The organism is Methanococcoides seepicolus (assembly GCF_023684405.1).
Classification (GTDB): Archaea; Halobacteriota; Methanosarcinia; order Methanosarcinales; family Methanosarcinaceae; genus Methanococcoides; species Methanococcoides seepicolus.
In genome coordinates this window covers 1-57,671 of sequence record NZ_JAGSOI010000009.1, presented here as the reverse complement: position 1 = coordinate 57,671, position 57,671 = coordinate 1, and the positions used below count along the sequence as shown (strand labels likewise).

Genomic DNA, 57,671 nt, shown 5'->3' with positions numbered 1-57,671 from the left:
CGACCTGTCCTATTACGAATATCGGATAGTTGCAGGCAAAGGAATCAAGTACGAAACTTACCAGGAACAGTATTAGGATCGAAGCGACAAATGCCTGTGTTGATCTCGTCCTTAGCATCGTGTCAAGCCCTTTCAATAGATGTGGCTTGATTTCAAGATACCTGAAAGCTATAAGCATAACCAGAAATATGATTATCAGAACATTAACCTTAAGAAAAGGGAATGCAAGGAACGTGAACATGAAGATCATCGACAGTACCAACTGACCGTGTGCACATGGATCGTTCCGTTTGATAAAATCCGGTATCAAATTCATCTTGGTGTCCTATATTGCAGGTATATTATTATAGTTTATTGATTAAAATTTTATCAAAGGTCAATATAGAAATGTTCTGCAATGGAAACGAACACACCTCCAAGGTCTTTGTATAGCCCTATTGCATATCCATCAAGGGGTGTTTCCATATTGTTCACAATAACAAGATGTCCCCCATTTTTGATTGTGTAAAGTGGCAAACTGGCAGCAGGTTGAACCACAAGGGTCGATCCGAGAACCAATAGAAGATCAGCCTTTGAACTTTCTTCGATTGCTTTTTCAATTACATCCTGCTTTAGCATTTCCCCATAGAAAATAATCTCAGGCTTTATCAGTCCTCCACATTCGTTACAGGTCGGGACATCTTCTGTTCTAAGCAGGACTGCAATATATTCGTAAGTATATTTCTTTCCGCAGGCAAGACAGGAATGTTCTTGTGGAGAACCATGGACTTCAATGACGTTCTTTGAACCAGCCTTCTGGTGCAACATGTCAATATTTTGGGTTATTATAGTTTTTATTATCCCTCGCCTTTCAAGTTCAGAGAGCACCCTATGTACGATACTTGGTTGTCTGTGTTTAAGATCGTAGATGAGATCCTTTGAATGTCCGTAAAAATATGATGGTTCTTTCTTGAAGTGATCGATCGAGAAAATGAGGTCAGCATCAAATTCATTATATATTCCGGAACTTCCCCGAAAGTCCGATATACCTGAAAATGTTGATACTCCTGCACCTGTAAGGACAACACAATAGCTGGAGTTTTCCAGAAGGCTGAATAACTCTTTCATAGATAGATTCCAACTTTCATCATATAAAAATCATTATAGCACCTGCATATGTTGTCCTATTACTTTCTCTCTTGACCGGAAACAATTTTCTTATCGAAAATAGTATTAACTTTAAAGTTAGTAGAGTGCTTCAGAAACAATAAAGGAGACTTAAAGGACATGGTATCAAAGACACTTCCATTCACAAAAGAACAGATACTGGAAATAAAGGAACAGTTTCCAACCCCATTCCATATCTATGATGAAAAAGCGATCATAGCCAATGCAAGAAAACTCAAAGATGCTTTTAGTATAGTAGAAGGCTTCCAGGAGTTCTTTGCTGTTAAGGCACTCCCAAACCCCTATATCCTCAAGGTACTGAAAAAAGAAGGCTTTGGTGCTGATTGCAGTTCACTTCCTGAGCTTCTGCTCGCAGAGAAGACAGGTATTGTTGGCGAGGATATTATGTTCAGTTCCAACGATACTCCTGCAGAGGAATTTGTCAAGGCCAAAGAACTTGGAGCGATCATTAATCTTGATGATATCAGTCATATCGAGTTCCTTGAAAAAGAAGCGGGGCTTCCTGAGCTTGTTTGTTTCAGGTTCAATCCCGGCCCATTGAAGGGAGGTAATGCATTCATTGGAAATCCAGAAGAAGCAAAGTATGGATTTACAAAAGAGCAGCTCTTTGAGGGATACAGAATTCTGAAAGAAAAAGGTGTCAAGCGTTTTGGCCTTCACACAATGGTGGCATCGAACGAACTCGAACCATCATATTTTGTTGAAACGGCAAAATTGCTCTTTGAAGTTATAGTTGAGATCTCAAAAGAGCTTGATATTCGTTTCGATTTCGTCAATCTTGGTGGCGGAATAGGTATTCCTTACAGGCCAGACCAGGAAGCTGTTCCTTATGACGTCATTGCAGAAGGTGTCCGTGATGAATATGAGAAGAGCATCAAGGCGAACGGTCTTGACCCGTTGAAGATATACCTTGAGTGCGGCAGGACGATCACAGGTCCTTATGGCTATCTTGTCACTGAAGTAAGGCACCTTAAGCATATCTACAAGGATTATGTCGGTACCGATGCATGCATGGCAAATCTCATGAGACCGGGGCTTTACGGTGCTTACCACCACATAACCGTTCTTGGAAAGGAGAACGAACCGGAAGACCATCTCTATGATGTTACAGGTTCCCTTTGTGAGAACAACGATAAGTTCGCAATTGACAGAATGCTCCCTGAAATAGAGCGTGGAGACCTTCTTGTGATCCATGATTCCGGGGCTCACGGACATGCAATGGGATTCAACTACAACGGTAAGCTCCGCTCTGCTGAATTATTGTTAAGAGAGGACAGCAGCATTGTCCAGATCAGAAGAGCAGAAACAATTGAAGATTACTTTGCAACCCTTGACCTTGATGGTCTTGAGGATTTCAGCTGAACTTAGATGAAGCGATGCATATCCTGAAAACTCAATTTCAGGATATGCCTTTTCTTTTTTGTTCTCTTTTATTTTAGTTATCAGAAAAGGTGGTCTTTGCTTTAAAAAAAAGGAATGGACCTTTGAGATCTCATTCCTTTACTGAATTTGTTTCCAGCAGGTCTTCACCATCATACCATCTGCTTGGCAGTTCATACACGATCGCTGGATCATATTCGTCCGGCGTAAAGAACTTTGTTCCCCTGTCGTCAAGCGCTGCTATGAAGTCAGGATCAAGTGCTTCCAATTTCTTGCGTTCAGTTTCCGCGGAAACCGATTGTCCTACCCTGTAATGTGCAAACCTTTTGTTATACATTGCAGAAGCTGCATTTGGATCGATGGCTAGTGCCTTTTTATAGTATGTGATAGCTGCTTCCACATCCCCATCTATATTGCCGATATATCCGAGGTTATACCACGCAGTGATACTATTTGGCTGCAATTCGACAGCTTTAAGGTAGAACTGTGTCGAACCTGCGTAACTACTTGTCAGATAAGCCAAATTTCCTTTATTGTACCATGCAGCAGCATCGTATGGATTTACTGCAATTACCTTATCGTAGTGGTCCATTGCACCAATATAATCTCCAAGCATATATAGGTTGAAACCTTTCCTGCTCAATGCGAGACTGTTCGCCGGGTCATTTGCCAGAACGATATCGTAGCAATCATTCGCATCCTTGTAAAGCCCAAGCTTTTCGTAAACATTGCCTTTCTTCATAAGCACCGATGAATCGTTTACTTGCAACATCAATACTTCATTATAGTTGGCGATCGCATTTTCAAAGCTTCCAAGACCCTCAAGTGCAAGAGACTGTTCAAGTAGCACTTCAATGTTCTGTGGATCTGATACAAGGAACTTATCATAGGAATACACAGCCTCCTCGAAATTTCCAAGATTATAGGAAGCAACTCCTCTCAGATACCATGCTTCAGTGTTACCTTTATCGATCTTTAGAAGTTTGTTGTAAGAGGCCAGTGAACTTCCATAAAGACCGATCTTATCATAAGCTTGGCCTTTATGGAGCAATGCGGTCTTGTTTTCCGGATCGATCTTCAAAAGGCTGTCATAAGCCTGGATCGCATAATAATAATTACTTGACTTGTAGACGTTCTGTGCGAGAGCGAACCATGCAGCTTTATACCCACTGTCGATATCAACGGCTTTTTCGTAATTGTTTATTGCTCTGGATCCATCCCCAAGCATTTCATATGTTTGCCCTCTCATATACCAAGTGGTACTGGAGTTTGGCTTGATCAATATCGCTTTATTATATGCTGACAGAGCATCACTATAACTTCCTGTTGCAAATAAAGAACCACCTTTGGCAACCCATGCATCGTGTCCATCGGGAACAATACCGATAAGATCAATATCTTTCTGTTCCATTATGGCTTTATCATAATCACTAATACCTGAGATACTCTTTATGATCTCAAAAATGTCTATAATAGGACTTATATCCTGTTTTGGAATAGTAGATGAATGATCTAATCTTTCAACTCGACTGATATCTGCCTCCATCTGGAAACTTGCAGCAGAGTTGGAACCATCTAATGAAATAGCAGTACTGTAGCTTCCGATCGCATCTTGATACGAACCGAGCTTATCAAGGGCCCTTCCCTTTCTATAGTAGGCATCAGCAAAAGTAGGGTTCTGTCCAATAACCTGATCATATGCAGCAATTGCTTCACTATGTTCATCCATATGGGCAAGATCAAGACCAAGTGCATACCATGCAAGAGTGAACTGTGGGTCGAGTTCTACAGCTTCTTTGTAACAGGAAACAGCTTCTGAATACCTTCCAGTAGTATCAAGGTCATATCCTTTCTGATACCACACATTTGCACAGGATGAGTCTCTTTTCAATGCTTCAGTATAACATATGATAGCACCATTATAATTTCCTAATTTGTCGAGTGCAATAGCTTTTTTATACCATACGATCGCATGATTTGGATCATTTTCAAGAACTTTTTCAAAACTAAGGACCGCTTCATCATAGTCTTCTAGTTCAAGATAAAGAGTACCTTTGTCGTACCATATCTTTGCAGAATCACTATTAAATGAAGGGGGGGCCACAAATGATCCAGCAAGCTGACTGGTGTTCAAGCTTGCTATTGCTGGATTGGATGCATATATTTTAGCAATGTTGTCCGGATTGATCTTCAATGCACTATCATAACTGACCAGTGCTTCATCGAACCTTCCCATTTTATTGAGAACAAGTCCCTTTTTGTGCCATGCATCAAGATTGTCAGGATCGAGTAATAGAACCTGTTCAAAACTGTTTATTGCTTCGAAATAATTGCCAGTAGCTTCAAGTGCAACCCCAAGGTTGAACCATGCTTCTGCGTTGTAAAGATCAAGAACAAGTACTTCCTCATAAGAGACAATAGCATCTTCCTTTTTATCGAGCTTGTCATAGTCAAGCGCCTTGTTCCACCATGCATTCACATCGTTGGGACCGAACTCTATCGCTTTGTCATAGGATACAATAGCTTCTTCATAGAGACCAAGACTATCATATGCCTGCCCTCTTGAGTACCAGATGGTCGTATTATCAGGATCGACCTGTAGTGCTTCATCATAAAGTTCAACAGCTTGTTCCGACTTACCATCTTCTGCGAAGTCAAGACCTTTTTCATAAAGAGTTGTTGAATGCTCAAGCTGTATCTCAATGAATTGTTCATAAAGTTGAATTGCTTCCTCATTCCTTCCAAGTCCTTCAAGAGACTTGGCTTTATGATACAGTATCATTGATTCGTCAACTCCAATCTCTTCTACAATAGAAGTTGTGGAAGTTGTAGAAGTTGTAGAAGTTGATCCGTTCAATTCGCTTGTTTCATTCAGAGTGATGCTTGAGATATATCTAGTAAGATACATAAGAGCTCTATCATATGTTTCAATAGCAGCTCCATAATCTCCTTTTTTTTCCAGTGCTATGCCTTTTTTAGTAAGAATCAGTGGAGATTCAGGTTGTAACTTTAGAATATGATCGTAAGTGATGATAGACCCTTCATAGTCACCTAAAAGAAATTGGGCTGCTGCCTTATTTTCAAGTGCAACTCGGGAATCGGGATCGGATACAAGTGCAAGATCGTATTTCGCAATGGCCCTATCATAGGTTCCATTCAATGTCAGAGCTACCCCTTCATCATTGAAGGATCTGGCATCATACCCCATACATTGAGCAGGAATACTTGTTGCTAATATTATAGAAGTAATTATAACCAGACTAAATGCCGATTTATTCATTAATGTACCACCTCAAGATAAAAATAAATCACAGATATCTCTTACTTTTTCATATATAAATATTATTATTGATCAAACGTTTCAATCCTCTAAAATATTATATAGATCTCATTTGTCTCTTTTTAAAAAAATTATAAAATATATATGTAATATTTATTTTATGAGTGCATACAGAACTACACAACACGATCAGAAACCACTAAAGCCTGATCATTTCATTAAAAATATAATCGTCCTACTTTTATTTATCACTCTTCTGTACCATCAAGTATTTCGTCATATGCATCTGTCCAGTGTAATTGCGATCCGGCCGCTATGAACATTGCAATGGAGATCGATTCAGCTATTTCTTCTTCAGTTGCACCCTTCTCTTTTGCCCTTTCTGAATGGATCTTCACACATTTTTCGCAACGCATAAGGACTGCTGATGCAACTGCAATCAGTTCTTTTGTTTTTATGTCAAGCGCGTTTGCCCTGAATATAGCAGATCGCAGATCTCCAAAGGCTTTAGAAGCTTCTGGCATTTTATCATCTAAGAATGTCATATATAGACCTCCATAATTACGATTATTTCAATTATTGTTTTTTTCGATAGTGAACATATGACTTTGCATATAACTTATACATAGCTTTTTCCACCATCATGTTTTGGAAATCAATACTGATAGAAATATTGTATCTACATACTAGTACATGTTCTCAGAACTTTAATTTTTTTGAAGGAGGATGCATAAATACATATCAGAGCGATTTTAAAAAAGGTATGCGTTATTCAGAGACCAAAATCTGCAAGGAAATTCACAAAATCCTGATATTTATCCAGAAAAGCTCTCCCCTTATCTGTAAGCGAATATATCTTCCTTTTTTCCCTATAGGGTTTGGCTTCAATAAGCCCCTTCTTTTCAAGATCATTAACATATTCTTCGAACATCTGGAAAGAAAGATTTGAGAACCTTTGGAGTTTTGTTGGACTGATAGAGTTATTGGATTCGCGTATAACTTTGAGAATATCCCTTATAATCTCCAGACGGCTTCTTTTCTGGAAAGGTTTCATATTGTTAGAATGCGACTCCATTTTCTAATACCTTTAAGGATAATTATGTAAGCGGTAATTGTAAGCCCATTTATAAAAATTGTTGCAATGCTGGACTCTGCTATGAGGTCTGCAAAAATCCCCAAAAAATTCAATGTAAAAAGCATGATAAGCCCTAGATAATATGGATGCTTTATTGACCCCATCCTTCCGGAAGACCTAAGATTGCTCTTAATTAATAATAGTATCAAAGCAAAAATTAAACCTTTATAGACCATTCCCATTGCAAATCCATATGCTTCGCTCAATAAACTATAGATTATCAGATCTATGAATACAAAGAACATCAGACCTATGAAAAATAATGCTTTGATTACCCTCTTTGTCGAGATGGAATCAAAATGCCTCCATGTAATTGTGTAAAGCAATTCAGACCTGGCTATCCAGAATCCAAATAAAGCAAGGACCAATGCAGGTACTCCCACAATAAGAAAAAAATATGTTCCCATTAAAATGGAGAATTTCAGCATTATAAATGAGATCACAACTGTAAGGAATGAAAGATTCCCTATTCCAAAGAATAAAAAAGCGTTCTTGAAATGTTTAAGTCCCTGATACTGACTGATAGAATATATCTTCGAGATCTCCAAGTATATCATCAATGCAAGAATTGCCATCAATGGATATGAGATCAGATCAAGTACAATATCTGTTGTACTATAGCTCGAATTTATATCGGTAGAAAGATCCAATAGCTCTTGTGGTATTGTTGAATTAAGAACACTTCGATCCATGGGTGTTACTATAAACGGGGCAATATATAAAGAAAATGTAGTTGAACTATATTTTTCAACTACCCCTTGCTTTTATATACAGTATTGATATTATGCAAGATATGACAGAACCGCTTATAGAATTTCGTGATGTCTGGAAGATATACCAAATGGGTGAAGTGCAGGTAGATGCTCTGAAAAAAGTTAGTATCGAGATAGAATACGGCGAGTTCGCTGCTATCATCGGCCCTTCCGGCAGTGGTAAATCCACAATGATGAACCTTGTAGGATGTCTTGATGTTCCTTCCGAAGGTGATATTTTCTTAAAGTCCAGAAATATAGCAGACATGACCGAGTCCGATCTTTCAACTCTCAGGGGCAAGACCATCGGTTTTGTTTTCCAGCAGTACAACCTTATTCCCGGAATGACAGCTCTTGAGAATGTCCTCCTGCCATTGGAGATACAGGAAGTTGAAGATGACATTGCTCTGGAAAAAGCAACAGAAGCCCTTGAACTTGTAGGATTGTCTGACAAACTGAACAACAGACCAAGTCAGCTTTCAGGTGGACAGCAACAACGTGTTTCAATTGCACGTTCCCTTGCCTGTGATCCTGAACTTATTCTTGCGGATGAGCCCACCGGAGCGCTGGATAGTAAGACAGGCCGTGATGTTATGGCTATTCTCTATCGACTATGGAAAGAGAAAGGTAAGACCGTAGTGATGGTAACCCACGACATGGACCTTGCACAATACGCTGCAAGACATATCGTTCTGAAGGACGGTATGGTGGTTCACGATGAGATAAATGATAATTCTTCAAAGAACGATGATCAAAATAATAATATTTGAAAAAAGGAGACCTTGTTATGAAATTAAAATTCATCCTTAAAATAATGATATTATGCGTAGTAATTACAGTGCCCTTCGTGCAAAGTGCCATGGCCATAAATGCTCTTGACAAAGGAATAATGGTAGATATGCTCAACCAGAAACCTGATCCTGTAAAACCGGGTGATGTCCTTGAAGTAAGGTATTCCATCCAGAACACCGGTTCAAGTGAAACAGGAAACCTTGTTGTTGAAGTGGTTCCAAAATATCCATTCAAGAAAGTATCAGGCTCGAACCTCATTGAAAATGTAGGAAAATTGGGAAGGCGTTATGAGGATGATAGAAGCAAGGTCGTAAAATTCGAAATGCTTGTTGATAACAATGTCAATGCAGGCCAGTATCCTCTGGAAGTGCTGGTCTATGAACAGGGCAACAAAGACAATGTCTGTATTTCCCGTGAGTTCTATATCGATGTTGATAGTGAATCAAATGCAGAGATAGAATCTATCAGCCTTGAAAAACTGGTTCCGGGCAAGAAAACGAATCTGTCATTTGTAATAAAGAATGTTGGCAATTCCCCGCTAAAGAACGCAATGTTCTCCTGGGAAAGCACAAGCGACCTTGTTTTGCCTGTCGGTTCAAGTAATGTGAAATACATCAATTTCATTGATATCGATGGGAATACAACAGTTGATTTCCAGGTGCTGACCAATGTTAACACTAAGCCTGGACTGTATAAACTTGATATGACACTCACTTATGATGATGTCGAAGAACTACAAACAATAACACAGGCTGGAACACTTGAGAACCAGAAACGTAAGACCATTGAAAGTAAAGCAGGTATCTACATTGGCGGTGGAACGGATTTCGATATCGTATTCGTCGAACAGACAATGAGTGGAGCCTATTCATTCTCAGTATCCAATATAGGTAATAATCAGGCAAGTTCAGTTACCGTTTCCATTCCTGAGCAGGACGGATGGAGTATGAGCAGTGGTTCTAATTCTGTAGTTCTGGGAAGCCTTCAAAAAAGTGATTATACCCTTGCAGATTTTGGTTTGATCCCTGACAATTATGGCGAATCCTTACCTTTGAAGTTCCAGATAGCCTATACTTCAAGTGACGGTGAAAGAGAGATACAGGACAAAGAATTGTCAGTTTATGCATCAAGACCTGATGCATCACAAAGTGCTGTTAAGAGCAAATCATCAGGGAGTGTCAACAATTTACTTATTCTGACACTTGCGCTTCTTGGTGGTGCAGGTTTTGTCCTCTATAAGAAGAAAAAGCTCTGATAGGCTAGTCCTGAGGTGTGAAAAAATGAAACCGAAAAAGATATTCAAAATCTCACTGAATATGGTCAAGGCCAACAAATTACGCAGTTGGCTGACTATCATAGGTGTTGTTATCGGTATTGCTTCTGTTATGACAGTTGTAACTACCGGCGAATATTTTCAGGATCAAGTAACGAAGACACTTGAAGATTTTGGAGGAGACACCATAACCATTGTTGCTTCCATTCCTTTTGAAATGTATGAGGATGAAGGTGTTGGCGAACCTGTGGTCGAGGATAAGGAAACGAATAAGTACATTGATGATCCCGGTTCAGAATCTCAAGCACAATTGACAAAAAAAGATGTGCAGACCCTTGAAAGAATATCTGCTATCGAATACATCAATGTAAAAGTTGATTCTGGCGCCATGCTGAGTATGGGCAATGAGGAGACATCGGTATATATAAGCGGTGTTGACCCGAAGGTCTGGTCAAAGATGACCACCGAAGATATAGGTGAGGGAAGGTTGCTTAAAGCAGGCGACAAAAACGTGGTAGTTATCTCTGATAATCTTGCCAATGAAGCATTCAAGGATAAGAAGATAAGACTTAACCAGCTTATTCTGTTGAACGGAAGATCATATCGTGTTGTCGGTATTCTTGCAAAAGGTGATGGCCTTCTTGGTGGAATGGGAGGTCTTTTCGGCAGCAGTGTTTTCATGCCATATGAGGACATGTACGTAATGGCTCAGGATGATGAATATTCGAATCTGCAAAAAGACATCTATGGCTCCATAGAAGTTAAACTCTACAAGAATGCAGAGCTACAACCTGCACTTGATGAAATGGACAAAAAGCTCAAGTTATCAAGACGTGTCAATGAGGATACAAAGGATTTCTATATATATTCCCAGCAGGAAATGATGGAAAGCACAAATAAACTGATATCAGGTCTGACCGCATTCCTTGCGTTCATTGCAGGAATCTCATTATTAGTGGGTTCTGTGGGTATTGCCAATACCATGTTCACTTCCGTACTTGAAAAGACTAAAGAGATAGGCATTATGAAGGCCATAGGTGCCAGAAATGAGGATGTTCTTCTGATATTCCTCTGCAATGCTGCATTGATAGGGCTTGTAGGCGGTTTAATAGGGATCATATTTGGAACCGCATTTGTACAAGTGATAGTGTACCTGATATCAATGCAATTGAAAATACCTTTCGTATTCACATTGAGCGTTAAGGCTACAATTGTGGCTACTCTGGTTTCCATAGGAGTTGGTCTTGTCGCAGGTTTCATGCCGGCAAAGAGTGCAGCTAAGCTGAATCCGGTGGATGCTTTGAGATATGAGTGAGAGAGATGAATTAATGATGAGAACTGAAAAACGATGAAATTCAGTTCTCATATCTTTTTTTATGATAAGTCTTTTATTTTGTATCCCAGTCCAGACATGGAATTCCATTTATTCTGAATATCTAAAGAGTTACACTTATTCCAATAATTGGTTCATTTCAAAGTTTCATTTCAAGCGAAAGGACCGATCTTGCAAAAAAAGGAAGATCAATACATCTGTATTGCAAATCCTGCAAAAGCTGCCAGAAGTATCGATACGAATAGAACAAATGGTCCATTTGATGTTTGTTTTACTACTGATTCCATGGTATTACCTCCATTGTAACTGAAAGTAACCATAATCAAATCCCTCACCCCCATGAGTAATATTTTATTAGTTCCAATGTCATATAAAATTAACTATATGATTAAGCGAGATAGAGAGATGATCAAATTAGCTCATAATTTATCTATTCTAATTTGATGATCCAATGAATTAAAACTAAAATATGTGAACTACTGAATTAATATAAAAATGTTTATATGACATAATATCGTACCTTTTTATCAAACTCAAGGACTTAGTAAACAATATTCCAGATGTGTAAAAACAAGTCATACTTATGTAACAGTATATGTTCCCTTCGAATTTTCAACAATCATGGATAATCAGGAATTGTGTTTATGCAATCGATCAGAATAATTACCATCACAATATTATTATTTTGTATAGCTAATGTTGCACTTGCTGCACCTGCGGGTAATGATTCACCTGCAATAAATGAAACTACATTTCCGGCAGTAAATATGGCCCCGCTTAATCCGGAATTCATTGATTATATGGAAAAACTGGAAGAAAATGTGGATAAGGACACCCATATTCAATCATCCTCACTAAATACAGACGAATCGATAAGGGAAAGATATTCTATAAATGGTATAATTCCATCCCCGGTCGACAATTCACATATAGATAAAAGTTACACATCCAGTGTAAATGACATTTATCTGTTCTCAGCATCTGAGGAAACCCTGCCTGCATATTACGATCTCCGCAATGAGAGCAGGGTAACTCCTGTGCGAGACCAAGGACACTCAGGCAGTTGCTGGGCACATGCGGTATACGCATCTCTTGAATCATGCATGATCCTTGACGACGGATTTTATGATTTTTCCGAAAATCATATGAAGAATCTATTATCAAATAATTATCCCGAAGGGTTTGACCGCAATTCCAATGGTGGCGGAACTAGTGGAATGGCACTGGCTTACCTAGCCCGCTGGACCGGTCCGGTCAATGAATCTGATGAACCATATAATGACACATCAATTTATTCGAACACCAGCATCCCTGAAAGAAAACATGTTCAGGAAGTTCTTTACCTTCCATTTAGGGAATATAACAATTCACATGATGACGATTTTTTGAAAAGTGCAGTCATGGATTATGGTGCAGTATTCTCTTATTTTTATGTCAATTGGGCTGGATTCGATGACAAACGTCTGACCTACTATTTTGATGGGACTGATTATATAGGGGGCCATGCTGTTGCCCTGGTGGGCTGGAACGATTCCTATCCAAAGGAAAATTTTAACATCACCCCTCCTGATGACGGTGCTTTTATTTGCAAGAACAGTTGGAATACCACTGTTGGCGATGACGGGTATTTCTATATATCGTATTATGAAGCATCATTTAACGATAATACTGGTCAGGTAGCGGTCTTTATCGGTACAGAGGATGTGGATAATTACGATAATATCTACCAGTATGATCCATTGGGACATATACGTAATATAGGGTATGAAAATGCTACTATCAATGTTTCATGGGCTGCAAACATTTTCACAGCAGGTTCAGATGAATATCTGAATGCTGTCAGCTTCTACACACCGGATGAGATGACGGACTATGAACTATACATCCATAAAAATCCGGACCAAGGACCTATTAACTCCTCAGGATATGTATATTCCACATCCGACACCTTTGAGTACGCAGGATACCATACGATCGACCTAAACCATCCTGTAAAACTTGAACAAGATCAGAATTTTTCTATTGTAATTAAATTCATTGATCCGGATTATGCCGAACTTGTTGCAATAGAGAAGCCAATTGAAAACTACAGCAGCAAAGCAACCGCCAATCCCGGTGAAGGTTACATCAGTTCAAATGGAACTTCATGGACCGATATAACCTTAGATTATGAAAATACAAGCATCTGCATCAAGGCATTTACCGATGATCCGCAGGTTACATCGATAATACTTGATCCAGTAAATGCAACCATCTATGAAGGAGAAACTCTGCAATTCAACGATGAGATACTCGACCAGTATAATTATTCAATTGATGCTAATGTTGTCTGGAGTTCTCAGAATCAGACTGTTGGTACCATTAATGCAATTTCAGGACTATTTACAGCACACACTACAGGCAACACCACAATATCGGTAACCAATGGTAGTGTAGCAAATTCAACGACTGTTAATGTGCTAGATATACCTGTTTTCAGCTTAACGATGGATGAACCGCGGGAAGGTTACAATTATAGTACAGGTTCGATCTTTCTGAATGTGTCTGCAAATTTAGATGTGGATACCTGGATGTATAACATCAATGCCACAGGCAACCATACGTTTAGTCCCAACGCCACACTATCCCTTCCAGATGGTGAACATCACTTGACAGTATTTGCCAACGATACAATAGGCAATATGGCATCAGTGATGGTTAATTTCAGTATTGACACGATAGTGCCTACTGTGACTATCGAACTTCCTCAGAACACCACATATGCCACAAATACTGTTAACCTAAACGTATCTGCTGATGAGGGTGTGGCGATATGGATGTACAACGTCAACGGGACAGGGAACCATACATTTACGCCGAACATTACCATTAGCCTGCCTGATGGGGATCACAACGTGACGGTGTTCGCCAACGATACAGTAGGCAATGTGGGGATATCAATGGTTAATTTCACTATTGATACGACAGCGCCTACAGTGACTATCGAACTTCCTCAGAACACCACGTATGCCACAAATACTGTTAACCTAAACGTATCTGCTGATGAGGATGTGATAAACTGGATGTACAACGTCAACGCTACAGGCAATCATACGTTTACTCCAAACATTACACTAACCTTGCCAGAAGGTAAACATAATGTTACCGTGTTCGCCAAGGATACAGTAGGCAATGTGGGATCATCAATGATTAATTTCACTATTGATATACCTCTGCCTAGTACCCCACGTAAAACCAGTTCGTCTTCATCCGGCGGAGGAGGTTCCGGCAACACCGGTGAAGCCTTCGAGAACATTGCACTGAAAGAAGTTAAGACTATATTTATCAATAAAGATTCAGAAGTCACCTATTACTTCGAAGAGGAAGAAGACAAGATCGAGTACATTGGATTCTATTCATTGAAGAACTCAGGAAGGATATCAGCAACTATCGAAGTTCTTAACGGGAAATCGACACTTGTTACAGACACTCCACCGGGTACAGTCTATCAGCACATGAACATTTGGGTTGGCCAAGCAGGTTTTGCAACAGAGAACAACATTGCAGATCCAGTCATTGGGTTTAAAGTTAGCAAGTCATGGATCGCTGAAAATGATATTGATGAAACGACAATAACGCTATGCAGGAACCATGGTGACAAGTGGACACAACTTTCTACCACAATGCTCAGGGAGGATATGGAATACATCTACTTTGAGGCCACAACGCCCGGATTCTCACCTTTTGCCATCATTGGTTCTTCACAGCAGGCAGAAGTTACAGATCTGAGTTCAGAAGCGAATAATATAAGCACGAGCAATAGTCCATCGGGATCAGATGAAGAAAAAAAACAGTCCGAAAGCATGGGGCTTCCATTACTGTCAAACGGCATATTGATGATAATATTCTCATGTGCTTATCTGGTATTGAGGAAGCGAAGGTGATACTTCACTTTCCTTTCAAACCTTTGGACCTTAAACAACTGATTCCCAAACATTCTCCAATAAAGTACTTAGCAAGTACATGCCCACTTTTTTCATTTTATAGAGAGAACGAAGTTTCTATTCATACCCATGTACACTGAACCTCCAAGTATCCATATCTTATTGACCCAGTGATCAATACATTCCATGGACTCACATAATTGCTTTTAAGCCCTTTCTGAAAGATACACACCCGCAAGAACCAACACCGCCCCCACAAGAACGTATAGATTCGGTATGTTTCCAAGAATTATGCTGTCTCCAAGAATGGTTATTGGAGGGATAAGGTAAAGCCCATTAGTAGTTGTGCTTGAACCTGTTAGGCCTATTGCCTTGTTCCATAAGAGGAATCCGAGAGCAGAAGCGAGTATAGCCAGATACATGAGGGCAACAATAACTATTAGAAGGTCTGACTGTGAAACAATGTCGATCCTCATGTTCCTTGCCTCAAAAAGTGCAAATGGGAGCAGAAATATCGTACCTGACAGAGTGATGTCACGGGAAAGGATGAGCATATCCTTCGACCTTAATTTATCTATTATGATAGTATAGAATACCCATGAGAAGACCGAGCCGAACATTAGAAGATCACCAAGGGGATTAAGTGCAAGGTTGAATTTTCCGTTAAGTATCAGTAATCCGACTCCTACAAAGGCAATGAGCATCCCAAAGTATTTGAGTGGGTTTGAAAATGTGCGCTTTAGAATGTCAACTGTAACCAAGAAGAAAATCGGCACAGTAGCACCTATTAGTGATGCGTTCGTAGCCGTTGTATAAGTGAGTGCTACATTTTCGAACATGTAAAAACTTGTAATTCCCAGAAAACCGGCGATCATGACGTATTGTAGTTCTTTTCTGGTATAATCGGCTTTTTTTCTGCAAATAGCAGACAGAAGAATTGTTGCAATGAAAAAACGTAAGAAACCTATGGTCGCGGGGTCCAGATAATTCAACAGGACCTTTGTACCTATGAAAGAGAAACCCCAAAGGATAACGGTCGTAAGCATGTAGATGATGCCTTTTGTCCGATCTTCCATTATTTTGCCCCCGTGATTTCCGTTTTTTTAGTGAGTTCCTCTTGTGAGCCTGTCCTTTTATATATTGGTTTTGATATGTAGAATCCTATAGGTAATTCAAATCAGGGAAGAGCTCAAGTGACCCGATCGATACTGGACAATGACCTTTATAAGTTTACAATGCAGATGGCAGTGTTAGAACTGTTCCCGGATGCACGCGCTGAATACCGTTTCATCAATAGGGGCGGTCAGAGTTTTACAGATGAGTTCGTGAATGAGCTTAGGCGTACCATCGATGAGGATATTTCCAAAATGGCACTTTCCGAGGATGAATCTATCTGGCTCAAAGACAATTGTCCTTTTTTTAAACCCTCATATATTGAATACCTGAAGAACTTCCGTTTCGATCCGGAAGAAGTGAAGATAATTCTGACAGAAGAGAATGAGCTTGAACTCTGTATCGATGGTCCATGGCACAGTTCCATATTGTGGGAGATCGTACTCATGTCAACAATTTCGGAACTTTATTTTACTATAGTACATAACGAAGGGGAAGGAATATCTGCAACCAATTGCGTCGAAACTGAAACTGCTCTAATGGATGATTATGGTACTTTCATAGGCGAGATGGGAAGGGAACTGGATTCCAATGGCTGTGTATTCTCTGAATTTGGGACCCGACGCCGAAGAGGGTTCAAATTACATGATAAGGTTATCGAGGTCCTTCATAAACTGGATTCATTTTCCGGCACCAGCAATGTATATTTTGCAAAGAAGTATGGTGTGAGACCGATAGGTACCATTGGCCATGAATGGATAATGGGAAATTCCGCCCTTGTGGGTCTAAGGAATGCAAACAAATTTGCTTTTGATAACTGGGTAAAGGTGTACAAAGGTGATCTTAGTATTGCCCTCAGTGATACTTTCGGTTCAAAGCCTTTCTTTAGGAACTTCAACCTTGGGCTTGCGAAACTTTATGACGGTGTCAGGCATGACAGTGGTGACCCGATCAAGTTCGCAGATGAGGTTATCGAACATTACAAGAAGCTTGGTATCGACCCCATGAAAAAAGTGCTCGTATTCAGTGATTCGCTTCATGTAAGTGATGCTGTAAAACTGAAAGAATATTGTAGTGGCAGAATAAATTGCAGTTTCGGTATTGGCACAACCCTGACGAACAATTCGGACTTTTTCAGTTACAACCCTCCTCTGAACATGGTCATCAAGCTACACAAGATCGATGGTATACCGGTGGTGAAACTTAGCGATTCAGTAGAAAAGGCTACCGGAGATAAGGATGCTTTGAGGGTGGCTAATTACATTTTCGGCAGGAAAGGGCTGGACGATTAAATATTATTTTAGAATCAAGCCTTCAGGGATATTTCAGGATTTGGAAGATTTAGTAGAATCAGTAGTGGAATTGCACCTGCCAGGGAGATGTGGTCGGTAGTGATGCTGTCTGCAACGAACACAAGTGCGCGTGCAGCTTTGATATCTGACATCTCACCGATTTCCAGCGAAAAGTCATGGAAGTTGCAATCTCGCCTTCGACTAGGCTCATTCAAAAAAGATATTCATTTGTTGCCCCGTTAATGTCATATACAGCAAACACGATTATCAGCATCATATCCCATACAATCAAATACTGTTTTAAAGTAACCAGAGAAGAAAAAGCTACACAGTTGCCAATGCAGCCGAAAATGCAATTTCTTATGGAGGAAAAAGATGATCGAATCTTATCTAAAACACGAAGAAGAGAGGAAAGCCCAGGGAATTCCTGCACTTCCTCTGAATCCGGAACAGACTTCTGAACTTTGTGAGTTATTACAAAATCCTCCTGCAGACCAGGAAGAGTTCCTGCTCCACCTGTTCAGGGAACGAATCTCTCCTGGTGTAGACCCTGCTGCAAAGGTCAAGGCAGATTTCCTTGGTAATATATTGGCAGGAGCTGTCTATTCACCGCTTATCGACAAAAAGGAAGCGACCCGGATCCTGGGAACCATGATCGGCGGCTATAATGTCAAGTATCTTATCGAAGCACTCGGGGATGCCGAGGTAGCAGATGAGACTACCTGTGCACTTTCAGGCATAACCCTGGTCTACGATGCTTTTGAAGACGTACTGGAACTGTCAAAGACAAATGACGCTGCTAGAAAAGTTCTTGAGAGCTGGGCGAACGCTGAGTGGTTCACAAGCAGACCAGGGATCCCTGAGACCATAACTGTCAGGGTATTCAAGGTTGACGGCGAGATCAACACCGACGACCTCTCCCCCGCCAGTGCTGCATGGAGTCGCCCCGACATACCTCTTCATGCACTGGAAATGGGCAATACCCGCTTCCCGGGAGGCATTGAGGAAATGGCAAAATGGCGTGAGGAAGGAAACGAAGTTGCCTTTGTCGCTGATGTGGTAGGAACCGGATCTTCCCGCAAATCCGCCTGCAACAGTGTGCTCTGGCACATCGGCAAGGACATACCATATGTCCCAAATAAACGCCGTGGCTGTGTGATCATCGGCACTGCTATAGCTCCTATCTTCTTTAACACAGCCGAGGACTCAGGCGCTCTTCCTCTGCAAATGGATATCAGCAAGCTCAGGCACGGCGATATCATCACCATCAATACCGTAAAGGGCGAAGTAACAGATGAAGAAGGCAATGTACTCTCCACTTTAGACCTCAAACCCAACACCCTTCCGGACGAATACCGCGCAGGCGGTCGTATTCCCCTCATAATTGGTCGGTCGTTGACCACCCGGGCTCGCGAGGCACTGGGTCTCCCTGAGACAGACATATTCGTTAAACCCGATAATCCGAAGCCTGAACCGGGACAGGCTTACTCCCTGGCACAGAAGATAGTTGGTCGCGCATGCGGCGTAGATGGAGTTCTGCCTGGCACCGCCTGTGAGCCGATGATGACCACTGTCGGTTCCCAGGACACCACTGGTCCCATGACCGCTGACGAACTCACAGAACTTGCCTGCCTCAAGTTCCAGGCTCCCATGTTCATGCAGTCATTCTGTCACACCGCAGCCTACCCCAAGCCTGCGGACGTGAAGATGCAAAGGACACTGCCAAATTTTGTTTCTGAGCGTGCCGGGGTCTCCCTGCATCCGGGGGATGGGGTAATCCACAGCTGGCTTAACCGCCTGCTGGTTCCAGACACCGTGGGTACAGGTGGCGACTCTCATACCAGGTTCCCGATAGGCATATCATTCCCGGCAGGTTCCGGGCTGGTAGCCTTTGCCGGAGCTCTGGGTTTCATGCCTCTGGATATGCCCGAATCCGTGCTGGTACGTTTCAGTGGAGAGCTTAATTCTGGAATCACCCTGCGTGATGTGGTCAACGCCATACCATACTATGCTATCAAGCAGGGTCTTATGACCGTGCCAAAGAAGAACAAGATCAATATATTCAACGGACGGATCCTGGAAATTGAAGGGTTACCCGACCTCACAGCCGAGCAGGCATTCGAGCTGACGGACTCTGCTGCAGAGCGCTCAGCTGCAGCCGGTTGCATCCAGCTTGATGAGAAGCCCGTAGCCACCTATCTGCGCTCCAACCTGGCATTGATGAAAAAGATGATCGAGGACGGGTACAACGATGCACAGACTCTCCAAAAGCGCATAGATGCTGTTGAGGAGTGGCTGGAAGACCCGAAACTACTAAAAGCGGATCCGAATGCAAAGTACGCCGCCGTCATAGAGATCGATCTTGCGGACATTAAAGAGCCGATCCTTGCATGCCCAAATGATCCTGATGATGTCAAGCTGCTTTCCGAGGTTGCAGGCACCACTATTCAGGATGTCTTTATAGGGTCATGCATGACAAACATCGGTCACTTCCGCGCAGCAGCCGAGATCTGGCATGACCAGAAATTCAACCCGGATGTCCGTACCTGGATATGCCCTCCTACCCGGATGGACCAGGCAAAGCTCAGGGAAGAGTCAGTTTTCTCCGTGTACAGCCAGGTCGGTGCCCGCATCGAGATAGCGGGATGCTCACTGTGTATGGGGAACCAGGCTCGTGTACCGGATGCCTCCACAGTGTTTTCCACCAGCACCCGTAACTTCGACAACCGCGTGGGTGACGGAGCACAGGTCTACCTTGGCTCAGCGGAGCTTGGAGCGGTTATCTCCAACCTTGGCAGGATACCCACGGTAGATGAGTACATGGAAGTTTACAGGGAGAAGATCGAGCCAAAACAGGATGAGATCTACAGGTATCTTCAATTCGATGAAATGGAAGGCTACCTGTAATACAAACTACAAAACCACCTGTGGAGCACTATTAAATGTGTAACTTTAAAGTGCATTTAGCAATAATGGGCACACAACGCCCATTCTCCACATTTTTATCCTTAGTGCCTTATTTCTATAAGAATCCATCAAATTAGAATGAGAGAATTTATATGCTAATTTGATGGACTCATTGGATTCACAGGGGATACAGCAAAGGATTTTCAAGTCCACCCGGGTATAACTGCACTGGAAAGTGTAGGAAGACATGGTGTCAACATTTTCAAACCACGCTCACAGGATACTCTTATTGAACTTATACAAGAATCCGAAAGGTCCAAAGCTATAGCTGTTGGCGTGGATATTGACGGTGCCGGATCGGTTAATTTTACCCTTGCCGGAAAACCTGTGGTCAGAAAAACCATCGATGATATTAAGGAACTAAAACGCTCTACCTCCCTTCCTTTCATGGTCAAAGGGATCATGTGTGAAGACGATGCACTGGCAGCACTAGAAACAGGTGCAGATATAATAGGCATCTCAAACCATGGCGGACGTGTTCTTGATTCTACCCCCGGAGTTGCTGATGTTCTCCCTAATATAGTGAAAACCATCAGGAACAGTAAAAAGGGCAAAAAGGTAGTGATAACTGCCGATGGTGGGGTAAGGACCGGTTTTGATGTTGTGAAGATGCTTGCCCTGGGTGCTGATCATGTATTGACCGGTCGTCCAATAGTACGTGAGGCTGTCCCCCATGGTGCGGAAGGGGTTAGAAGTTTGATAGATTATATGAGGTCAGATATTGAAAAAGCAATGATAATGACCTCCTGCAATACCCTTGAAGATATTAACAGCGATATTCAATTAATGTAACTCTGACAATAAAGGACCATCCTTACTGGATCGATATTTCTGGTTCTTTTTTGTTTTTTATTACTACTCCATCACTTACCCAAACCTTAAATCGATTAACTGTCATATTAAATTTGGGAGTGATACATCTATGCCGACGATTGCACATTTTGACTTGCCTGCCAACGATATTGACAGGGCAAAGGAGTTCTATACCGAACTGTTCGACTGGAAATTTGAAAAAGTTCCGGGACCTCTGGACTACTACTTCATAGAGACGGAATCCCTCGAAGGGGAGAAAGGGGTCGGCGGAGGCATGGGGCTTCGTGGAAGTCCTGAACAGAGAATAACCAATTTCATCGAAGTTGCATCGGTTGAAGACTATTGCACTCGTGTTGAAAAGCTCGGAGGGACAGTGTTACAGCCAAAGATGCCTGTTCCAGGTTGGGGCCATCTTGCAGTTTGTATGGATACCGAAGAGAACACCTTCGGATTGTGGGAAGTTGATGAGAACGCAGCATAAGAGAAGTTTCTGATCAAAACTATCTTATTATCAAAGGGGACAAAATATGAACACAGACCTTGTGATAAAAGTAGGCGGTGCCGCAGGCCAGGGTTTACAGACCATCGGCGTAGTGCTCGCAAAGACATTCAAGAAAAGTGGTTTCAACGTTTTTACTACTCAGTTCTATCTTTCAAGGGTAAGGGGTGGACACAATACTTATCAGGTACGTATAAGCAATGAACCGATAAGGGCAATGACCGAGAAAGTCGATATCCTGATAGCTCTTGATGAGGCGTCCATCAACGAGCATCTGAACGAGATATCTGATGGTGTTGTAATAGTTGACACTGATGTTATCAAGATAGAACAGATGAATGATTCTTTCTTCCATGTTCCAATGCTGAAGATCGCAAAGGATGTTTGCGGGAACAAGATCTATTCCAACTCTGTCGCAATCGGTGCTGCGCTGGGCCTTATGTGCTTCAATTTTGAGTATCTCGAACGTGTATTGACTGCGACCTTCCAGAAAAAAGGCGATGAAATAATTGCGAATAACATAAAAGCAGCACGTGCAGGCTATGATCACGCCAAAAATAACTTCCCTTCAGCATGTAAGTTTGCCGTAAAAGAGCCTCTGGGCAAGGATGGAAGGATGCTCATTGCAGGCAATGATGCCGTTGCCCTTGGCGCTCTTGCAGCAGGAGTTCAATTCCTGGCAGCGTATCCCATGACACCTTCAACAGGTGTTATGACCTATATATCCGCAAAAGCCGATGATTTCAATGTTGTTGTCGAACAGGCGGAAGATGAGATCGCTGCTTTGAACATGGTCCTTGGTGCATCCTATGCAGGTGTGAGAACCATGACCACCACATCAGGCGGAGGTTTCTGCCTTATGGCCGAAGCACTGGGCCTTGCAGGGATAACCGAAACACCTGCAGTGATATTCCTCTCACAGAGACCGGGACCTGCCACAGGTCTGCCCACAATGACCGAACAGGGTGATCTGCAGTTCGTTCTGACAGCTGCACAGGGAGAATTCCCAAGATGCATACTGACACCTGGGACGCCTGATGATTGTTTTTATCTGACAGCAAAGGCGTTCAATATCGCAGAGAAGTTCCAGATCCCGGTATTTGTAATGAGTGACCAGTACCTTGCAGATTCCCTTTTCACCTGTGAGAAGTTCGACACTTCGAAGATAGAGATAGACAGGCATCTGCTTTCTGATGATGAACTTAAGGACAAAAAAGAGTACAACAGATATGAATTAACACCCACCGGCATATCTCCAAGGGCCATTCCAGGTCAGGCAGGATTTACAGTTGTCGTTGACAGTGATGAACATAATGAGACCGGTCATCTTGACCAGACGATCGATAACCGTATCCTGATGAACGAGAAGAGAATGAAGAAACTAAAGCTTCTGGAGAAGGAAATGGAAGCTCCAAAGCTTTATGGTTATAAGAAAGCTGACATCACTTTGATCGGCTGGGGTTCTACATACGGCCCACTTCTGGAAGTTGTGGACATCCTCACAAGCGAAGGTCATGCTGTCGACCACTTGCATTTTACCCATGTATATCCTTTGCCGGTGGATGCAATAAAAGATATGCTGGCTGATGCGGGAAAGCTAGTTTGCGTGGAGAACAATGCAACCGGACAGTTTGCGAGGCTCTTCGAGTGTGAGACTGGATTACGAATTGATGAGAATATATTGAGGTCTGACGGGAAACCCTACACTCCCGAACACATAATACGAGCTCTTGAACAGAAGAAGGTGATCTGAGATGGTAAGCGTGGAAGATTTTGGTGAGTACGAGACCGAATGGTGTCCCGGTTGCGGTAATTTCATGATATTAAAAGCTATCAAGCGTGCTCTTGCAGAGCTTGGAAAAGAACCGCATGAGGTTTTGCTGACATCAGGCATAGGTCAATCGAGCAAACTCCCGCATTATCTCAAATGCAACGTTTTCAATGGTCTCCATGGAAGGTCCCTTCCCCCTGCCATTGGTGCAAAGGTCGCGAACCATGAATTGACCGTTCTTGCTGTAACCGGTGATGGGGATTGTTATGGAGAAGGTGGGAACCACTTCGTTCATAATATAAGGAGAAATCCGGATATTACTCTCATAGTACATGATAATCAGATCTATGGCCTTACCAAGGGTCAGGCATCTCCTACCAGTGAGCTGGGCATGAAGACAAAGATCCAGAACCATGGTGTATTCAATACACCTTTAAATCCTCTGTCACTTGCAATCTCTCTAGATTGCTCTTTTGTTAGCAGGGGATTTGCAGGGGATGTGGACCATCTTACAGAGCTTATCAAAAAAGCGATACAGCACAAAGGGTTTTCTTTAGTGGACGTTCTACAGCCATGTGTTTCCTTTAATAAACTGAACACTTTCAAATGGTATTCGGAAAGGGTCTATAGAATGGAAGAGAAGGACCATTCACCCAAAGATCGTGTTAAAGCGTTTGAAAAATCCCTCGAATGGGGCGAAAAGATACCCTTGGGTGTTTTCTATGTAAATGAGAAACCAACTTTCGAGGATCATCTGGACGTTCTTTCCTCAGGACCTCTTGTAAAGAACAAGGCCGATCCTGAAAAAGTCGATGAGCTACTGGATAGTTTCATCTGACTTCTTTATTTTTTTGTTCTATCCGGATTTATACAAATGAAGATAGGTTGTTGTAGTTCGATATGAACCAGACCCCGAATATCATGAGGAAAACACTGCAAAAATATAGTATCCTTCTGTGTGTCCTTTCTGAGAAGAGGTCTTTTCCTTTAGCTGTCGATGATGCAACAGTCAGAAGATAGCCTAGGTCTGCAAACCAATGACCGATAATGAACGCAACGATGGCCAGCATACCTAAAAGATATTCTTGCAATATAATGGCACTTCCGGCAGTGAGCCACCATAAAATAAATGCAGGATTTAGAGCTGTGGTAAGGATGCCCGCAGACACCGGACCTACTGAGCCTTTGAACTTTTTGGCAGATTCAGCGATATTGACATTTGAAACGCTTTTAGCACTTTTTAGAATAACAAGCCCAAAAAGGATCATTACAATACCACCCAATATTGACACGTAGGCAATGGTGGAGTCAGTTATGAAAGAAGAAGCTCCTGCAATGACCAATAGGATAACTGTCAGTTCTACCATTGAATGCCCAAGAAATACAAATGGACCTGTACGCCATCCTTTTTCGAGTGATATGCCAACAGTGGCGAACATCATTGGACCAGGAATTAGTGCAGCTGAGATCCCTATCGTAAATCCCAGTGCCAGAGCTTTGAGAAGTTCTATCATAACATCACCCTAAATAAAATAAATTATATAATATGACGATAAATATAATATATGCACTATGTATAATGCATGCCATATTAAGCTGTTGTCATCATTTTATGATGCTTTATGTTCGCATCTGCTTTATCTCCAATAATACCTTGTACAGACCAGCACTTGCTGGTATGGTCCATACGAGCGGCCAAAACCCATCACTGGCAGTTGAGAATAGCATAAATGCAGATACGCTGAATACAGCCAGCAACTGCGTTGCTTTTATCCTCTGTTCATCCAGTCTTTCTCCTGTCCTGTCACCGATACTAATGATAGTATCTCTGTTAGTGAACAGCGGAAGAGCAAGTAGGATCATAACAGTGAAGGCAACTATTTTCAATAGGGCCATGTCCATGACCACATCAGTAATTTCGTGTATGAGAGCAAGACCAGAATAGAGGAGCAATAGTACTGCGGGTATGAGGTGACCTCTGTATGGCGAGGATAGTCTTCCGTCAAGGAAAAAACCAAGTGCTGAGATCGTCCCAAATACCCAGCTTAACTGATATGTAAGGAAAGCTCCAATGGAAAGAATGGCTAACGAGTCGATAATACCAGCCTTTGCACCTGTCGATCTGTTTACCAGTCTTAGTAACAATAAGAACCAAATTAAAGGAAAGATGGGGTGTAACCCGAAGATTATCACATGCGGCAGGGTCAATATGACCGGTATGAAAGCTGCCGACTCATGGTCAGGATCCATTTCCCTTGCAATCGCCCAGAGCAGGAATATTGTGATCCCTGCTTTTATGCCATAGACAAATGAGCTAGAAATTTCTTTGGTTATAATGAGATAGAATACAAGAGCTGAAATTGTTACAAGAGTTGCTAACTGGATTATCAGGCGATTATTTGGATTTTTTAGATCCAGTTTTCTACCAAGTGTAGTGATCTCATATTTATTCACATTATATATTGCCAGTTTTTGAATTATAAGGCTTCTGAATGTTACATCCTTTTTAATTCTCTACTGGCATCATTTTATATAGTATAGGCTTCAAAAAAGAGCTTCTATGGCAATGTCTAAAAAGGATATAGCAAGGAAAAGTGGCAAGAAAAAAGAGAAAATGGAAGGACTTGAAGCAAAGGCATCCTCAGGCGATGCTTCTGCAAAGAAGAAACTTGCAAAACTAAAGAAGAAGTGATTCTCTTTTTTTCAGAATTATTGAGTAGATGGCATATTAGAACGATCTTACTGCCATCCTCTTTTTCTGATATTCATCTCTGTTCTAAACAATATCTTATCGTTTGATTTTACATCTTCCTACTATATTAAGCACCATTTGCACGTTTTTTCTCTTATCCCTCATTTTCCAGCGTGGGAAAAGAGAGTTATCTTGACTTCACGGACAGCGGGGTTTGCCCTTACTATTTTATTCGTTTGAATGGTGTTCCAATATAAATTGAAACGTTGCTTTTAAGTTATCTTAAGTTTCATCTTTATTCGCCGTTCTGGTAAATATCAGAACAGTAATACAAAAAATATATGGATGTGAATCGAAATGAGAAGCTTGAGTTACAGTCAAAGAATTATCCTACATATTTGCTCTTGTGATGAGAGAAGCAGCAGGTGCGGATGACTGTTAGACACATGATGTCCTGGGAGACTGGAAAGAGATTCTGAAAGGAAATATTTCCTGTAGCTGCTGTGGTGATGAAGATTGAGGGTCATATAACCCTCGCATTTCATTATTTTTTGATCTGTTTGTTGTGTCTCATTTTCTGTAGGTATTTTTCCAGTTCTATCAAAAAGAAGATGGAACTTGTAATTATTATTATCACAACCCAATCAATAAGCCTGATAGGACTTGTTCTCAGGATCATGTTCATCGTAGGGTTGTAAGTAATGAACATCTGCAAACCGATCACTATCGAGATCCCAAGAAGCATATATCTATTTGAGAACATTTGTCCGAAAACGTTCTCATGGATCGATTTGCAATTGAAAAGGTAGAATATCTCGAAAAATACGATAGTATTCAACGCTATTGTTTGTGAAGTACTGATATCCATGCCATTATTGATATTGAAGATGTATAGCAGGAAAGTAGCAGTGACCATTAGTAATGCAACAGTTATTATCCTTCGTTTGATAACTGGAAGAAGCAGTGGCTCTTTTTGTGGCCTTGGTGGTCTATTAAGAAGTCTTTTCTCCATCGGTTCGACCGTCATAGAAACTCCAAGCCCCAATGCTGTTACGGTATTTATCCACAGGATGTGTAATGGCAATAGTGGCGGAGCCGCGAATCCCAGTAGAACAGCAGCTAAAATCGCCAATCCTTCTGCAGCGTTCGTGGGTAATGTCCAGAGGATCACTTTCTGTATCTTGCCATAGACATCCCTGCCTTCTTCTACCGCATTCACAATGGATGAAAAATTATCATCAGTAAGAACCATGTCCGCTGCTTCTTTTGCAACTTCGGTCCCTGATCGGCCCATTGCAACCCCGATGTCAGCATTTTCAAGTGCAGGCGCATCATTGATACCGTCCCCTGTAACTGCGACAACTTCGCCTTCCTGTTTTAATAACCCGACTATCCTGGATTTATCTTCAGGGGATGTCCTTGCAAAAACAGAGACTGACCTTAATGCTTCTATCAGCTCTTCATCGGTCATTGTTTCAATATCACTGCCCGACAATGCTCCTTCTGTACGGATTCCAAGCTGTCTTGCAATGGTGTGAGCGGTTTTGATATGGTCGCCCGTGATCATGATAACTCTGATGCCTGCATTATTACATTTGAAGATCGACTGTTTCACTTCCTCCCTTGGCGGGTCGATCATACCCTGCAATCCGAGGAAGATGAGTTCATCAATATCAACGTCTTCAAGTTCAGCCTTCCCTCTTTCGAGCTTCCGGTATGCAGTTGCAATGACCCTAAGCCCTTCGGATGCCATGTCTTCGGCAACAAGAAGTATCTTTTCAGGTTCTACTCTTGTGAAATCCTTTCCATTGAATTGCATGCTGGAAAGTTTAGAAATGATTTCAGGAGAGCCTTTTACATATACCCATGAATTGCCAGCATTATCTTGATGAAGTGTTGCCATGAATCTTTTTTCCGATTCAAACGGAATCTCATCTACCCTGGGAATGTAGAACTTGCCGGCCTTGGATGCTGAAACAAGAAGTGCTCCTTCGGTAGGGTCACCGTCAATACCCCCCTCTTCACGCAGATAAGCATCATTACAAAGTGCACCTGCTTTTAATGTTTCAAGCAATGCCCGATGATCAAAGGGATCTATTTTCTTTCCATTAAGCTCGATATCGCCCTCTGACTCATATCCGAGACCTGTAACACTGAAAACACCTTCATCCGTGTATATCTTCCGGACGGTCATCTCATTCTTTGTAAGTGTGCCGGTCTTATCCGAACAGATCACCGTTGCCGATCCAAGACTTTCGACCGCCGGCATTGTACGAATAATGGCATTTCGAGCTGCCATCTTCTTTATTCCGATAGCAAGTGTGATCGTGATGAGTGCGGGCAATCCTTCTGGAATTGCTGCGACAGCCAGACTTACGGAAGCAAAAAAGAGATCCAGAGTACCAAGTCCCCGAAATTTACCAATTGCAAATGTCAGTATTGCAACCAAAATAATTACGACAGCAAGGTTTTTGCCCATATTGTCTATCGTTCTTACAAGGGGCGTGGAGAGCTGTTTTGTCTTTTTTATAAGTTCCGATATCTTTCCGATCTCACTGTCAGAAGCGGTTGCTACTACAACACCTATACCATTTCCCTGGGTTACAAGTGTGCCTGCAAAAGCGATATTTTTTCTTTCGGCAAGTGGAAGGTTCTTAGTTTCAATGGCATCTGTATATTTCTCAACGGCTGTGGATTCTCCGGTGAGCATTGATTCATCGATGCGAAGATTTTTTTTGTGAATAAGTCGAAGGTCAGCAGGAATTCGGGCTCCCGTTTCCATCAAAACAATATCACCTACTACAAGTTCCCTGCTGGGCACTATCATTCTTTGCCCTTCTCTTAGTATACTTGTCTCAGGAACCAGCATCTTTGCAAGAGATTCAAGGGCATTTTCTGCTTTTCTTTCCTGAATGAATCCGATGACAGCATTTGCGAGAACCACTCCGATTATTACGGAAGTGTCAGCATATTCCCGAAGCAAAAAAGTGACAAGTGCTGCCAGGAGCAGGACATAGATAAGAGGGCTTGCGAACTGCCTTGCAAAACGATGGATTGAACTTTCCTTTTTCTTTAGTTCGACCTCATTAAAACCATATTTTGAAAGGCGGAGTTGCGCCTCTTCAGCAGTAAGTCCCTCTCTATCGGTCTCAAGTAATGCAAGAACCTCATCCACAGGAACATGCTGCCATTTCACTTCCCCACTCATAACTATTCATGTATGTTTGTGACGTGATATTCTTTTTGGTTTTGTTTTAGAAGATATGTTGAAGTTAGCTTCATTATCACATAATTTATGTATTATAATAAAATTTATATTATATTTCATTAAAAGTATATAATTTGAAAGGCATACCCTCATTATGATTATACGCATCCGTCTGAACTTTTAAAGGAAGTTATATATACGCATCCCAGCATAATAAATGAGTAGTTAAGAAGCGGTAGCTTTTGAGGAACATAGGGGATCTTCAAAGCATCTGGTGGTAGAATATGAAATTGCAAAAAAATAGCATTGATCTTTCTGGTATGATCTTAAAGATCGCAATCGTTGCTATGATCGCAGCAATTTTTTCAGTTTCTGCATTAGCTTTGGAGGTATCATCGCAAAGTGGGTCCCCCAGCGAGAATTATATCATACTTAAAAATGCTCAGTTCAGTACGGACGCAGTGCCTCCTTCTTCACTTTCGTCTTCAAGTCTCAGCTCCATTGAACCATTACCCACTAAACCAGAGGACTATTACATTGTTCAGTTCAAAGGTTTGATCCTTGAAGAATGGAAAAAGGATGTAAGGGGCACGGGAGCTGTTATTTTCAGTTATGTTCCGAACAATGCTTTTATTGTACGAATGAACACTTCAGTGAAAGCGGAACTAGAGAATCTGGATTCTGTTCAATGGATCGGTTTCTACGACCCTTCATACCGAGTCAGCTCTACCCTTTCGTCGGGTTCTAAGCAAAACGGCAAGGAAGATGTTCTGGTAATGCTTTTCGATGCTGGATGCAACGAGTATGTTTCAAACGATGTCATATTTATTGGTGGTAAAATACTTGACAATGGTGAAAGCATACTCAAGGTCAGGATCAACCAATCTTCGATTACTGATATTGCGGCTATCAATGGTGTAAGCTGGGTGGATAGATATGTGCAACCCGTTGTCCTGAATGATGTTGCAGCAGGTATACTAAATGTTTCCACCGTACAGAACACACATGGTTTGACCGGTAGTGGCCAGATAATTGCTGTTGCTGATACCGGATTGGACACCGGTTTTAATGATGCATCCATGCATGATGACCTTGAGGGAAGGATTGATACATTAGATGCATGGTGGGAAGAGTATAACGATACCGGTGCGGAAGATAATCACGGGCATGGTACACATGTTGCAGGTTCAGTCCTCGGAAATGGTAATCTTTCTGCTGGCTTATATTCAGGAATGGCACCTGAAGCAAGGCTTGTTTTTCAGGCATTACAGTATGATGGTACAAATCCGAAACTGACATCAGGTCGCTTACATATACCAACAAATCTGTATTCACTTTTTCAACAGGCTTATGATGCTGGTGCAAAGGTACACAGCAATAGTTGGGGTAGCAATAATTCAAATCAATATGGAAACTATACAGATAGTTCACAATATGTTGATAGTTTTATGTGGGATAATCCAGACTTACTAATCGTTTTTGCAGCCGGTAACGAAGGAGGTATAACTAATAAATTAACCCCCCCTGGAACAGCAAAAAATGCCTTAACAGTTGGTGCATCAGAGAATTACAGACCGGATAAAGGCACTTCATCAGATAACATCGATGATATTGCTTCTTTTAGCAGTAGAGGCCCAACCGATGACAATCGAATTAAACCCGATGTGGTAGCTCCGGGCACAGTTATTAGTTCCACTGCTTCCTCCCTCGTTTATAGCACTGATTACACTTATATGAGTGGGACGAGCATGGCAACCCCCTTAACAGCAGGAACTGCTGCTCTTGTGAGACAGTACTATGTTGATAATGAATCAATTTCCCCAACGGCTGCCTTATTGAAAGCAACGTTGATCAATGGTGCAGCCGATATGGGTAAATCCAGTATTGCACAGGGTTGGGGTCGCGTAGATCTTGAAAGTTCTCTTTTCCCATCATCACCACGAGCAATGCAGTACCATGATAATATAAGTCTTGGTTTAACTGATTCCTGGAGTGTCAGCTATCATCTGAACAACAGTTCAGTTCCCTTTAAAGCAACTCTGGTATGGACCGATCAACCAGCTACAGCTTTTGTTGGCAAGACTCTGGTAAATAATCTCGATCTAAATATTACAGGCCCTGATGGCAACTATTTAGGAAACGGTGGAGATGATACAAACAACGTTGAACATGTGGAACTATTATCCCCTTCAACGGGATGGTACACAGTAACAGTAAACGGTACAAATGTTCCCCAGGGTCCACAACCATTTGCAATTGTGTTATCCGGGTCTTTCAGTAGTGATGAAATTGCACCAGCCAGTGTAACTGAGCTTACTGCATCCGACATAGGAATAACATGGATAAAATGGACATGGAACAATCCAAATGATACAGATTTCAATCACACAATGCTTTACCTTGATAATGTGTTCAAAACGAATGTTTCGAATGATACGAGTTTCTATAATCTGACAGGACTTTTGGATAACACGACATATGAGTTCAGTACTAAAACAGTTGACATTTCAGGTAATATCAATTTATCATGGACAAATGATACAGCAACTACTCTTGTTACTCTTGATACCATTGCACCAATAGTCACCATTGATGTACCAGAAGAAAACCATAATTATACTTCCAATACGCTCTGGCTTAATGCTACTGCCAACGAGGATATTGCAAAATGGTGGTACAATATCAACAATACTGGTGATACCACGTTTAGTGGAAACCGGTCACTAACACTGTCTGAGGGAATTCATAATATAACCGTGATCGCACAGGATATCGCAGGAAACAATGGTTCTTCAATGGTCAATTTCAGTATTGATACCATTGCACCAATAGTCACCATTGATGTACCAGAAGAAAACCATAATTATACTTCCAGTACGCTCTGGCTTAATGCTACTGCCAACGAGGATATTGCAAAATGGTGGTACAATATCAACAATACTGGTGATACCACGTTTAGTGGAAACCGGTCACTAACACTGTCTGAGGGAATTCATAATATAACCGTGATCGCACAGGATATCGCAGGAAACAATGGTTCTTCAATGGTCAATTTCAGTATTGATACCATTGCACCTGCCAGTGTGACCGGTCTATCTGTATCTGGCAAAGGTTCCACATGGATCAACTGGACTTGGACTAATCCTTCAGATGGTGACTTCAACTACACCATGATCTATTTGGATGGTGTGTTCAAGACGAACATGACCGGTGCATCGTACAATGCTACCGGATTGATTGACAATACTGAGTATAATATCAGTACTCATACTGTGGACACTGTCGGTATTATCAATTCGACCTGGATCAATGATAGTGCCAGCACGCTGAACACTCTGCCTCCAGCCAGTGTAACTGATCTCACCACATCAGGCAGAGAAATAACATGGATAAACTGGACTTGGAACAATCCAATTGATCAGGATTTCAATCACACAATGCTTTACCTTAACAATGTGTTCCAGACGAATGTGTCGAACGATACGAGTTTCTATAATGCAACTGGACTTGCTGCTAACACAAAGTATGACTTCAGTACTAAAACAGTTGACATTTCCGGGAACATAAATGCATCATGGACTAATGCCAGTGCAACTACTAAAAATCCCCCAACTGCAAATTTCACATCCAATGTTACTTTAGGTAAACAGCCATTGAGTGTGCAGTTTATTGATAGTTCTACAGCAGCTGAAAGTTGGGTGTGGGTTTTTGGTGATGGTAATGATGCAAATGCCCAGCATCCTGTGCATACTTATGCTGAACCGGGTAAATATCATGTAAGTTTGACAGCGAACAACAGTGATGGTATAGATACTGTTACTAAGAACAATTATATCGTTGTTGTAGCACTTGTACCCCCTTTTGCAGATTTTGCATCGAATGTAACTGCTGGCACAGAACCACTTTCTGTGAGATTTGAAGACAATTCTTCCAATGCACTTACATGGGAATGGGATTTTGGAGATGTGAATACTTCAAACGAAATTGAACCAGTTCACACCTATACAACTCCAGGCAGCTACAATGTATCATTGAAAGTATCCAATGATGATGGTTCAGACTACATTCTCAAAGAAAATTTCATAACCGTTATTGCTCTTTCAAAACCTATCGCCAGTTTTACAGCTGCCCCGATAACTGGAAGCTACCCATTGACAGTGTATTTCACGGAACAGTCAATAAATGAGACCAGTTGGTTCTGGAACTTTGGTGATGGTAACACTTCAACAGAACCTGATCCTTCTCATACATATGTCACTGCAGGAACTTACAATGTATCTCTGAATGTCAGCAATGCAAAATATGACAACTTTACCTATATTTCAGACTACATCACAGTATCAACACCTACTACTGACACAACCAGTTCTAGCAGTTCTGGAAGTAGTGGCGGTGGCGGAGGAAGCAGCGTCACCAGTGAGAGATATGAGAACATCTTAGTGAAAGCTGTTGCGACCAGGTATATTGTTAATGATATAGAAAAAACCTTCACGTTCACCGAAGTGATTGATATTACTTACATCAATGTCACAGCCGACTTGACCGTTGGTGATGTCAAAGCAATAGTCGAATCACTAAATACGACCTCAAATCTTGTGTCCAAGTCACCGGAAGGAAGAGTATATAAGAATATCAATATCTGGTTAGGTGATCACGGATTTGAAAAAAGGATCATTGATTCTTCTATTGGTTTCAGAGTAGAGAAAACATGGCTTAAAGAGAACAATGTACCTGAATTTTCTGTAAGGATGAGCATATATAAGGGTAGTAGCTGGAACATTCTGCCCACCTATAAAATAGGTGAAGACGATAAATATATCTATTACGAAGCTACATCTTCTGAAATATACTCATCATTTGCAATAGTCGAAACTGTTCAAAAGGAAACGACAGCTGCAGATACAAACAACTCTCCTTTAACAGAAAATATTGTTGTTCCTGATACAAACAGGCCTTCTCCATCACTTGAGGTTTTAGAGGATGTAGAAAGTACTATCCCAGTTGTTAAGACCGAATCAAAAGGTTCCCCTGTGAAATTTCTTCTATTTGCAATACCATTACTTACTATAATTTCAGTCTCCTATATTGCAGTTAAAAGAGGCCATCACATAGAAGCAAAGGCAAAAATGTCAACCATCCTCGAAGAAATGAAACCCGAAAAGATCAATGATACAGGTACTGTTAACGATAATCCCACTATGTCGAGTAGCTCTTCAGAAAAACCAGTGTCTGAAACGGCCATTCCCAAAGTAGGGATAACAAAATCTGATGTTTCAGCAAAAATAAAGGAATTGGAAGAATCCGGCATTCTTTCGAATGTGAACAAGAAATATCTGAAGTAATTAACTAAGCAAAAAAATGTCGAAATCGAGGCTGAAACCCTTCTTCGACATCAACTAGAACTGAACTTAGAATCCCGATTCTGAAGCTTTCGAATAAATCAGGTTTTCGATGCGCTTTCTATCAGAAATATCACAGAAAGTTATCAATATCCCCATAACATCCTCGTTCTCCCCTTTTATCGGAGATCCTATAATGTCAACAGGAACTCTTGTATCGTCCTTTGTAACAAGAAGTGTCTGATTTGCAAGTCCATAGAACATGCCTTCGCGGATCACCTTCTTAACAGGATCATCGACAGTAACACCGGGTTCTTCACTTTCGACACAGAAAACATCATTCAGCGGTTTGCCAAGGATATCCATCTGTTTCCTGCCGAGAAGGGCTTCTGCAAAGGGATTGATGAATTTTATCAACCCATCTTTATCAGTTGCGATCATAGCATCTCCAGTATTGTTTAAGATCGCAGTAAGCCATTTTTGGCTTTCTTTAAGCTTGCTTTCCATCTTATGCTTATAAAGTGCGATCCCTATGTTCGTGCGAAGCTCGCTTTCCTCGAATGGTTTGAGTATATATCCAAAAGGCTCCGTTAACTTTGCCCTTTGCATGATACTATCATCGGCATAAGCTGTGATATAGACTACAGGTATCTCATATTTGATATGGATCTGATTAGCAGCTTCCACTCCATCCATACCGTCCTTTAACATGATATCCATCAAAACAAGATCAGGATAGACCTGCTCTGAGTCAGCCAGTATTTGAAGAGCTTCGTTTCCACTGTATGCTGGAACTATATCATAGTCGTACGATAGATATGCAGTAAGTAATTCGACATTATCAGGTTCATCGTCGACTACGAGTATTCTTATTCTGTCATTCTCAGCCATATTACCACCTAAAGAGCAGAACATCTGATCTTTTTACTTCAATGTTGGTCATATTGTCCCTACCAAAGTATATAGATTACTGGGCAGATGAAATTAAATATATCACATCATTATTGTAATGAGTAATATATAATAATTCCGATAGTAGTTTATATTGTTCTGTGATCACTCGATTTCAGCCTACAATACTCATCTCCGAGATTCGCAAAGATGGCACTACAGTACCTCCCACTTTACGGACATCGCTGCCTGCACCTGTGATCTTGTTCAGCATCTCGAATATATTGCCCGATAACATCAGGGACTTTATCGGTTTATCGATCTGCCCATCCTTGATAGTAAATGCATTTCTGGCCTCTACCGAGAAATCTCCAGATATCGCATTTGCCGTATGTGCACCGATGACCGTATTAATGAACACACCCTCATCGGTATCTGCGATCACATCACTTGAAGGATATTCCACGATAAGGTTTCTGGGGCCTACCGAAGGAGAAGATACATAAGAATGCCTCATTCCGTTTCCTGTGCTGGAAGTATTATCTTTTCCTGCCGTATAATTATCATAGAGGAAAGACTTGAAGATACCCTTTTCAATTATCGGAGTCCTCTGGGATGGAGTTCCTTCTTCATCGGATATGGAGGTCTCAATTCCACCCTCAAGCAATCCATCATCAATAATGTTCAGATCCGATGTAGCAATGGTCTCTCCTTTCTTGCCTATTAGTGAAGAGCGTTCTTTTTGCATATTATCCGCATCTATGGATGGTTCGAATGTGTTCTCAAAAATATCGGAGAACGCAAACGGATGCAGAATGACGTCCGTCTTCTTCGGTTCTATGGAAATACCGTCCTGTGATCTGATGGCAAGACTTGAAGCACTTGCGCCTATGCCAAAAACATCGATATCAAGTGATCTCGAAACTTCAAAATCATAAGCTGTTGAGATATCTCCTTTAGTAGTGATGACATCCACAAAACCGGAAACACCGGTACCTTCATCGACGATCTCCACACCATTCGTATTCATGATGAGGTGTTTATTGAATGATGTTGAAAAGCTTCCGGAGGTTGTATTAACACCAGGTACTGATAATGCACCTTCGATCATCTTTCCTGTGAGACCTATACATTCGTCCAGACCGATCTTGCTAATCCTTTTGTCATATGTACCTGAGACCTCAGGATATTTCGCATTTGATGGTAGTGAAGTCCATTCCGGATCACTGTCCCTCACTTTTGCAGAAGACACTGAGATGTTCACCACATCCTCGATACGACCCACATTGTTCGTACTTGCAAAACCAACCGCGCCGTTGATTATCGAACGTATACCAATTCCCTGGCTGACATTCTCTTTTGCCGACTCGATGGTATTCTTCCTGATATCTGCGGAAATAGAGTGATTATAGGAAATATATACCTCTGCTTCATCAGCACCCAGTTTTTCAGCAAGCTCAATAGCTTTCTGTGCATGTTCGAACATATCAGACTCCCCCTACCAATGCCTTTGAGATGGATATATGAGGAGAACCATCCGATACCGGTGCAAGCTGGCCACCTTTTCCACATCTTCCAGAGTGCATCTTGAGATCATTACCAACCAATGTGACATTGTTCAATATCTCGAGGGTCTTGCCTGAAAGGGATACATCGCGGAGCAATCTTGTAACTTCCCCATTCTCAATAAGATAACCTTTCTCGGCGTTGAACTGGAAGATACCCTCTCCAGTGTTCACCTGACCGCCTCTTGAGCCTGTCAGGTACATTCCGTTGCCAATCTCTTCAAGCATTTCATCAAAATTCGAATCGCCATTATCAATGTAAGTATTGCTCATTCTAACAACCGGTTCAGAATAACCCTGTGCTCTACTGTTTCCCGGAGTTCCACCAAGGGCCTGTGCGGTCTCCCTTGAATGCAAATATGAATTGAGTACTCCATCCTTTATTATCGTGGTCTTTGAAGACATGACACCTTCGGAATCAAAGGGATAGTATCCATATTCATGTAATGTAGGATCATCAATGATATTGACCAAAGGGGATGCTATCTGTTCTCCCAAACGGTCTGCCAGAATGGAACTTCCTTCGAGCACAAGATCTGCTTCTGATGCATGCCCTACTGCCTCATGTGCAAATACGCCTGCAAGTTCGGGGTCAAGTATGACCGGTAATGTGCCTCCCTTTGCCTGTTCTGCTCCAAGCAGCTCAACTGCTGTCTCTCCGGCAGATCTTGCAAGTGCAAGAGCATCGTTCTCTTCAAAAAGCTCAAAACCACATACTCCAAAACGGCTTTCCCTCCCCACCTGATATGAACCATTCTCAGTAGCAACAGCACTTATGGCAAATCCGGTTCGGATAAGACTGTATTCGCAATCGATCCCTTCGGAACTAATATAATGAACATTTACGGAAGCTTCGGAATAGACTGCTGAAGTACTGCTGACACCATCCATCTTTGCATGGTCTTCAATGTCCTTCAATAACTGTACCTTTTCCTCAATAGGAACATCTGCAGGATCGATCTTTGCAGTAGGGATGTTCTTTATAACAGGCTTTTCCACGGGCTTAAGCTTTACTTCATCCTTTGGAGAGATATTATTCATCTGTGCTGCAAGCTCTGAAGCGGAATCGATGGCCGCTTTAAGGTCGAACTCACCTTCTGCAGTGGTAAAGCCCCATGACCCACCACATAAAGCACGAGCACCACAACCTTTGCTGTAATTGACCGATATTTCCTCGATATTGCCATTGTCAAGGACGATCGATGTGGATGTTGCATCGATCATTCTGACATCGTAAAACCCAACTTCAGACATCGTCACTACCTGCGACCTTTTTGCTCCTTGCTGCAAGATCGATCTTTTTGTTGCTCATGTTCTTGAGCTTTTCAACAATACCGGCCTTATCCTCTCCCACAAGACTGTGTTCGATGACTTCCGCTATTGTTGCAACTGGGATTATCTCGACCTTATCCTTATAGTAATCCTCGATAAGGACATCCGCTTCATTGGACTTAGGTATGATCACTTTCTTGATACCTGCTTGAGCTGCTGCCTCTATCTTGTAGGTAGCCCCACCGATAGGGAGTACATCGCCCCTTACAGATAGTGAACCTGTCATAGCAACGGTTTGGTCAATAGGAATATTCTCCAGTGCAGAGATAACAGCGGTTGCGATAGATATCGATGCACTGTCACCCTCCACACCTTCGTATGTGCCTATGAACTGTATGTGGATATCATGATTGGAAATATCCTCTCCGGTCACTTTCTTGATAACAGCTGAAACGTTCTGGACAGCTTCCTTTGCAATATCCTTCAGCATACCTGTTGCGATCACATGACCTCCAGCGGAAGATTGCGTAGGCGTCACTTCGGCCATGATAGGAAGGACGATACCGGAATCACCACCCATTACCGCAAGACCATTGACCCGTCCCACACTAGAGCCCAGCTTGTCGAAAAGCTGGTAATCCTTACGCCTTTCGAGATAACTGTCTGCAAGCTGCTGTTCGATGGAACGTGCTATCTTCTTTGCTGCAAGAACATGTGTTGCAGTAGTGATCTCCGCATTCTCGGAATGGGCAATGTCTCCAGCAACCCTTACAAGACCACCAAGGTCACGGAACTTCAGAGTAAGATGACCTTTCCTGCCTGCCCTTCTTCTCGATTCCCTGATAACCTCTTTCACTGCGCCCTTATCGAATGGCGGGATGTGGCCATCACGTACGACCTCCTGTGCCACGAAACGAACGAGTGTCTTACGGTTCTCAAGTGTATCTTCCATGGAATCACGCATGAATACCTCATATCCATACCCCTTTATACGTGAGCGAAGTGCAGGATGCATTTTCTCCACTGCATCAAGGTTACCTGCTGCCACCATGATAAAATCACATGGCACAGGTTCGGTCTTTACCAGAGCACCTGAACTGCGTTCTGACTGCCCGGTGATAGCATACTCCTTCTCCTGTAATGCTGTTAGAAGGCTCTGCTGGGATTCAAGTCTAAGGGTATTGATCTCATCAATGAAGAGTACTCCCTTGTGTGATTTGTGAATATCACCGCTCTCGACCCTGTCATGTGCAGGTGTTTCAAGACCACCTGACTGGAATGGGTCGTGTCTTACATCGCCGAGGAGTGCACCTGCGTGTGTTCCGGTCGCATCGATGTATGGAGCCTTCTCTTTCTGATAATTGGAAACAACGAGCTTTGGTATCATGAGCTCTTCTTTTGGCATGAACTGGCGTGTCAGCATAAGTATCATGATCGCAGCGATGATACCCCAAAGCAACTGCCCTACGTAGAACGAGTACATGACGATGCCTAACACAAGGAACATCATCATCATGTTACGTGACTGAGCCTTTTTGCGAGCCTCCATCTTGTGGGCCAGGACAATCTCCCTTCCCTTTCCGGCAGGCACTTCCCTTATCTTTGGGTTATTATTATCCTCCAGATTGGGGTATGTCATTATATCTTCAAGCTCTTCCTTTGGTAAAAGTTCAGCCATTGCTTTTGCAAGCATTGATTTTCCGGTACCTGGAGTGCCTATCATCATGACATGACGTCTCTGGCTGGCTGCCTTTTTCACAACTTCGACAGCATGCTCCTGCCCGATGACCTGATCTATCATAAGTTCAGGCACATCTATTGAACTTGTAGTGTTAAAATCATCACCGAAAAGTTCGGTTTCTTCCGTAGCAGTCATTTCGTCTTCCATGGTTTACTCACATTTAAACAGTATGATATGAAGCCTTTACATGAATTATGATATAGAGTGATATCTTAGAGAATTTTAGTTAATACTATACTAGAGGCATTCAACTAAATATATTTAACTATTTTTGACTAACCTGATACATGTTATTCATTACTTTAAACATATATATTAATAAATCAATATATATTAGAATTGCCTAGGAAATATGATGGTGAAGGAAAGATAAAAGAAGATAGAGATTGAGTACTATCTTGGAATTATTTTTAGCCAGTATATTTAAAATATAAATAAAAATATTTATATGCTCAATGTTTTGTGAAGCAAAATGATGGAAAAGGGTAGTGCCTTTTTCCGCCAGGTTCTTTTCAGTCAAAAAGATCAAGTATTCTTATAGCAAGTTTTGCGGCATTGGCACCATTATCGATACCGACGCTTGCGACAGGAACTCCTGGTGGCATCTGAACTATGGATAAGAGTGCATCAAGCCCTCCGAGTTTTGCACTAACAGGTACACCAATAACAGGTTTCATGGTCTTAGAGGCAATGACACCCGGGAGTGCTGCAGAAAGACCTGCGATCGCAATGAAAACATTTGCATCGCTCTTAGCAATATATTCTTCAAGTTTTTCAGGGTCACGGTGTGCTGAAATAACTTCTACTTCAAAAGAGTAGTCGGTATCCTCAAGGACAGCTGTAACTCGGGTTGCTATTGCGTGGTCTGATTCAGACCCCATTAATATTGAAATATCTACCATTTTTTTCTCCTTCAGGGAAGATTGCCTTCCCCACTAAGTTCATGTTGGCGCTCAATGCTCATTCTGATAAGGATCTCGAATATTTCTTTCACTGCGCCTGAATCAAGGTTCCTTTCGGTTGCTGCATTTGTGGCTCTGTCGAGTACCACATGGTTCTGCGTACCATCATTGATAGACATATGCTCTTTCTTTTTTACATCAAGAACATCAGTCGCACAATCGATACGCTCTCCAATAAGTTTTATGATCTCGTAGTCGATCTGTTCGATCTTATTGCGGACTTCTTCTATTGCGGTCATGGTCTCCACTGCAAATTAAGGTTTAGTTAATCCTTCATTATTAATCTTGGTCTTTATCACTTTTCCGCTTGTCCCAAGATCGTCCCACACTTTCTTCAGAGTGTCTGCCATATTCCGGTCGACAAGAGCACAATATGCAGGACCCGTCCCGGATAAACTTACTCCCTTCACTCCGCATTTCAATGCTTCCATCATAATATCAGTGCTAAAACCAAGAGCGCCACAATAAAGGAAACCGTTAAGCGTCATAGCCTTTTCATATTCCCCATCAAGTGCGAGATCGTATGCCATATCCACCCAGGGAGCCAGCAGTTCTGAATTATGCACATTCGTCTGTGAACTGAAGGACTGCCTGTCCGGTGCAAAGATAACCACATCCATCTCCTTTTCAGTGCGTTTGACCAGCTCGTTCGTCCGGTTGTCCGTCACAACGATCCCACCAAAGAATGAGGCACATGCATCATCAAAAGCCCCGGTGATAGTTACACCGGCATCCTTCGCTGCTCTTACGCCCATTTTAACTGCATCCAGCGGTTCAAGGGTTTCACCAAGAGCATCCAGCGTAGCCAGAATAGTAGCATTGGCAGCAGCACTGCTGCTTTTCAAACCGCTTGCAAGGGGTATCTCGCTCCTTGTAACAATGGTTCCACCCATTTCAATGCCAAAGTGCTCGAGGACAAGCTCCATGGACCTTTCAATAAGCGTAGTGTCCCCCTGCGGCACACCTTCAATAGTGCCGATAAAAGAAGAACTCTCTTTTGTCAGTTCAACATCAACAAATGTTTTCAGATCAACTCCAAAAGCCGCCCCTTTCCAGGTAGCGATGGCGTTTATGATCGTTCCGGCACCTAGTGCATAAGCTTGTCCTGTAAATGTCATATCAAATTCCCGATAGTATATATGGGAATTTGATATTTAAGAATTGACTTATATTTTGACTTATATTTTGACCTACATAGTGAAAGAAAAAGTTGTAAATATTACACACAGTAAAAATTAAACATGTTATACTTTTTATTTGACAAGATAAAGTTGTTGCCTATCTGGGTTAAAATAAAAGAATGACCTATATCAGTTTCAATATAATGCCATGTCAAGTAAGCCCATTTTTGAAAATGGAATTGGTATATAGCGCTCCCCTAATTCTTTTTTTATGTTTTCAGATTTGGCAATCTTATCAAAATAGTCATCATGCTTATTTATGAAACAATTAGCTGCTTTTCTGAATTCCATACACACTTTTGCATCCATATATCCAATTTTTAAGTTATCTCTGACAATTGTATCCAGAATCGGATTTTCTTGTGGATTATAAAAATGCAATAGTTTTGTTCCAAAACTCCAAGGGCTAGGTTTTATTACTGTTCCGTTTAAATTACGCCGATCACTTTTTTCAAAAATCATCAATGCTTTTTCATAATCATCGAAGCTGTCAACTTGTTGCACTAGGTGCCTAATGTTTTCCATTCCTTTGGAAGATATTCTTGTCCTGTACATTTCATTTACGAGATCTACAAAGTTATTTTTTGTGAGAAATGACTTAAAATCCTCAGTATTGAACTTTTGATTTGAGAAATTATCATAACCTATTTGGTTATATATCGATTGATAAACTAAAATAAAATAGTTCTCATGTATGCTCTTCATTATAGCATTTTCAAATATATCATAATCAGGAAGACGTGTTTCAATCTTAAGGTATATTTCCTCTTGTTTCAAATTTAAACCCCACTTTAATTATATAGTAATTATCTTAAAATTAATTCAACTTTCTTTATAATCCTCCATGGAGAATCGGTGATAAAATCGATTTTACCAATCCAGTCATATACAAAAGCGGTTTTTTTGCCAATTTACCATAGTAAAATGAAGAGTATATACTTTATAAATTTATGCACATTCAACTTGACGTTTAAAATCGTAAATCATACTAACACCTTCACATGGTTTAATAATATAATTTTACCATGTGAGGTGAAAGTAATGCAACTTTAGCCTTCACAGCATTGCTTATCTTTTAAGTTCAGCAATACCCAAAAATGCATATTTTGTTTCCAGAGGGATACCAGTGTTCATCGGATTTATCTCCCTCTTGCTGACCTCTATCTTTATTTCCCCATCATCAAGCTGGGCATCTTTCATGTACTGCATGACAATATCATTACCAAGCTTCTCCACAAATTGGACAGCTTCATCATAATTTTTCATCTCATGCTTGCCCTGTGGTGAAAATACGCTTATACTGGTAGGTTTCAGATTATATTTTGATTCGCCGAAAGTGACCCTAATAAGTATCTCGATCCTCTTCACACCTTTTCCTGCAAGCGCGCCTACAGCATTACCGACCTCTGCATACTCAGGCAGAAGGATATTCGCATCAACGAACTTCTTAATCTCTTCAGTATATGCACGGACAGGGCCACCAAGCAGCACCACTGGCACATCTGTCTTGAAACCTGCGAGATAATCACCATCAAGACCTTTTTCAATTTCAGCAGGAGCTACGCTTTCCATCAAGTAGGAAAGCAGATTCAAAGCCATGTTCTTTGCAACCTTCTTCTTGATATCAAGACACAGGTCCTTCACTTCCATATCAGCGAAGATACACATCTGCTCAGCACCCAGGATAGCTGCTTCGGTATTCCATTCATCATAGTCCCCAAGAGCATGCAGTGCATCGGTTGGAGTAAATCCTATAGCCTGAACAAGCCTCTTCTGAATGAGGCTGTCAAGAAGCATAGGTGATGGCATCTTCCGGCTTTCCCAATATATTTCAGCTACATTAACAGGCTCGTCCCCGATCCTGTTGAGAAGTTCTTCTTCCCTTTGAGTGATTTCAATAGGTTCCTGTTCTGTCCTGATGAAGAACTTGGTCGGCTGGAGATTTTCTCCAAGCTGGGTTCGTGAGATAGATTGTCCCTGTTTTAGCTTCTCTATGATCCTCGGATACTTCGAAGCAGCCACACAAAGCGGAACTACCCTTCTTGGCCCTATGCTGATCACATGGTTACGTACCCAGACATGGCTGTCTCCGCCCATTGCCGAAGTTTCCATTTTAATAGCTTCGACCTTTGTCTGCCATCCTCCGACAACAGCACCTGTGTCGGATATCTGTGGTAATCCATCAGCTATCAATGAAACATCTGTACTGGTACCACCTACATCAATAACAACACAGCTCGGCTCCTTCGACAGGTAAGCAGCACCAAGAAGACTTGCTGCAGGTCCAGTAAAAATAGACTCAATAGGATGTTTGAGAGCTTCCGATATCCCCTCAATGGAACCGTCACATTTTAGCATCATAAGCTTGGCATCGATGCCACGCCGCTCGATTTCCGAGACAACGGTGTTCATGAACTGGTTAGTGATAGGAAGTAACTGTGCGTTCAGGAATGCAGTGATTCCCCGATCATAAGCGCCGAGTGATTGGGAAAGCTCATGTCCGCAAATGACAGGCATTCCGGTAAGCTCTGTGACGATCTCTTTTACCTTTTGCTCATGTTCCGGATTCCTCACACTGAAATATGAGGATACTGCAAAAGCTGAGACCTTCGCCTTTACACTTTCAACGAACTCCTTTACTGAATCAATATCGAGTGGTGCAGTCTCATTTCCGCCGGAACTGTGGCCGCCATCTACTGAAATAGAATATTTTATGGCGGAATTTTTGGGTATGTCAGCATTGCCTACAAGTATCAGGCCTACGGGATACCCCGTTTTTTCAAGAATAGTATTTGTTGCAAGAGTAGTGGAAACTGAAACGAGCTTTACCTGTTGCAATATTTCCTGATCGACACCGTCAAGGGCATTCTGTATCCCCACAAGCAGGTCCGGATAGGTCGTACGTGCTTTTTTGGCTCCGACTACGTTTCCATCCTCATCGTTGATAAGAACGGCATCTGTATAAGTTCCTCCTGCATCAATACCAAGGCTATATTTCATGATCTGATTCCTTTATGAGTAAATTTTGATATTTTGGATAATTGCTATCCAGTTCTGTTTAATGATAATGTTATGATGGCTTTTTTATGAAATGGCCATCATGAATTGCTTCGTATGCCTTTAGGATTAAGGTAGATGTATATGAAGATTGGGATTTTGTTCTGCAATGCAGGAAGTACATTGACCATTTATGACCAATGCATAATTCACGTCTAAACCTCCTGCATCCAATGGGAACGAACGCCAATATCCAATCTTAAAATTAGATATTGACCTCTCTTTTCGGAGTGCCGATACCTACAAAGACGAGCTTAGTCTCAATTGGCAAGCTGTCACCATGCATGGAAATGTCATTCCTCGTAACTTCAATACGTACATCACCTGCATTAAGCCCTGCTTCGGCCATGTAACTGAGTACAAGTTCCCTTCCGAGGTTATCAGCATATTCGAGAGCTTCAGGATGGGTCATGAAGACCTTTCTCTCACCTGGTGCGAACATCGTGATGTTTGCTTTGGTCCTTTGCCTTACGTTCTTGATGAGGATCTCTATCCGCTTGATACCCTTGCCCACAAGAGCACCCACAGCATTTCCGACCTCGGAATGTTTCGGCAAGACTATCTCAGCATCGATGATCTCTCTGACATCATCCACATATGCCCTGACAGGTCCTCCCAGAAGTACTACCGGGACATCGAGCTTGAACTTTGTGTGATAATTTCCTTCAATGACCTTCCTTATCTCATCCGGATGTACATTTTCAAGCAGATAGGACATCAGGTAGATGACCATGTTCTTTACAACTTCCTTCTTTACCGTCTGGCAAAATTCTATTTTGCTCTGATGGGTCATTCTTCCAAGTGTCTTGGCAGCAATATTGGAAGCTTCGGAATTCCATTCGGTGTATTCGCCAAGAACGTGCAGTGCATCGGTTGGGGTGAATCCTATTCCCTGTATGAGCCGCTTTTGTATCAACAGATCAAGAAAGACCGGTGATGGCAGTCGGTCTATGAAGATCTCACTGATTGATACCGGTGCGTCCCCAATTTTGTCAAATATCTCTTTTTCGGAAGGACTGAGTTCGTTCTGAGGTTCTCTTCCCGTACGGATGAAATATTTGGTAGGCTGGATATTTTCACCTAAGAGCATCCTTGAGGGTATCCTTGCCAGTTTCAGCTTATCGATCAGCTCAGGGTACTTTGAAGCGGCAACACACAAAGGAATGACCCTTCTTGGACCGATGTTCGGACGCTGGTTCTTTATCCATATATGGCTGTCACCACCCATGGCTGATGTCTCCATGCGGATCGCCTTGACCTTTGTCTGCCAGCCACCAACGATGGCACCCTCATCACAGAGTTCAGGAAGCTCGTTGCTTATCATTGAAACATCTGTGCTCGTTCCTCCGACATCGATCACGGCACAGGTTTTCGAACCACTCAGATAAGCTGCACCTACAAGACTTGCAGCAGGTCCGGAAAAGATAGATTCAATAGGTTTTTCTTTTGCTTCATCGATGCCCGCAACGGAACCATCACATTTGAGCATAAGGACCCTTGCTTTTATATCCCTTCTTTCCATCTCATTGATAATGGTCTCGATAAAGTGGTCTGTTATGGGGATGAGCTGTGCATTGAGGTATGCTGTTATCCCACGATTATAAGCACCCAGGTCCTGAGAGAGTTCATGTCCGCAAACTACGGGAAGACCTGTGAGGTCCTTTATCATTTCCTTTATCTGGAGCTCATGATCAGGATTGCGGATACTAAAATAGGACGAGACTGCAAAGGCTGACACCTTGCCTTTGTTCTGAAGCACATAATCTTTGACACCATCGAGGTCAAGTGGCCTTGTTTCTTCGCCGTTCGGGCCGTGGCCACCTTCAGCAATGAAATAATTAGTTATTGAATGAGTGTCAGGGATGAGATAATCGCCTGCCATGATTAGTGCAACAGGATATCCAGTGCTTTCGAGGATAGTGTTGGTTGACAGAGTAGTTGATACGGAGACGAGTTTGACATCTTCCAGATATGACTGATCAAGACCTTCAAGGGAGTTCTTTATACCTTCAAGAAGGTTCGGATAGGTCGTCAGTGCTTTATTTGAATCTACTATTTCACCGTCAGAGTCCCTAATTATAACCGAGTCAGTGTATGTCCCACCGGCATCAATGCCCATGCTGTATTGCATTTTTATCACTCCTTTGTTGCAACTCTTAAAAATCGTAATTCACAGATCAGATAAAAAGGTAAATTATGTAGTACCTTCTTCCTAAGATAAATGAGCAGGGCTTGTATATAAGAGTTGTGTGATGTTTATGCAAAACCTATTCGTTTATATTAAAGTTGCTCTGAAGCTTTTAAAGTGCCTTTCAGTACCATCAGTTCTTCAAAAAAACAATCCCGGTCAATGTTGCAGATCTCGACTTCCAGTCCCTGCTTCCGCATACGCATTTTTACTTCATCCATACCAGTAAGGGACGATATCAACATAAGGATAATTCCCCCATTACTTAGGTAGGGAGTCACCTCTTCAAGGAATCTATTGACTGCTTCGCGTCCGTCAACACCGCCATCAAAAGCATAGTTCAGCCAGCCGGGGATCTTTTCATCTTCTGCTGTAGGAAGATACGGAGGATTAAAAAGAATAAGATCGAACTTTGTCCCAGATTTAAAGCATCCGAACATATCTGCCCTGATAACCACGACACCATTGCGTTTGGCACATTCGGCTGCAAAGGGGCTTATTTCCGTGGCAACGAGGTCCACACCCACATTGGCTTGAAGGACCGCTGAGACAAAACCAGTCCCTGCACCAACCTCGAGTACACTCATTCCATCCTGTGCCACATCTATTGCAACATCTGCAAGCAGGTATGAATCTTCGGCAGGATCGTAGACATTCTCATCAAGTTCGATGTCTGCATCCCTATATGTTATGGTCACCATGCTTTTAGGAGGTAGCTTTCATTTTAAAGATATGGTTAGCGATCTCCGCTAGTTCGTGCGGTTCAAGGTTTTCGGCTCTCTTGGACATGAACTCTTCAGGCAGTTCGGCCACTATCTGCTTGATGTTTGGAACATTTAACAGATGATTACCCTTTATAATGGCATTCCTTAGCTTTTTCCTACGCTGGAGGAATACTGCGGTTACCAGATCAAGGAAGAATTGAGGGTCTTCAACGTGGAAAGAAGATGGCCTTGGAACTACTTTCACAACAGCGGACCAGACTTCCGGAGGCGGTGAGAATGCAGATGGTGGTATCTTCATGATAATATCTGCATCGGCAAAATAATGCGTGTTCACTGAAAGCCTGCTGTAGTCTTCAGTATTTGCTTTAGCCACCATGCGCTGTGCAAATTCATACTGATACATCAGTATCCCCAGTTCAAACTCGTGCTTAAAGAGCTTAAAAGTTATAGGAGATGATATTGAATAGGGAAGATTTGCGACAACCTTATTGAATTTCGGAAGATCTAACTTAAGGACATCGCCAGGGATTATCTCTATTTTCTCATTATCAGAAAAGCGGTCTTTGAGGACATGTACAAGTGCAGGATCAAGTTCGATGACGTAGACCTTGCCCGCTTTTTCAAGAAGACGTTCGGTAAGATTCCCTATACCCCCTCCGATCTCCAGTACGACATCCTTTTCAGAAAGCTCCGCTTGATCGACAATAGAATCAAGTGATCGCTCATCGATCAAAAAATGTTGGTCATGACATCCACCACGGATGCCATATTTTTGTAATATTTTTCGGACCAAGTCAATGACACCTTATTATCAGTCACGCTTCTGTTGCTGCATTGCTGTTGTAAAGAGCCTGTATTTGATGTTATCATCCTTGAGCTCTTCAAGGATACGGTTTACGATGATCTTTTGCGGAATGTGCACTCCACCCACACGATCATGGAGATCCTGCAGATCATTGAACTCACCTTTCTTGCGCTCATCGATTATAGCCCACATCAGCTTCTTTCCGATACCTGGCAGAAGCTCAAGCATGTGCAGTCTTGTTGTTATTGAATGTGCATCGTTGAAGAATTTAACGAATTTATCTTCCTGGTCTTTGACGCAGATCTCAAGAACAAAAGGTAGCTCGAGCTGTGCTCCGTGGCTTAGGTCATCAAAGTGGATCCTGTGTTTAACGTGATCAATGACATCCCGATCCCCATCGCCGACATAGACTTTGGACTGTATCTCAGGATTTGCTCCTTCCTTAGGAACCAGCTCCATAAGAGCGAAGTGTTTGTCACCAATTGCCTGTACGAGAGGTTTCTTTTGATATGCTGGACGTTTGTCAGTAGTGCTTCCGTATGGCAGGTAGTCAAGGACCCATGCGTAATCCTCTTTCTCAGGCGGCGTTCCCTTCTTACTCATAGATATCCTCCAGTATGTTATGGATTAATGTTGAAAACTTACTGTTCCCACTAAAAAAAGTAAAGTATGAGATATAAATTTATTCCATTGCCTCGATCACAAGGGCCAATATTGCGTCCAGCTCTTCTTCGGTCAATGTGAATCTTTCTTTTGCATAGACTGTCCTGAGCTCATCCCTTGTCAGAGGTGCAATATCAGCAATATGTATTGCGATCTCAGGCTTCATCTTCTCCATCTCAAGAAGCTTGTTAACAAGTTCTCTGGATCGGCTTGCATCCATCTTTGCAAACATGTCCGCATGGTTGATAGCTTTGCGAAGTTCATATCCAAGCTCTTCTTCCCGTGCCACGCGCTCTTCCATTATTCTGTTAAGTATTTCCTTGACCTCAGGAACGGTCAATAATTCTTCGCTCTGAATGTGTTTGACTATCATTAAAATACACTCTTTGGAATTAGATATGTTTAACGTTTTTGTACCTGCTAAAGTAATAGCAGATGCTATCTGTCAGATGGACTTCCACACAGATATAACTATCGACAATAAAAGGTCACGCCCAGGCCATTACTAGCCTGGATGTTGAATTTAGTATTTCTGTGGTTTCAAGTGCTGTGACAGGGAGATGACCTCTTTCTTAGAGTTTCCATCTGTTACCTGTAAAAGATAAGCCCTTCCGCGCTTCCCAAGTACCTTACCGGTCTTCCCCTGGAACTTTGCGTTTGGCATTCCCTTCTGTACGCTTGGATCGATATCGATGTGGACCATCTGGCCGTCTTCGAAATCCTGAATTGCCTTGCTTATAGGGGAGAGACCTCGTTCCCTTACTGTCTTCTTCAATTTGTACCTAGTACAGCTACGTTCACCGTTTGATGTTGGCATTGTTTTCCTCCATTATTTCAGGTCGTGGATAGACCTGTATTTGATAAATTTGATATTGGGTGACTTATATGTCGACCCCGACAACATCCAGTTCTGTAACGAAAGCCTGTGAACCAAGAAGCCCGGTAAGGCTTGGTATGGTCCTTCCTTCGTCACTGGATATCAGTTCCTTTACATACAGGCCGCCTTCACAATGAACTTCGATCATTGCGTAATCATCTGTTAATTCGTTAAGCTTCATGTCATGAACAGTTCGCTTACGAACCAGATCGGCCCTTCTGTGTGAAACACGCTGTGGTGTTCTCTGTTGGATCTGCGCACCAATAAGTTCATTGATGGTAGACCTGAGTTTATCCTCTGGAATTTGCTCTTTGAATGTAACTTTAAGTTTATAAACCTTATCCGCCTTTACGGTCTTAAGGTTCTCGACAGTGCTCTTCGGAGTGAATGTTAGCCCTTCTACCTCAATCTTTCCACCTGCACGTTCATTGATCTCTTTTTCAACCTTTGCAAGATCGCATGTACGCAGCATGGGTTCGACCGCTTCGACCACGAACGGCCTACCGGTCCCAAGCATCAGAGCATCGATATCCTCGCGCCCTGCCCCGTGGAACTTCGTATCCTTTGCCTTAAGGGCTTCCACGACAGGATCCTTGATAAGTTCGTCAACGGATTCAGGGTATTGCTTTCCTGTGAAGTTACAGGTCTCACAGCCCCTTCCCCTGCATGTCCGGCATGGCCAGCGCGTCTGTGGAATAGTACGCACCATTTTCCGGTACCTGCCGAGAATATAGACCGAACGTACCTGCAGATGAACTTTCTCTTCAGCAAGATCGAGCGTTACAAGAATGTCCGGATTTTCGAGTTTGACCTCTTTGCCGGTCCTTTCTGCAATGAGCTTTCCGACCTCACGGTTCATCTCGGATTTGAACTGTTCCGCATAGGTGGTCCCGGATTCAGTCCAGATAATCTCCTCATTCTCGCTCAAAAGCCCACTCATCTTCGTTCCGACAAGGAAAGTGGAATGCTCATAGTCCTTCAATGCAGTCTCTGCCCTTTCTGCCCATGTGTCAAGCTTTTCGAAAAGACCAAGGCAAACCCAGCATTTTTCATCCTCGCCTTTAAGTCTAAGGGATTTGCGTGCATTGACACTTGAAGTGCTCAGGTCTTCCAGTATCTCCTTGTCACCTTCGTCCTTGTTAATGCGGTCTCCTTCCATAGCAAGGGCAAGCTTGATAGCACTCCCTCGTTTGTCATTGGTAAGTCCGGTAGAGAGTTTTGCGAACTGTCTTCCCATACAATGGTCACATATCGGTCCTTCACGGACGATCTTTTTTGCAATATCGAGCACGTTCAACTGATCACTTCCTTCTTCCTGTTTTACTGGGATGTACCTGACAAATTCCGGTCTATCTCGTTGTTGATAAGTATGATACAATGGTCGGCATGTAGCGGTATCGGACCAAGAGAGATGGTCTTAGCTCCATGCTCTTCTATTAACTGCTCTTCCTCTTCGGTAACTCCCATATGGTCACCAAGAATGAAAACAGCATTGTTCGTAAGGTCGGAAAGCTCGCGGACATCCTCACCATCTTCATGCAGATAAATGAGCCTGCGTCCTACCTCTTTGAACTCATGAAGCAATGTCCCAAGGTTCCCACTTCTGATGAACACACCTGGAGTTGAGCGTGCCTCATATTCTCCGGCAGTCTTCTGTAATGCTTTCTTGATAAGTGAGCCGGCACTCCTTTCATCAGGATTGAGATATCTGACATGCTCACTATCAAAGCGTATGATCTTTCCTGGCTCCGGTTCTCCAAGAAGTACCAGATGTACCTGAACATCCCGCCTAAGGTCGTGTGAAAGGAACAGGCATGAATTGATGCACCTGCAAAGGATATCCATGCGCCCTGCTGAACCAGGGAGGTCATTCAGGGAAAAGTCACCTGTTGTCAAAGCCTTATGAGCAATTATCACAAAATCTCGCATTTTCTTCAGTATCCTGTCTTTTTTTGGTGATTACCATGTGTTATTAGATTAAATGCACCCTTGGATAACACAAAGCCTTTTTTGAGTTAGTTAATTTGTACTGTGGAATGGTTCATAATAAAGAATATAGAATAAAAACATATCTACTCTGATCAACATTGCATGCTGACAATTAACATGAATTAAAAGCCTTCATTAGAATCAACAAAAAAAATGAAGGAAATTCATCTTACCCTGTTAACTATGCCTCTGAACAGGCGACCGAGTATGTCAGAACCTGTTATGACTATTTTTTCAGGATCGTCATCATTCCAGTAAAGTATAAGGTCATTATCTATGACATCATCTTCGGAGTCTACAGGATAAACCTTCAGTTTATGGAGTACATCCCCTATCTTTACATTAGAGTTCTTTACGATTATCGGAGCATGGCAATATCTTAGTGGCCGGAAATCATCTTTTTTGTAAATAGCATCTCTTATGAAAGAGGTAGAATCTATTGCTACAACCGGATGCCTGTTCTTATCGACCGCGATTATCCATTTTTTAGCTGGAAATGCGATCTTATGAAGCAATACCTCAAAATCCGGAGTTCCGACTTCCGGAAAAACCGGTAGGTTGTTAATTGTATTAAGTTCTATTATGGTATTCTCGTCTATAAGCGAACCTTCCTGTTTTATGCCAAGATCATCCAGTGACAAGAAATTAAGAGCGCCAAGTCCTTCCATTTTATCAATATCGCTTGCTTCTGACCTCATATGCTTCTGAAGCATTATCCTCAGGGATGTTTCTTTGAAATACTCAAGTTTCTCTTTACCAAGCCATCTATCAAGGACCATTGCAGAAGGTTTTGTAAAAGGATACAACAGCAGTATGTACAATTTGACAAGAGGCGTTAAGGAAGCACCCATCTTTAAGGCATTTCTGGTGAAATATGCCTGAGGCATTATCTCTCCAAAGCAGGTGATGAAGACTGTCGAGAATATGAACGCAGAGCTACCCAACATAACTGAATCCGTTAAAAGAGTAAGCAGTACATTGACACACACATTACCCCACAATAAGGTAGAAAGGAGCAAATGCGGATCATGTCTTAGTTTTAAGACCTTCTGTGCATGTATGTTGTTAGCTTCGGCTTCGATCTCAAGCCTGAGACGGCTCAGTCCAAAAAGACCAATTGTCAACCCCGAAAAGATCCCTGATTGGACCAGACAAAGAGCGATAAGTATCCAGATGATGATATCATTCATGATTTATTGACTCACTCAAAGTAAGAAAAATTATTAAACAATAATACGGGGGCACAAAATAAAACTATTTCTATGCAATTGGAAATCTTTAATGCCCCAGCAAATGATTATGTTGCATAATTATGTTTGCGGATCGTTTTTAAACTATAATTTTGATCATACTTGGTAGTACTACAATTCAAAGAGTTATACCAAGGAACCCCTCACATCTTATTTAATCAGAAATCGTTTAAGTATAAATTTAATTTGGTGGGATGAAGAGAACTATATGCCATTCATTCCTAAATTCAAAAAAATATAGTCGGAACAGGTGTTTCACTGCTCGACTACTTCTCCTTTAACAAAAAGCATCCTATCGCCGTTCTCCCCGATACCGAGAACAAGCTGATCATTTTCCATTGAGACGGTTGTTACATTGCTCAACAGGGAAAGATACTGACTATCCAGCGAGTCGGGACCACAGTATGCAAGCGTTATTGGCCCTGGTGCTAAGGTAAGCTCATTTCCTTCCAGTGTGTAGCCTCCACTTCCAATGTTGCAGTCTGCTTTAATGGAGTATGTCTCGTCCGACTTGAGGAAAAGTGTGTAGTTTTCCGGATCAGGAACTACGGATTGGCTGGCTGGAAGTGTCTCGGTCAATCCTGACCATTGCCATTCGATGTCAATTATCTCATCAAGGGATATGATATTTTCTTCGTTCTGTTCATTTTCAACAATGTCGTTTTCATTATCAGTTCCAATACAACCCACTGCAATCAAGGTGCAGGCAAGTAGAGCAAAGATAATGAAAATGGATAAGATTTTTTGTGCATTCATAATTTGATAACCTCCCGTTACCCCAAATATAAATGTGCCATGTTTCTATTTATAGATTGTTTAAGATACAGTTCAATTTGAAGTCCAAAGATGCTGATTTTAGTATATCTTTGGATGTACAGGGACACGATCCAGGAGATCTTCATGCGAAAAAGGGCCTTTGTGTTTACTTACAATACGTTTATGTGCTGTCAAATGCAATATTTCTGCATAGGGGACTTTCCCGATTGAGGATCCCGTCCCATAGAGGAGTAATAATAATGGCAGATGATATTGATTATAAGATCCACGGGAATGAAATGCAGCTTGTTGAGATAGAACTTGATCAAGGTGAGACCGTAAGGGCCGAAGCAGGTGCAATGATGTTCATGGGAGATGGCATCAAGATGGAAACGTCCACTGGCGGAGGATTGCTTAAAGGTCTGAAGCGTGCATTCTCAGGCGAGAGCTTTTTTATAACTTCTTTTACCCAGAACGGAAAAGGCAAGGGAACAGTGGCCTTTGGAGCACCATATCCCGGCAAGATCATACCCATAGACCTTGCATCAGAAGGTGGCAGTTTCCTCTGTCAGAAAGACGCATTCCTCTGCGCTGCAGATGGAGTCGATATTTCCATTGCATTCTCGAAGAAGATAGGTGCAGGGCTTTTCGGAGGAGAAGGTTTCATCCTCCAGAGACTCAAAGGCAAAGGGCTTGCATTTGTACATGCAGGCGGTACGATAATCAAGAAAGACCTTGCTCCGGGAGAAACATTGAGGGTTGATACAGGTTGTCTGGTGGCATTCTCAGAGAGTGTTAACTACGACATACAGTTCGTAGGCGGTTTCAAGAATGCCCTCTTTGGTGGCGAAGGTATCGTTCTGGCAACGGTCTCAGGACCAGGTACGGTATATCTTCAGAGCCTGCCATTCTCACGCCTTGCTGACAGGATAGCAGCAGCCATTGGCCCCAGTGATTCAAACAGGGGCGAAAAAGGCGGTATTGCAGGCATAGGTGAAAGTGCACTGGGCGGCATTCTCGGTGGCGACAGGAATTTCTAACGGTCTATATGAGGTGAAATAAATGAAAATACTTGCAATTGCTGACATTCATGGTGATTTTTCCCACCTGGAAGATATTAAAGAAAAGGCCGGTGAGATCGATGTAGTGGTAATCAGCGGCGACATTACGAACTTTGGACCTTCCAGCGAAGTGGAACAACTAAATGGTGTTTTTGATGTACCGGTCTTTGCAGTTCCCGGAAATTGCGATCAAAAAGATATCCTTGAAGTACTCGATGATTCGGAAATAGTGAATTTGCACAAGGCAACCGAAAGAATAGGAGATTTCATGTTCGTAGGAATAGGAGGTTCCAGTCCAACACCTTTCAACACTCCTTTCGAACTTGAGGAACAGGAGATCGAGGATGCCCTTGAACCCATGTTCAATGCCTGTGAGGGTGATTGTAAGGGCAATATAGTAATGGTCTCACATGCACCCCCAAAAGGACTTCTGGACTCCATCTCAGGAGACAATGTGGGTAGTGCAGCAGTTGCCAAGTTCATTGACCGCTCAAAGCTGGTCATCTGTGCACATATTCACGAAGCAAGGGGATTTGCCAGATCAGGAGATACATTCCTTGTTAATCCCGGCATGGCAGCAGATGGATATGCGGCCCTTATTGAGCTTGAGCAGGACAATGTGAGCGTGTCCTTTATTGAGGTCTGAAAGCAGGGCATCCCATCCAATTAGAACTAGAAAAATGCCCTGACTAGTTTTCAGAGCTCAACTTTCATGAGGTCGGAAGCAATATGCACTTCCCCCTCGAACTTTTCTTTTATGTATTCAAGAGCTTCCTCTTCGTGCCCCTGCATGTGAGGATAAAGATGAGTCAGATACACCCTTGAGATACCGGACCCTTCGAGATATGGTCGCAACATGTCAGGTGTGGCGTGATTGGTCATCGGAAAATCCAGCGGGAACGAGCATTCGTGAATAAGCGTATCGGCACCTTGTGCCAGCTCCATGATGCCATCACATGGCTCAGTATCCCCTGAATAGACAACGACCTTACCATCGTATTCAACCCTATATCCAAGCGAAGGCACACTGTGTATCCCATTACCACACTGGACACTGCACCCGTCTGCAAGCTCAAATCCTTCGCCTGCCGCAACTTCCCGAACCTCGACATTGACCTTCTCTTTCATATACGGATAGATGTCCATGAGCATCCCTAACCATTCCTGCGTCCCAACAGGTCCATAAATGACCGAATCAAGCTTCTCACAGAGCCAGTTAGCTTTGAGCAGACACATGACATCCGCCACATGATCAAGGTGCAGATGGGAAAGCACAATTGTGTCGATCTCAGTATGTGATGTCCCGCTTTCGAATATCCGATTAAGAATGCCACCCCCGCAGTCAAAAAGTACCTTCTTTTCCCCGAACTCGATCAGTACACCTGACTGGACCCTGCCCTTCTGTGGTATCGCCACACCTGTTCCAAGAAATGTTATCTTCATGTTCCATTAGAATAAGGCTTAAGTAACTTAACTTTAATTATGGGGTGACCAAAAGCGTAAGGCAGCCGTTCTAATTCTCATGCGGGGGTCGCCCAGCTAGGTCAAAGGCGCCAGACTTAAGATCTGGTATCGAAGGATTTCGAGGGTTCGAATCCCTCCCCCCGCACTCATTTTTAATGATATAGGTAACGTTTAAAAACCGAACTCCAAAAATATAATCCAATACCTAAAAAAGAAAAAAAACACCAATATTAGGAAGTCATTGGTGGTTTAAGCAGAAAGTTCACCGTAAACTTTCAATAATTCTATTGTTTGGAGAAATTCGAACTATTTACCTTAATTTTCAAGTAAACGTTTTTACCGTAATTAATTATAGTCAAACACCCAACATTTTGGACTTCTGTTTTTCACTAAGAAACTTTTCAATCCATCTCTTTGCAAAGCTAATTTTTGATGAGCACTCCATAAATTTCTCATGTATTAAATCCCGCATATGATCAATATCGATAATGAACT

Annotated in this window: 46 protein-coding genes and 1 tRNA gene (1 of these 47 running past the window's edge); 16 read left to right on the top strand and 31 right to left on the bottom strand. The window is 42.1% G+C overall.

Going from position 1 to position 57,671, the window contains the following annotated elements; genetic code table 11:
- On the bottom strand, positions 1-316 hold the start of the coding sequence (locus KDK67_RS03865) for a TIGR00297 family protein (RefSeq protein ID WP_250867518.1). The gene continues 1,097 nt to the left of window position 1, outside the view; 316 of the gene's 1,413 nt are visible here — the first part of the coding sequence; the start codon lies at positions 314-316; its stop codon lies beyond the left edge, outside the window.
- Between the two features lie 53 nt (positions 317-369).
- Positions 370-1,107: a Sir2 family NAD-dependent protein deacetylase gene (locus KDK67_RS03860; protein ID WP_250867517.1), complete on the bottom strand. Its 738-nt coding sequence runs from the start codon at positions 1,105-1,107 to the stop codon at positions 370-372.
- 159 nt (positions 1,108-1,266) lie between these two features.
- On the opposite strand from KDK67_RS03860, the gene KDK67_RS03855 reads away from it, so the two are divergent.
- On the top strand, positions 1,267-2,529 hold the full coding sequence (locus KDK67_RS03855; RefSeq protein ID WP_250867516.1) for a diaminopimelate decarboxylase: 1,263 nt from the start codon (positions 1,267-1,269) through the stop codon (positions 2,527-2,529).
- A 130-nt stretch (positions 2,530-2,659) separates the two neighbouring features.
- Here KDK67_RS03855 and KDK67_RS03850 read toward each other — a convergent pair whose 3' ends face one another.
- The 4 genes from KDK67_RS03850 to KDK67_RS03835 all read right to left on the bottom strand — a co-directional run bounded on the left by KDK67_RS03850 (position 2,660) and on the right by KDK67_RS03835 (position 7,654).
- Positions 2,660-5,827 (bottom strand): tetratricopeptide repeat protein, encoded by a 3,168-nt coding sequence (locus KDK67_RS03850; protein WP_250867515.1) that lies wholly within the window; start codon positions 5,825-5,827, stop codon positions 2,660-2,662.
- Positions 5,828-6,075: 248 nt separating this feature from the next.
- The gene (locus KDK67_RS03845; protein ID WP_250867514.1) at positions 6,076-6,372 is read right to left on the bottom strand and encodes a carboxymuconolactone decarboxylase family protein; all 297 of its coding nucleotides are present in this window, start codon (positions 6,370-6,372) and stop codon (positions 6,076-6,078) included.
- 227 nt (positions 6,373-6,599) lie between these two features.
- Entirely contained in the window at positions 6,600-6,881 is a 282-nt protein-coding gene (locus tag KDK67_RS03840; RefSeq protein WP_250867513.1) for an Sso10a family chromatin protein, read from the bottom strand.
- Positions 6,878-7,654 (bottom strand): hypothetical protein, encoded by a 777-nt coding sequence (locus KDK67_RS03835; RefSeq protein ID WP_250867512.1) that lies wholly within the window; start codon positions 7,652-7,654, stop codon positions 6,878-6,880. Before KDK67_RS03835 ends, KDK67_RS03840 begins: the two co-directional genes overlap by 4 nt.
- A gap of 92 nt (positions 7,655-7,746) precedes the next feature.
- Between KDK67_RS03835 and KDK67_RS03830 the strand changes: the two genes are divergently transcribed.
- The 4 genes from KDK67_RS03830 (at position 7,747) to KDK67_RS03815 (ending at position 15,035) form a co-directional block, all read left to right on the top strand.
- Positions 7,747-8,484, top strand: a complete 738-nt coding sequence (locus KDK67_RS03830; RefSeq protein ID WP_250867511.1) for an ABC transporter ATP-binding protein — start codon at positions 7,747-7,749, stop codon at positions 8,482-8,484.
- A gap of 17 nt (positions 8,485-8,501) precedes the next feature.
- Positions 8,502-9,761, top strand: coding sequence for a COG1361 S-layer family protein (locus KDK67_RS03825; RefSeq protein ID WP_250867510.1), 1,260 nt, complete (start codon positions 8,502-8,504; stop codon positions 9,759-9,761).
- A 25-nt stretch (positions 9,762-9,786) separates the two neighbouring features.
- On the top strand, positions 9,787-11,094 hold the full coding sequence (locus KDK67_RS03820) for an ABC transporter permease (RefSeq protein WP_250867509.1): 1,308 nt from the start codon (positions 9,787-9,789) through the stop codon (positions 11,092-11,094).
- A 662-nt stretch (positions 11,095-11,756) separates the two neighbouring features.
- Positions 11,757-15,035, top strand: a complete 3,279-nt coding sequence (locus tag KDK67_RS03815) for a PGF-pre-PGF domain-containing protein (RefSeq protein WP_250867508.1) — start codon at positions 11,757-11,759, stop codon at positions 15,033-15,035.
- 206 nt (positions 15,036-15,241) lie between these two features.
- Here KDK67_RS03815 and KDK67_RS03810 read toward each other — a convergent pair whose 3' ends face one another.
- Positions 15,242-16,111 carry a DMT family transporter gene (locus KDK67_RS03810; RefSeq protein ID WP_250867507.1) on the bottom strand — a complete coding sequence of 290 codons (870 nt, stop codon included), beginning with the start codon at positions 16,109-16,111 and terminating at the stop codon, positions 15,242-15,244.
- A 117-nt stretch (positions 16,112-16,228) separates the two neighbouring features.
- On the opposite strand from KDK67_RS03810, the gene pncB reads away from it, so the two are divergent.
- Positions 16,229-17,440, top strand: coding sequence for a nicotinate phosphoribosyltransferase (gene pncB / locus KDK67_RS03805; RefSeq protein ID WP_250867506.1), 1,212 nt, complete (start codon positions 16,229-16,231; stop codon positions 17,438-17,440).
- 14 nt (positions 17,441-17,454) lie between these two features.
- Here the strand turns inward: pncB and KDK67_RS03800 are convergent, their stop codons facing one another.
- Positions 17,455-17,592, bottom strand: a complete 138-nt coding sequence (locus tag KDK67_RS03800) for a hypothetical protein (protein WP_250867505.1) — start codon at positions 17,590-17,592, stop codon at positions 17,455-17,457.
- Positions 17,593-17,815: 223 nt separating this feature from the next.
- Between KDK67_RS03800 and KDK67_RS03795 the strand changes: the two genes are divergently transcribed.
- The 5 genes from KDK67_RS03795 (at position 17,816) to KDK67_RS03775 (ending at position 24,328) form a co-directional block, all read left to right on the top strand.
- The gene (locus KDK67_RS03795) at positions 17,816-20,347 is read left to right on the top strand and encodes a bifunctional aconitate hydratase 2/2-methylisocitrate dehydratase (RefSeq protein ID WP_250867504.1); all 2,532 of its coding nucleotides are present in this window, start codon (positions 17,816-17,818) and stop codon (positions 20,345-20,347) included.
- 336 nt (positions 20,348-20,683) lie between these two features.
- The gene (locus KDK67_RS03790) at positions 20,684-21,199 is read left to right on the top strand and encodes an alpha-hydroxy-acid oxidizing protein (protein WP_250867503.1); all 516 of its coding nucleotides are present in this window, start codon (positions 20,684-20,686) and stop codon (positions 21,197-21,199) included.
- A 130-nt stretch (positions 21,200-21,329) separates the two neighbouring features.
- The gene (locus KDK67_RS03785; RefSeq protein ID WP_250867502.1) at positions 21,330-21,701 is read left to right on the top strand and encodes a VOC family protein; all 372 of its coding nucleotides are present in this window, start codon (positions 21,330-21,332) and stop codon (positions 21,699-21,701) included.
- A 46-nt stretch (positions 21,702-21,747) separates the two neighbouring features.
- Complete coding sequence (locus tag KDK67_RS03780) at positions 21,748-23,472, top strand: 2-oxoacid:acceptor oxidoreductase subunit alpha (RefSeq protein ID WP_250867501.1); 1,725 nt, start codon at positions 21,748-21,750, stop codon at positions 23,470-23,472.
- 1 nt (position 23,473) lies between these two features.
- The gene (locus KDK67_RS03775; protein ID WP_250867500.1) at positions 23,474-24,328 is read left to right on the top strand and encodes a 2-oxoacid:ferredoxin oxidoreductase subunit beta; all 855 of its coding nucleotides are present in this window, start codon (positions 23,474-23,476) and stop codon (positions 24,326-24,328) included.
- 28 nt (positions 24,329-24,356) lie between these two features.
- Here the strand turns inward: KDK67_RS03775 and KDK67_RS03770 are convergent, their stop codons facing one another.
- Entirely contained in the window at positions 24,357-25,004 is a 648-nt protein-coding gene (locus tag KDK67_RS03770) for a LysE family transporter (RefSeq protein ID WP_250867499.1), read from the bottom strand.
- 106 nt (positions 25,005-25,110) lie between these two features.
- Positions 25,111-25,944 carry a hypothetical protein gene (locus KDK67_RS03765; RefSeq protein ID WP_250867498.1) on the bottom strand — a complete coding sequence of 278 codons (834 nt, stop codon included), beginning with the start codon at positions 25,942-25,944 and terminating at the stop codon, positions 25,111-25,113.
- 106 nt (positions 25,945-26,050) lie between these two features.
- On the opposite strand from KDK67_RS03765, the gene KDK67_RS14245 reads away from it, so the two are divergent.
- Complete coding sequence (locus KDK67_RS14245) at positions 26,051-26,182, top strand: hypothetical protein (protein ID WP_276575054.1); 132 nt, start codon at positions 26,051-26,053, stop codon at positions 26,180-26,182.
- Between the two features lie 544 nt (positions 26,183-26,726).
- On the opposite strand, the gene KDK67_RS03760 is transcribed toward KDK67_RS14245, so the two are convergent.
- Complete coding sequence (locus KDK67_RS03760; RefSeq protein ID WP_250867497.1) at positions 26,727-29,390, bottom strand: cation-translocating P-type ATPase; 2,664 nt, start codon at positions 29,388-29,390, stop codon at positions 26,727-26,729.
- A gap of 284 nt (positions 29,391-29,674) precedes the next feature.
- Between KDK67_RS03760 and KDK67_RS03755 the strand changes: the two genes are divergently transcribed.
- Positions 29,675-34,732, top strand: a complete 5,058-nt coding sequence (locus KDK67_RS03755; RefSeq protein WP_250867496.1) for a S8 family serine peptidase — start codon at positions 29,675-29,677, stop codon at positions 34,730-34,732.
- Between the two features lie 66 nt (positions 34,733-34,798).
- Here the strand turns inward: KDK67_RS03755 and KDK67_RS03750 are convergent, their stop codons facing one another.
- The 19 genes from KDK67_RS03750 to KDK67_RS03660 form a co-directional block, all read right to left on the bottom strand.
- Positions 34,799-35,620 (bottom strand): ATP-binding response regulator, encoded by an 822-nt coding sequence (locus KDK67_RS03750; RefSeq protein ID WP_250867495.1) that lies wholly within the window; start codon positions 35,618-35,620, stop codon positions 34,799-34,801.
- A gap of 175 nt (positions 35,621-35,795) precedes the next feature.
- Entirely contained in the window at positions 35,796-37,106 is a 1,311-nt protein-coding gene (locus KDK67_RS03745) for a TldD/PmbA family protein (RefSeq protein WP_250867494.1), read from the bottom strand.
- A gap of 1 nt (position 37,107) precedes the next feature.
- Entirely contained in the window at positions 37,108-38,439 is a 1,332-nt protein-coding gene (locus KDK67_RS03740; RefSeq protein ID WP_250867521.1) for a TldD/PmbA family protein, read from the bottom strand.
- Positions 38,432-40,345, bottom strand: coding sequence for an ATP-dependent protease LonB (gene lonB, locus KDK67_RS03735; RefSeq protein ID WP_250867493.1), 1,914 nt, complete (start codon positions 40,343-40,345; stop codon positions 38,432-38,434). Before lonB ends, KDK67_RS03740 begins: the two co-directional genes overlap by 8 nt.
- Positions 40,346-40,710: 365 nt before the next feature.
- On the bottom strand, positions 40,711-41,100 hold the full coding sequence (gene purE / locus KDK67_RS03730; RefSeq protein WP_250867492.1) for a 5-(carboxyamino)imidazole ribonucleotide mutase: 390 nt from the start codon (positions 41,098-41,100) through the stop codon (positions 40,711-40,713).
- Between the two features lie 11 nt (positions 41,101-41,111).
- Positions 41,112-41,399: a chorismate mutase gene (locus KDK67_RS03725; protein ID WP_250867491.1), complete on the bottom strand. Its 288-nt coding sequence runs from the start codon at positions 41,397-41,399 to the stop codon at positions 41,112-41,114.
- 15 nt (positions 41,400-41,414) lie between these two features.
- Positions 41,415-42,278, bottom strand: coding sequence for a shikimate kinase (locus tag KDK67_RS03720; RefSeq protein WP_250867490.1), 864 nt, complete (start codon positions 42,276-42,278; stop codon positions 41,415-41,417).
- Positions 42,279-42,476: 198 nt separating this feature from the next.
- Complete coding sequence (locus KDK67_RS03715; protein WP_250867489.1) at positions 42,477-43,118, bottom strand: hypothetical protein; 642 nt, start codon at positions 43,116-43,118, stop codon at positions 42,477-42,479.
- 291 nt (positions 43,119-43,409) lie between these two features.
- Entirely contained in the window at positions 43,410-45,341 is a 1,932-nt protein-coding gene (locus KDK67_RS03710) for a hydantoinase/oxoprolinase family protein (RefSeq protein ID WP_250867488.1), read from the bottom strand.
- A gap of 262 nt (positions 45,342-45,603) precedes the next feature.
- Positions 45,604-47,529: a hydantoinase/oxoprolinase family protein gene (locus KDK67_RS03705; RefSeq protein ID WP_250867487.1), complete on the bottom strand. Its 1,926-nt coding sequence runs from the start codon at positions 47,527-47,529 to the stop codon at positions 45,604-45,606.
- Between the two features lie 149 nt (positions 47,530-47,678).
- Positions 47,679-48,287 carry a HemK2/MTQ2 family protein methyltransferase gene (locus tag KDK67_RS03700; protein WP_250867486.1) on the bottom strand — a complete coding sequence of 203 codons (609 nt, stop codon included), beginning with the start codon at positions 48,285-48,287 and terminating at the stop codon, positions 47,679-47,681.
- A 4-nt stretch (positions 48,288-48,291) separates the two neighbouring features.
- Positions 48,292-49,104 (bottom strand): 16S rRNA (adenine(1518)-N(6)/adenine(1519)-N(6))-dimethyltransferase RsmA, encoded by an 813-nt coding sequence (gene rsmA, locus KDK67_RS03695; RefSeq protein WP_250867485.1) that lies wholly within the window; start codon positions 49,102-49,104, stop codon positions 48,292-48,294.
- An 18-nt stretch (positions 49,105-49,122) separates the two neighbouring features.
- Positions 49,123-49,719: a DUF655 domain-containing protein gene (locus tag KDK67_RS03690; RefSeq protein WP_250867484.1), complete on the bottom strand. Its 597-nt coding sequence runs from the start codon at positions 49,717-49,719 to the stop codon at positions 49,123-49,125.
- Positions 49,720-49,798: 79 nt separating this feature from the next.
- On the bottom strand, positions 49,799-50,152 hold the full coding sequence (locus tag KDK67_RS03685; protein WP_172367089.1) for an RNA polymerase Rpb4 family protein: 354 nt from the start codon (positions 50,150-50,152) through the stop codon (positions 49,799-49,801).
- A gap of 150 nt (positions 50,153-50,302) precedes the next feature.
- The gene (locus KDK67_RS03680) at positions 50,303-50,596 is read right to left on the bottom strand and encodes a 50S ribosomal protein L21e (protein WP_250867483.1); all 294 of its coding nucleotides are present in this window, start codon (positions 50,594-50,596) and stop codon (positions 50,303-50,305) included.
- Between the two features lie 64 nt (positions 50,597-50,660).
- The gene (locus KDK67_RS03675; protein ID WP_250867482.1) at positions 50,661-51,953 is read right to left on the bottom strand and encodes a tRNA pseudouridine(54/55) synthase Pus10; all 1,293 of its coding nucleotides are present in this window, start codon (positions 51,951-51,953) and stop codon (positions 50,661-50,663) included.
- A gap of 23 nt (positions 51,954-51,976) precedes the next feature.
- Positions 51,977-52,585 (bottom strand): tRNA (pseudouridine(54)-N(1))-methyltransferase TrmY, encoded by a 609-nt coding sequence (gene trmY, locus KDK67_RS03670; protein ID WP_250867481.1) that lies wholly within the window; start codon positions 52,583-52,585, stop codon positions 51,977-51,979.
- 224 nt (positions 52,586-52,809) lie between these two features.
- Positions 52,810-53,835 carry a DUF21 domain-containing protein gene (locus KDK67_RS03665; RefSeq protein ID WP_250867480.1) on the bottom strand — a complete coding sequence of 342 codons (1,026 nt, stop codon included), beginning with the start codon at positions 53,833-53,835 and terminating at the stop codon, positions 52,810-52,812.
- 315 nt (positions 53,836-54,150) lie between these two features.
- A complete protein-coding gene (locus KDK67_RS03660) occupies positions 54,151-54,651 on the bottom strand; it encodes an META domain-containing protein (protein ID WP_250867479.1) in 501 nt (166 codons plus the stop codon).
- A 260-nt stretch (positions 54,652-54,911) separates the two neighbouring features.
- Between KDK67_RS03660 and KDK67_RS03655 the strand changes: the two genes are divergently transcribed.
- On the top strand, positions 54,912-55,691 hold the full coding sequence (locus KDK67_RS03655; RefSeq protein WP_250867478.1) for a TIGR00266 family protein: 780 nt from the start codon (positions 54,912-54,914) through the stop codon (positions 55,689-55,691).
- Positions 55,692-55,713: 22 nt separating this feature from the next.
- On the top strand, positions 55,714-56,358 hold the full coding sequence (locus KDK67_RS03650; RefSeq protein ID WP_250867477.1) for a metallophosphoesterase: 645 nt from the start codon (positions 55,714-55,716) through the stop codon (positions 56,356-56,358).
- Positions 56,359-56,408: 50 nt separating this feature from the next.
- On the opposite strand, the gene KDK67_RS03645 is transcribed toward KDK67_RS03650, so the two are convergent.
- On the bottom strand, positions 56,409-57,155 hold the full coding sequence (locus tag KDK67_RS03645; protein WP_250867476.1) for an MBL fold metallo-hydrolase: 747 nt from the start codon (positions 57,153-57,155) through the stop codon (positions 56,409-56,411).
- Between the two features lie 81 nt (positions 57,156-57,236).
- Between KDK67_RS03645 and KDK67_RS03640 the strand changes: the two genes are divergently transcribed.
- A tRNA-Leu gene (locus KDK67_RS03640) sits at positions 57,237-57,321 on the top strand.
- Positions 57,322-57,671: the final 350 nt, after the last annotated feature.

Excerpts from the sequence above, each read along its gene's own strand:
- KDK67_RS03860 (WP_250867517.1), bottom strand. The coding sequence starts at position 1,107 with ATGAAAGAGTTATTCAGCCTTCTGGAAAACTCCAGCTATTGTGTTGTC.
- KDK67_RS03855 (WP_250867516.1), top strand. The coding sequence starts at position 1,267 with ATGGTATCAAAGACACTTCCATTCACAAAAGAACAGATACTGGAAATA.
- KDK67_RS03850 (WP_250867515.1), bottom strand. The coding sequence starts at position 5,827 with ATGAATAAATCGGCATTTAGTCTGGTTATAATTACTTCTATAATATTA.
- KDK67_RS03845 (WP_250867514.1), bottom strand. The coding sequence starts at position 6,372 with ATGACATTCTTAGATGATAAAATGCCAGAAGCTTCTAAAGCCTTTGGA.
- KDK67_RS03840 (WP_250867513.1), bottom strand. The coding sequence starts at position 6,881 with ATGAAACCTTTCCAGAAAAGAAGCCGTCTGGAGATTATAAGGGATATT.
- KDK67_RS03835 (WP_250867512.1), bottom strand. The coding sequence starts at position 7,654 with ATGGATCGAAGTGTTCTTAATTCAACAATACCACAAGAGCTATTGGAT.
- KDK67_RS03830 (WP_250867511.1), top strand. The coding sequence starts at position 7,747 with ATGCAAGATATGACAGAACCGCTTATAGAATTTCGTGATGTCTGGAAG.
- KDK67_RS03825 (WP_250867510.1), top strand. The coding sequence starts at position 8,502 with ATGAAATTAAAATTCATCCTTAAAATAATGATATTATGCGTAGTAATT.
- KDK67_RS03820 (WP_250867509.1), top strand. The coding sequence starts at position 9,787 with ATGAAACCGAAAAAGATATTCAAAATCTCACTGAATATGGTCAAGGCC.
- KDK67_RS03815 (WP_250867508.1), top strand. The coding sequence starts at position 11,757 with ATGCAATCGATCAGAATAATTACCATCACAATATTATTATTTTGTATA.
- KDK67_RS03810 (WP_250867507.1), bottom strand. The coding sequence starts at position 16,111 with ATGGAAGATCGGACAAAAGGCATCATCTACATGCTTACGACCGTTATC.
- KDK67_RS03800 (WP_250867505.1), bottom strand. The coding sequence starts at position 17,592 with ATGTCAGATATCAAAGCTGCACGCGCACTTGTGTTCGTTGCAGACAGC.
- KDK67_RS03795 (WP_250867504.1), top strand. The coding sequence starts at position 17,816 with ATGATCGAATCTTATCTAAAACACGAAGAAGAGAGGAAAGCCCAGGGA.
- KDK67_RS03785 (WP_250867502.1), top strand. The coding sequence starts at position 21,330 with ATGCCGACGATTGCACATTTTGACTTGCCTGCCAACGATATTGACAGG.
- KDK67_RS03780 (WP_250867501.1), top strand. The coding sequence starts at position 21,748 with ATGAACACAGACCTTGTGATAAAAGTAGGCGGTGCCGCAGGCCAGGGT.
- KDK67_RS03775 (WP_250867500.1), top strand. The coding sequence starts at position 23,474 with ATGGTAAGCGTGGAAGATTTTGGTGAGTACGAGACCGAATGGTGTCCC.
- KDK67_RS03770 (WP_250867499.1), bottom strand. The coding sequence starts at position 25,004 with ATGATAGAACTTCTCAAAGCTCTGGCACTGGGATTTACGATAGGGATC.
- KDK67_RS14245 (WP_276575054.1), top strand. The coding sequence starts at position 26,051 with ATGGCAATGTCTAAAAAGGATATAGCAAGGAAAAGTGGCAAGAAAAAA.
- KDK67_RS03760 (WP_250867497.1), bottom strand. The coding sequence starts at position 29,390 with ATGAGTGGGGAAGTGAAATGGCAGCATGTTCCTGTGGATGAGGTTCTT.
- KDK67_RS03755 (WP_250867496.1), top strand. The coding sequence starts at position 29,675 with ATGAAATTGCAAAAAAATAGCATTGATCTTTCTGGTATGATCTTAAAG.
- KDK67_RS03750 (WP_250867495.1), bottom strand. The coding sequence starts at position 35,620 with ATGGCTGAGAATGACAGAATAAGAATACTCGTAGTCGACGATGAACCT.
- KDK67_RS03745 (WP_250867494.1), bottom strand. The coding sequence starts at position 37,106 with ATGTTCGAACATGCACAGAAAGCTATTGAGCTTGCTGAAAAACTGGGT.
- KDK67_RS03740 (WP_250867521.1), bottom strand. The coding sequence starts at position 38,439 with ATGTCTGAAGTTGGGTTTTACGATGTCAGAATGATCGATGCAACATCC.
- lonB (WP_250867493.1), bottom strand. The coding sequence starts at position 40,345 with ATGGAAGACGAAATGACTGCTACGGAAGAAACCGAACTTTTCGGTGAT.
- purE (WP_250867492.1), bottom strand. The coding sequence starts at position 41,100 with ATGGTAGATATTTCAATATTAATGGGGTCTGAATCAGACCACGCAATA.
- KDK67_RS03725 (WP_250867491.1), bottom strand. The coding sequence starts at position 41,399 with ATGACCGCAATAGAAGAAGTCCGCAATAAGATCGAACAGATCGACTAC.
- KDK67_RS03720 (WP_250867490.1), bottom strand. The coding sequence starts at position 42,278 with ATGACATTTACAGGACAAGCTTATGCACTAGGTGCCGGAACGATCATA.
- KDK67_RS03710 (WP_250867488.1), bottom strand. The coding sequence starts at position 45,341 with ATGAAATATAGCCTTGGTATTGATGCAGGAGGAACTTATACAGATGCC.
- KDK67_RS03705 (WP_250867487.1), bottom strand. The coding sequence starts at position 47,529 with ATGCAATACAGCATGGGCATTGATGCCGGTGGGACATACACTGACTCG.
- KDK67_RS03700 (WP_250867486.1), bottom strand. The coding sequence starts at position 48,287 with ATGGTGACCATAACATATAGGGATGCAGACATCGAACTTGATGAGAAT.
- KDK67_RS03690 (WP_250867484.1), bottom strand. The coding sequence starts at position 49,719 with ATGAGTAAGAAGGGAACGCCGCCTGAGAAAGAGGATTACGCATGGGTC.
- KDK67_RS03685 (WP_172367089.1), bottom strand. The coding sequence starts at position 50,152 with ATGATAGTCAAACACATTCAGAGCGAAGAATTATTGACCGTTCCTGAG.
- KDK67_RS03680 (WP_250867483.1), bottom strand. The coding sequence starts at position 50,596 with ATGCCAACATCAAACGGTGAACGTAGCTGTACTAGGTACAAATTGAAG.
- trmY (WP_250867481.1), bottom strand. The coding sequence starts at position 52,585 with ATGCGAGATTTTGTGATAATTGCTCATAAGGCTTTGACAACAGGTGAC.
- KDK67_RS03665 (WP_250867480.1), bottom strand. The coding sequence starts at position 53,835 with ATGAATGATATCATCATCTGGATACTTATCGCTCTTTGTCTGGTCCAA.
- KDK67_RS03660 (WP_250867479.1), bottom strand. The coding sequence starts at position 54,651 with ATGAATGCACAAAAAATCTTATCCATTTTCATTATCTTTGCTCTACTT.
- KDK67_RS03655 (WP_250867478.1), top strand. The coding sequence starts at position 54,912 with ATGGCAGATGATATTGATTATAAGATCCACGGGAATGAAATGCAGCTT.
- KDK67_RS03650 (WP_250867477.1), top strand. The coding sequence starts at position 55,714 with ATGAAAATACTTGCAATTGCTGACATTCATGGTGATTTTTCCCACCTG.
- KDK67_RS03645 (WP_250867476.1), bottom strand. The coding sequence starts at position 57,155 with ATGAAGATAACATTTCTTGGAACAGGTGTGGCGATACCACAGAAGGGC.